Below are 57,671 nucleotides of genomic sequence, written 5' to 3'. Positions count from 1 at the left end.
TCCATCATTGCTTATTGTCGTGATAAGAATAAGCTACGTGCTGAGACAGTTTCTATGAGCAGGTTATTAATTACTTATGATGACTATAAAATTATCTGAGTCGTAAAAGGCGCCAACCTTGAAGAGGAAGTGGGCGCCTTTTTTATAGAATAATATTTTTATCTGCGATATCGAGAATATATCTTCGGAAATGGAGATATATCATCGAAAACTCCTGATTTATCTACGAATTATACGATTTATCGACAAAAATAAGCTAACTTTTTATGAAAAGAAACGAAATTGTCAAAAAAAATATCAGAAAATACTGAAAAGAATAGTAAAATTATGTTAATATATTTAAAAAAAGTATTATTTTCTAATAAAAATGAATAATCTATTTTTAAAGGATCTCCATAAATGGAGTGTAGGGGCTGGCCATTTTATAAGCAGCGATTAGCAAGTGAAATAGCCTTATAGAATAAAATTATCAATTAAATGAAATGGAGTCGATACAATGGTTAATATTACCGGATATGGCAAAGCAACACAAGAAGCAGTGAATAATTTTCAGGAATTTGTGGGTTTTGAAATCCCTGCAGATTATCAACAATTTCTCCTTAAGCATAATGGCGGAACAACAGCGGTCCAAAACTGTAAGTTTTATGTAGATGGATTAGACACACTCGTTTGCTTAAATGTACTTTATGGATTAGAACTTCAAGATAAAGAACTGAATTTACAAAAATGGCATGAAGAAAACAGAGATGACTTACATAAGAATTGCATTATAATAGGTAATGATACATGTGCAGGTAAAATCTTGCTGATAAATAACGAAGAGGAAAAGGGAGTTTACTTCTGGGATCAGGGTTGGTACTCGGATCCATCAAGCCAGGATGAAAATATTTATAAAGTTGCATCGAGTTTTAAATCCTTCATTGAGGGATTGAAAATCCCGGAGGAAATCTAATTTTATTGTAATCCCCTTGATTGGCTCATACCATTCAAGGTTTTTTATTGTCATGTTAATGAGGAGAAAAAGATGTATAAAATATTATTGGTTGAAGACGATTCCAAAATAGCTGGTATCTTGGTCAATTACTTAAAAAGGTATGGGTATGAGGTTTTTGAAGTGAAGCAACTGGACCAAGTCTTTGCGGAGTTCCAAGAGATAAAGCCGGATTTAGTTTTATTGGATATTAATCTGCCCTATTATGATGGTTTCCATTGGTGCCGGCTAATAAGGACGGTTTCAAAGATTCCCATCATTTTCATCTCTGCAAGGACAGATGAAATGAACCAAGTCATGGCCATTGAATATGGGGGAGATGATTATTTAACGAAACCGTTTCATTTGGAAGTGGTACTGGCGAAAATAAAGAGTGTCCTACGTAGGGTTTACGGTGAATATGCGGAAATATCTTCATTCCACCAACAAATAAAGGAAATAGATGGATTAACGCTTTATACGGAAAAAGCGATGATCGAATACCAAGACAATCAGGTAACGTTAACCCAAAATGAGTTGAAATTATTGAGTTGTTTACTACGACAGTATGACACCATTGTCTCGCGTGAAGATTTGCTTGAAGCATTATGGAATGATGATTCATTTGTAGATGACAATACATTGACCGTCAATGTTACAAGGGTTAGGAAAAAACTTGAGGATATCGGCGTCAAGCATGCCATAACAACCAGCAGGGGAAAAGGATATCGACTAAAAGTAATGCAAGGTGAAGAAAAGTGAATCTAAAATCCTTTTTCAAAGACCGTCTTTACTTTATATTTTATACCGTTCTATTGGTAAGCCTGCTTATTATTGCTTATGCACTAGCCGTTCTGGAAGCGGGTAATCACATATCGGTTTCAAATATCATCTATTTAATTATTCTGGCGTTGTTTATGCTGCTTTTATTTTTAGCGGGCGATTATATAAGGCATTACCGTTTTCTTAGTCAATTAACAAGGATGAAGCAAGAACCGAGCTTATCATTTGAGTATGTCGAAGCCTTTAGGGACCCCCTGTCAAATGAACAAAAGTTGTGGATGGATCTTTTTCAACAAATGAACCACGTAACAATTGGACAATTACAAGAACAAATCAAACAGAAGGAGCAATATGAACTGTTGATTCATCAATGGGTTCATCAAATGAAGACTCCTGTTTCAGTCATTTCCTTACTGGTTCAAGAAGGCAACAGGACATTTTCGGATGAGCCGATGAAGGCTTATCTAAAAGAGATAGAAGAAGAAAATGATCGATTTCGCAGAGGGCTGGAAATTATATTGCATGGAGCAAGGCTTCAGCGTTTTTCGGAGGATGTAAAATCGGAGCGGGTTGACTTAATTAATTTAGTCAAGCAAGTGATTAACGAGGAAAAGAAACAGTTCATCAAACGGTTCATTTATCCCAGGCTTGAAACGGAGCTTGAGAATGTATATGTGCATTCGGATCGTAAGTGGCTCCACTTCGCCATTAGTCAGGTGGTCTTTAATGCGCTGAAGTATTCAAGGCAGGAAAAGCATGACAGCATAACGTTCAACATTGTTGAAAAAGAGTCGGAGATATTCCTAAGGATAACAGATCAGGGAATTGGAATTGTCCCGCATGATGTAAAGAGAGTGTTTGATCCATTTTTTACTGGAGAGAACGGGCGAGTCCAACAAGAGTCAACTGGAATGGGACTATATCTAGTAAAGCAAATCGTTAACAGACTTGGGCATGGCGTTATGGTTCAATCGACTGTATCCGAAGGGACTACAGTGGAATTTTTCTTTAAGACAAATACCTTACATGAAAGGTGACAGAATTGTAAGGGTGTTAAACGAATATGTAATAAACTTCGATGGGAGCCTCCCTCTTTATTCATTATACTTACGGTAAGAAAGGGAGGTATTTTCGGATGTCAATTTTAAAAGCGGAACAATTATCCAAAACTTATTTTCAAAAGCAGGGGAATTTATTTCATAAAGCACTACATAATTTCACCATGAATGTACAGAAAGGGGAATTTGTCGGCGTGATGGGTCCATCAGGCAGCGGGAAAACCACTTTGCTTAACTTAATGGCCACGATTGATAAGCCCACAACAGGTAAAGTCATTCTAAATGATCAAAATCCTAATGAATTAAAAAATCAGGAACTTGCATTATTTCGCAGGAGGGAAATTGGATTTGTTTTTCAGGACTTCAACCTTCTTGATACACTTACCGTTCGTGAAAATATCCTCCTTCCTTTAGCGTTAGATCATTATAAACTGCAGGAAATGGAAAATAGGGTAAATCAGTTGGCGAACCTTCTTGGTATTGAAGGAATTTTAGAAAAGCGGACTTTTGAAATTTCCGGAGGTCAGCAGCAACGAACGGCTTGTGCAAGAGCGATGATTCATGAGCCTTCCATTATTTTAGCGGATGAACCTACTGGTAATTTGGATTCCAAATCTGCCAAGCAGGTAATGGATACCCTCACTACTCTTCAGGAGAAAAAGGGGGCAACCATCCTCATGGTCACACATGACCCGACCGCCGCCAGCTTCTGTGACCGGATTCTATTCATAAAGGATGGTAAGTTCTTTTCGGAGGTTCACAGCGGAGGGGAAAGACAGAGCTTCCATCAAAGGATTTTAGATACGTTAAGCGTTTTGGGAGGAGTCTATCATGAACATCCGACTTCTCGCTAAGAGAAATATCCAAGGAAATGCCCAACGTTATCTAGCTTATTTTTTCAGTATTGTCCTTTCGGTCTCAATCTTTTTTATTTACGCATCATTTATCTTTCATCCAGATGTGGTCCATGCGAATATCCCTGGGGGCCAGTTAATTAGTAAAGGACTCATTGCAGCTGAGATAGTGATCATCATATTTTCAGTTTTCTTTATCGCTTATTCGAATGCCGCATTTATACAGCCGCGAAAAAAAGAGTTTGGGCTGCTGACACTGCTTGGAATGTCCAAATCCCAATTAAGAAAACTGATTTACCTCGAGCAAACGATGGTTTCCCTCATATCTATCCTTATAGGAGTGGGGGTGGGGTTTTTGTTCTCAAAGTTATTTTTAATGGCAGTTTCTTGGTTATTGGCTGTAGAGCAACCAATATCCTTTGTCTTTGTCCCTGAGGCCTTTGTTTATACGATTGTCGGTTTCATCTTGCTATTTCAGCTATTATCGCTTCTTTCATTATTCCAGATTGGAAATGCGGAGGTAGTCGATTTATTAAAAGATAAACAAAAACCAAAAAAGGCGCCCCTCGTTTCAAAGTGGTTAATTACAATATCAGCCGTTTGCTTAAGCATTTCTTATTACTTGGCAGCCACGATGTCGTTGAACAATTCTTATATTCGAGTGTTGCCCATTTTATTATTCGTACTGATCGGCACCTATTTTTTATTCAGCCAAAGCATTGTCGCTCTATGCAGCAGGCTTTATCGGAAGAAGAAAAGCTTATATGGTGGAACGAATTTAATTACGCAAACAAACCTGATATTTAATATTAAGGATTATTCCAGGTTATTCTTTTTGACCTCGATCATTACAGCTGTGATTTTGACAGCTGCAGGAACACTTTTCATGTTCAGTGCAGATTTAAAAAAGCAAGGGATCGATAACATTCCGCAATCAATTGGCTGGGTTGAAAATGACGCTTCCATTTATTCCGTTATTGAACCATCCGCAGTGGAGAAAACATTAAAGGAAGATGGATTCAAGATCCTTTACGAAGTTAATATGACAGGTGTGCCCATTTCCCACATGTTACCCCATATGAGAACGGGAGAATCCAATGAAAATTGGTCATTATTAATCTCGGAAAGTGATTATAACAATGCGGCTGCATTGCGAAAAATTGATCCAGCAAAGCTATCTGGAAAAGAAGCGTTATACATTTTTCCTTATGGAGGACTCGACTATCAATTTGTTCAAAAGGGTGAACAAAAGGAGCTTCAATATGGTAAACAAACCATACAGGTAACAATGATTGGTCAGCGCAATCAATCGATAGTCGCTCCAATAAAATCAGCAACGACCCTGATGGTGGTCGATGATCGGCTGTTTCATGAAATCACTGCTGATGTGCCTTTAAAAGATAAGGTAAGAGTACGAGGGTATGAAGTTAAAGACTGGGAAGAATCAATGGAAACAGCTGCTAAAATCGAAAAAATGTCTAATAATCCTGACCATAATCAATTGCAAACAAGAGCTCCGATTTATCAAGAAATGAAACAGGGAAGCATTTTGATACTTTTTATCGGCTTGTTTGTCAGTTTATTATTCTTTATCGTCCAAGGAAGCATGATGTATCTGCGTGTTTTTACGAATTTAGAAGATAAAAAAATCCAAATTCACGCCCTTCATCGGTTGGGCCTGACAAAAAAAGAAATACGGCAAATTTTAAGTGCGGAAATACGCATTCTATTTTTCGCTCCTTTTCTGATAGGAATGCTTCATGCCATAGTCGCTTACGTGGCATTAAGCAATTTATTGGGATCCAATTTGTTTGTCTATTCGGCCATGGTCATTGCAACGTATTTTCTTTTTCAACTGCTCTATTATCAAGTAACCAAAAAGGTGTATGAGCGCGCAGTCATCAATTCGATTAAATAAAAGCTATCATTCGTAAATGGAATCAGGGGGTCAGGTCCTGATTCCATTTTTGTTTTCCTTAATGATAAATTAGTTATTATGTACTATTGAAAGGGGAGTGATTCACTATTACCTCGAATAATTAATGTAAAAAGTGTGAATTATGGTGTAATTTTACACATTTAGCCTTTAGATTCTTGTAATATTTTCATATAAAGGGTAAAATTATTTATTTGAAAGAGAAAGTGCCAAACCAAACATCATCAATCCCCCCCTTTTCCTTACAAAAAATTATATTAATATATTTAATTTTTGGAAATTAAATGATTTATTAGAAAAAATTATTAATTGGTTCAGTACAGATAAAATATGAAAAAGTTATATGATCGAAAGTTAGTGGATAATATGTTAATTACTTGATTTATTATAGTATTATATGCCTGGAATTATAGAGATTATTAGATTTTTCTCTATTTCTTTGTCCCTTTATATAGTAAACTCAGAATAGGTTCGTTAACTTTTAGCTGCTAGAGATGAGGTAAGTTTAATCCTATGAAAAATAAAAAGTTAAGGGCACTTCTTTATTTGACCATTCTTTTATTGATTGTTTTCATTCTTCTAAATATGTTTTCAACATATTTAAGCATTAAAAATTCTGTGCAAAAATCCGTTGCTAATCAAAACTTGGTAGCTGCTAGATCTATTGCCGACTCGATGGATATAGAGGCCTATCAGCGATTTCTCAATAACCAAGTAAAGAACCGGGATTACGTGGATATAAAAGCTTACTTAGAGGATGCACGTGAAAAAATAGGAGCATTATATGTTTATACGATCATGATTGATAATCCGGAAGTCTCTAAGGCTATGATTACTGGGTTTTCTAAAGATCATAAAGGGGATTTTCCTATCGGTGGTGTATGTACTGTTCCGTCGGAGCAGGTTAAACAGGCGTATGAAGGCAAAAGCTTCATTACCGGGATTCTAGAAGATCCGGAATATGGTGAGTATTTGACTGTGGGAGTGCCGATGAAAAATCAAGATGGCACCATTATTGGTTTTTTGGGCATTGATGTGAGCGCAGAAGATATAAATGCCATTAACGGCAAGGTATTGAAAAGCAGTATTGCCATTCTTGTTTATAATGGTGGATTTGTTATCATGCTGCTGGTAACCTTTTTTGTCATTCAAAAATGGTATCAAAAGGAACTGACACGTGAAGTGGGGGATACGGAAGATACGTATCAATCGGAATTTCAATCGCTCATTGCTTCAGTCCGCTCATTAAGGCATGATTTCTCCAATCATATACAGGTGATACATGGACTGCTTAAATTAGAGGAAAACGCAAAAGCACTCGAATACTTAACAGGTCTTTCAAAAGAAGTGCATTCGATTGAATCGATGAAATTGGATGTGAGTCATCCGGGCTTATCTGTCCTGTTAGAGACGAAAAGGCTCTCGGCCCAGAATTATAACATCGATATTGAAATCGATGTTTCACCCGAATCCTTCAATCGGGTCAAAACAACCGATTTGATAAAATTATTATCAAATGTCATCGACAATGCCATTGAGGCAACAATTGAATTGCCAGAGCAAGAACGCCGAATGAATATTGCATGCAAAGCTGATGATGAAAAGTATACGTTTATGGTAACGAACTCCGGACCAATGATTTCGGAATTAGATTTGGAGAAAATATTCGCCAGCGGATTTTCAACCAAAAAGGCACAAAAGGGCAAAGTTCGCGGACAAGGATTATTCATCGTTAAAGACTTAGTGAACAGATATGATGGAGAGATTCATGTACAATCTTCGGAAAAAGAAACGGCCGTTACGATGATCATACCCGTAAATGGAAAATTGGGCTAAATTGAAAATTGATAAAAAGGCATGATTCCTCAAATACAGAAGGAATCATGCCTTTTTTATGATTCTATTATCGGAATTAGAATCCCTTGCTATCAGGAGAAGGGGATTCATTTTCCCCAAGTGCCGCAAATGGAGCTATGCGCTTCAAGTGCATTTTCGGTATTTTACACTCTGACTATCTAAGAGTTATAAAGATGAAAAGTTGAATAAAAGTACCTGAATTGGACATAATGGGTAGATGTTTAGCTGCTTTCTTCGAGATTATGATAAGATAGGGAAAAAATCAATTAAGGCAGTGAGATTGTGAAACAACAAAAAGGAAAACTTCTCGTGATCATTGGACCGACTGCTGTTGGGAAGACAAAGATGAGCATTGAGATGGCAAAGTTATTTAATGGTGAAATTATTAGCGGGGACTCCATGCAGGTTTATAAAGGGATGGATATTGGGACTGCAAAAATCAAGAGGGAAGAAACAGAAGGAATTCCTCATTATTTACTTGATATTAAAGACCCGGATGAACCATTTAGTGCGGCAGAGTTCCAAGAGCGAGCTAATGCTTGTATTGAGGATATCCAAAGCAGAGGTAAACTCCCCATTATCGTCGGTGGAACAGGATTATACATACAATCGGTCATTTATGATTATCAATTTTCGGAGGCGCCATCCGACCCTGTTTATAGGGAGGGACTCGAAAAACAGGTAAGGGAGTCAGGAATTGATTCCGTTTTTGAACAATTACGCAGCGTTGACCCGGAAAGCGCGAATCGGATTCATCCTAATAATGTAAGAAGGGTGATCAGGGCACTTGAGATTTTTCATTGTACCGGTAAAACGATGAGTGAACAGCTGAATGAACAGCCTACAGAATTGAAATATGATACGTGCATCATTGGGTTGACAATGGAACGTGAAAAGTTATATCAACGCATCGATCAACGTGTTGATGTCATGGTGGAAGAAGGGCTGATTCAAGAAGTTGAGTCATTTCATGAAAAAGGTTTGAGGGATTGTCAATCGATCCAGGCTATAGGCTATAAAGAAATCTATGATTATTTTGATGGAATGGCTTCATTGGATGAAGCGGTTGAGACATTGAAGCAAAACTCCCGTCGTTATGCAAAAAGGCAATTGACCTGGTTTCGGAATAAAATGGATGTAAATTGGTTTGATATGACCGATCTCGAGGGTTTTCCAAAAAAAATACATGAAATATCTGGATTTATAGCAGGAAAGCTTTTCAGTGAAGGCGAATACATAAATTTAGAGAGAAAAGAGGAGGACTAGTTCATGAAACAATCAGTAAATATTCAAGATCAGTTTCTTAATCAATTACGGAAAGATGGTACGTATGTGACGGTATTTTTATTAAACGGGTTCCAGATTAGAGGACAAGTGAAAGGGTTCGATAATTTTACCGTTTTATTTGAGTCCGAGGGCAAACAGCAATTAGTTTATAAACATGCGATTTCTACATTTGCTCCACAACGTAATGTTCAGATTGATTACGAAGTGAAGGAATAATCATATATATGTATGTAAAAAACAGGTTTAGCTTATAGCGACCTGTTTTTTTTTGCATGCAATTCGCTGTTCTTTTTCAAAGAATCGATAATTTTACGTACCTGTTTTGAATATATATTAAGGGACGGATTATTTTCCGGGAAACCGCAGGAAATGACATTCCCCCAAATAAATTGGTGGATGGGAATGGAGATTGTCGTAACATATCCTCAAAGGAAAGAATCCTGTCAAAATAAGTCGCTTTTCAGGAAGGGAATACGGCTTAAAAAATCGAATTTTCCGATGGGTTAGTTGTAACCATCATAAATCGAATGAAAATTTGTGGAATTAGAGTAAGGGTCCAAGATGGAGAGGTGAATGCATTGGAACAACCGATCCGTATGAAAAATAACGGGCAAATCAATATTGTGTTTAATGCGGAAAACAGAAAAGCGCTACAAAAGGAACTGCCGATAAAAGAAATTTTGGTGCAGGAAATCCCCCAACAGCATGTGGCATTGAAAGAGATTGAAGATGAGCTGAAATCGCTGGTCGGGATGGAAGAAATGAAAAAGATGATAAAAGAGATATATGCTTGGATTTACATCAATAAACAACGTGAGGCAAAAGGGCTGAAGACTGGCAGGCAAGCACTGCATATGATGTTTAAAGGAAATCCTGGAACTGGGAAAACGACAGTTGCGCGTTTAATCGGTAAGTTGTTTCAAAAAATGAATGTACTATCGAAAGGGCATTTAATTGAAGCGGAGAGGGCAGATTTGGTCGGGGAATACATTGGTCATACTGCCCAAAAAACAAGGGATTTAATTAAAAAGGCCATTGGCGGAATCTTATTTATTGATGAAGCCTATTCCTTGGGGAGAGGCGGCGAAAAGGATTTTGGCAAAGAAGCCATAGATACCCTTGTCAAGCATATGGAGGATCGGCAGCACGAATTCATTTTGATCCTTGCTGGATATTCGAGGGAAATGGATTATTTCCTCAGTCTTAATCCCGGACTTCATTCCAGATTCCCGCTTGTTATTGATTTTCCGGATTATACAATTGAACAATTAATGGAAATAGCCGATCGGATGCTTCAGGAAAAAGAATATCTAATGAATCGGGATGCGGAAAGGAAATTAAAAGAACATTTAATCATATTGCGTTCATTTCGGGGACCTATTTCATTTTCTAACGGACGTTATATCCGCAATGTACTTGAAAAGTCAATTAGGGCCCAGGCAATGCGGCTTTTATTGGAGGATACATTTGAAAAATCCGATTTACTGACGCTAACCAGCCAAGATTTGGTTTTCGAGGATGATGAAAAAGAATGACATGGAAAAGCCCACCAAGATGGCGGGCTTTTCAAATTTATGTTTTAGGCACCCATTTTTTATTAGGAAGATGCCAATTGTTGGTGTAAGAAAGGACGCGCAATATCGTGATGACGGCAAAGAGCGAATAAAGCTGCCATGACTGGGATAATACACCACTGCCTAAAGCCAAGCCTGCAATGATGGCCCATACTGCGTAGATTTCTTTTCTGAAGACCAATGGCTTTCTTCCGGCCAGTACGTCACGGAGTATCCCGCCGCCGCATCCGGTTAATGCAGCTGATACAATGACGGCGCTTATTGGATGATTAAGTTCCACGGCATACATCGCCCCTTGGATTGCAAAGGCTGAAAGGCCAATGGCATCACTGAAGTTTCCCCATCTATCCCAGTGCTTTGAAAGGTTTGTAGGAAAAACGAAAACGATGGTGATGGATACTAAAGCGATGACAAAATAGAAACTTTGATCCCATAATGCTGAAACGGGGACACCGATCAGCAGATTGCGGATTGCCCCTCCGCCAAAGGCAGTTATTATTCCTAAAATATAAACTCCTAAAATATCATACTCTTCTTCCATGGCGATGATGGTCCCGCTAATAGCGAATGCAATCGTACCTATGAAACTTAATACTTCCCATGTCATATGAATGTCCCTCTATGTCTTTTTGATTTTGATGGTAAAGCCAAATTTGATTTTAGCATGTTATCGGAATTTTTAAAACGGCTAAAAGCTACGTTTTAAGGAAATTTTTATATATTCAATTTTTTTGTTATGATTAACTGAAATCTACCTGAAGGTGGTGCATGTGATTTGGAAGAAGCAATAAAGGAAACGGCCGTTTTGGTTGGGTGTCAAACAACTGAGACTATTGAACGTTTTGAATATTCACTTGATGAACTGGCTTCATTGGCGAAGACGGCGAATGGTGAGGTATTAATGACCATCACCCAGAAAAGGGAAAGCGTCGATCCGGCTACATATATAGGAAAAGGAAAAGTGGAGGAACTTCGGAATCTGGAAGAGGAGCTTGAGCCGGATTTATTTATCTTTAATGATGAACTTTCCCCTAGCCAGATTCGGAACCTTTCGAAGCAATTGGAGGCAAGGATCATTGACCGGACACAGCTAATATTGGATATATTCGCTCAGCGGGCGAGATCCAGGGAAGGGAAGCTGCAGGTCGAACTTGCTCAGCTCCAATATTTATTGCCGCGTTTGGTCGGACAGGGGACGGCAATGTCCAGGCTGGGCGGCGGAATCGGCACCAGGGGACCAGGTGAAACGAAGCTGGAAAGCGACCGCCGCCACATTCGTGGGAAAATAGATGAAATCAAGCAACAATTAAGTGGCATAGTGAAGCATCGCGAACGCTATCGTGACAGAAGGAAGCGTAATAAGACCTTTCAAATAGCCCTTGTAGGATACACGAATGCAGGTAAATCAACACTGTTCAACCGTTTGACGGAGGCGGATTCTTACGAAGAGAACCAGTTATTCGCTACACTTGATCCCATGACACGAAAGGCGATACTTCCTAGCGGATTTACCGTGCTGCTGACGGATACGGTTGGCTTCATTCAAGATTTGCCGACGTCTTTAATAGCCGCATTCCGCTCGACCCTGGAAGAAGTGAAAGAAGCGGATCTATTGCTCCATGTGGTGGATTCGTCAAGTACAGATTACTTTAATCATCAGAAAACGGTGCAGGATTTGCTAAATGACTTAGATGTCCCTTCCATTCCACAGCTAACGTTGTATAATAAGAAAGATAAGGTTCACGCTGATTTTGTCAGGTCAGCCAGTCGTGCTTCATTAATGATAAGTGCCTATGAACAATCGGATCTGAATGAAATCATGGAAGAAATTGAAAAGTACGTGATTGAAGAAATGATCCCGTATCATGTTTTCCTGCCATCGAGTGAGGGTAAACTATTATCACAGCTGAAAAATGAAACCATATTGCGCACTCTCTCCTTTAATGAAGAATCGGAAAGATATGAATGCAAAGGTTTTTGTCTAGCTGATCATCCAATAACCGGGCAGCTGGAGAAATATTCATAATAAAGGGGAATTTTTGATGTATCAGCAGTTAACAAATGGAGAAGTGTTGAAAAACATTGCCCAGGAAGTGGAAGCAATGATTTCTCCATTACATAAGCAAGTGGACGAACGAATTGAAGAAAATCAATTTCGTGTATTACAAAGTTATCAAGCACATAAAGTGAGTGATTCCCATTTCATCCCGACTACAGGGTATGGATACGATGATATGGGCCGCGATACGCTAGAATTGATATATGCAGATGTTTTTGGTGCGGAAGCTGGATTGGTGCGCCCCCAAATTATATCAGGCACACACGCAATCTCCACCGCTCTTTTCGGCATATTGCGCCCAGGAGATGAATTGTTATACATAACTGGAAAGCCGTATGATACTTTGGAAGAAATCGTCGGTATCCGGGGAACGGGTATCGGATCTTTACGTGATTTTCAGATCAGCTATAAAGCCGTTCCGTTAGCGGAAACTGGAACCGTTGATTTCGAAGCCGTCAAACAAGCAATTCAACCAAACACGAAGATGGTCGGTATACAACGGTCAAAAGGGTATGCTACACGTCCGTCCTTTACGATCGATGAAATAAAGGAAATGATTTCCTGTATCAAAGACATTAACCCGGAAATCGTCGTGTTCGTGGATAATTGTTATGGAGAGTTTGTTGAGACACAAGAACCATGTCATGTCGGAGCGGATTTAATGGCTGGTTCACTCATTAAAAATCCTGGCGGCGGGATAGTGAAAACCGGTGGATACATTGTTGGTAAAAAGGACCTGGTTGAAGCTTGCTCTTATCGGTTAACATCACCTGGAATAGGGGCTGAAGCAGGTGCGTCGCTTTATAGTCTGCAGGAAATGTACCAAGGATTCTTCCTTGCACCGCATGTCGTGGGACAAGCTGTTAAGGGAGCCATGTTCACAGCTGCCTTTTTAGAAAAGCTCGGTATGAATACATCCCCAAAATGGGATGCGAAGCGAACTGACTTGATTCAATCCGTCCAATTCGATGACCGGGATAAGATGGTTGCCTTCTGTCAGGCCATCCAATATGCATCACCAATCAATTCACATGTGACACCATATCCTGCCTATATGCCGGGATATGAGGACGATGTAATCATGGCTGCAGGCACCTTTATACAGGGGGCCAGCATTGAACTGACGGCAGATGGTCCGACAAGGGCTCCATATGTTGCCTACGTTCAAGGCGGATTGACATACGCCCATGTTAAAATAGCTGTATTGACTGCTGTGAATGCGCTAATGGACAAAAAACTGATTCAATTGTAAATGAATTTAAATTAAGTATGTAATGGGAATCCAGATACAATTGGATTCCAGTAAAAACAATAGTCAAAATATTTGTGTAGTAACAAATCATTTAATTTTTCTGAAAAAATTCACGTTATAAAATGTAACATCATATTGACAAGTTTAATAACATGATATAAGATTACTTTAAGATAAACAAAAGGAGGATGCTAAGAATGAGCGGCAACAACATTCGGCGTTCGATGCCTCTTTTTTCCATCGGAATCGTCATGCAGTTAACTGAGTTGTCTGCACGCCAAATTCGGTATTACGAAGAGCATCAACTTATTACTCCTATGAGAACAGATGGAAATCGTCGGGTTTTTTCATTAAATGATATAGATCGGCTGCTTGAGATTAAAGATTTAATCGAACAAGGAGTCAATCTGGCCGGCATTAAAAAGATTTTCACTGTAAAGGAACAGAATTTACCTAAAACTCAAGAATTAGAACAAGCGGAAAAAATAAGGCATGACCTTAGTGACGAGGAGCTTCGCAAGCTTCTGCGTTCCGAGCTTTTACAAGGAAGCAAGCATCGAACATCTCTTAGACAAGGGGATATGTCCCGTTTTTTCCAATAAAAATATGATTTATGAATTATTAGGGGGAATAGAAATTGGCAAAGTTCACACGTGAAGACATCACTCGTTTAGCGAAAGAAGAAAATGTTAAGTACATCCGTTTACAGTTTACTGACATTTTAGGGACAATTAAAAACGTTGAAATCCCAGTCAGTCAATTAGAAAAAGCGCTTGATAATAAAATGATGTTTGACGGATCTTCCATTGAAGGCTTCGTTCGTATCGAAGAGTCTGATATGTACCTATATCCTGATTTAAACACATGGGTTATCTTCCCTTGGACTTCCGAAAAAGGTAAAGTGGCACGTTTGATCTGTGATATTTACAATACGGATGGAACACCTTTTGATGGAGATCCACGTGCTAACCTAAAACGTGTTCTTGCAGAAGCAAGAGAAATGGGCTTCACAGATTTCAATCTTGGACCTGAACCTGAATTCTTCCTATTCAAACTGGATGCAGCAGGCGAGCCGACGCTGGAATTGAACGATAAAGGCGGATACTTTGACCTTGCACCTACTGACCTAGGAGAAAACTGCCGTCGTGATATCGTTCTTGAGCTTGAAGAAATGGGATTTGAAATCGAAGCATCCCACCATGAAGTAGCTCCAGGACAACATGAAATTGACTTTAAATATGCAGATGCAATCTCAGCTTGTGATAACATCCAAACATTTAAATTGGTTGTTAAGACGATTGCCCGCAAACATGGTTTACACGCGACATTCATGCCAAAACCATTGTTCGGTGTTAACGGATCTGGTATGCACTGTAACGTATCTTTATTCAAAGGCAACGAAAACGCATTTTATGATAAAGAAGGTAAATTGGAATTAAGCAAAACAGCTGAGCAATTTATCGCAGGTATCATTAAGCATGCTCCAAGCTTCACTGCGGTAACAAACCCAACTGTTAACTCATACAAACGTCTAGTTCCTGGTTACGAAGCTCCTTGTTATGTTGCATGGTCCGCTAAAAACCGTAGCCCATTAATCCGTATCCCAGCATCACGCGGAGTGAGTACTCGCGTAGAGGTACGTAGTGTCGATCCAGCAGCAAACCCATATTTGGCACTTGCAGTTCTACTAAAAGCTGGTCTTGACGGTATCAAGAACGACTTGACTCCACCAGCTCCAGTTGACCGCAACATCTATGTTATGAATAAAGAAGAACGTGAAGAAGTAGGTATCGTTGATCTACCAGCTACTTTATATGCTGCATTGGAAACATTAAAATCTGATGAAGTCATTAAAGAAGCATTAGGTGAACATTTACTTGAACACTTCGTTGAAGCAAAAGAAATCGAGTGGGATATGTTCCGTACACAAGTTCACCCATGGGAACGCGAACAATATATGTCAATGTATTAATATCTCAAACCCTTGGCACCTTTGGTGTCAGGGGTTTTTTATTTGGTGGGCAAATCTAAGTTGAATAAATGAAATAGATATTTGCCCACCATTTGCCCACCAAATTCAGCAAAAAAATTTAATCGATTTTTCCTTTGGTGTATTCCTCAAACTTGTCTATGTTTTTCTTTTCGAGTTTTTTGCTTATATGTGCGTAAACATCAGAAGTTATAGCAACGCTGCCATGACCTAATCTTTTCTGAACATATTTCATATCCGCTCCAGCTTCAAGCTGGAGCACTGCATGTGTATGACGGAGGGAATGGATGGGAAGAGAAGGCAACGCAGCCCTTTTTAAGATACGACTGAATGCGTTAAATAAGGTAGACTTTGGCATGAAGCTTCCATCATCCCTGCAAAGAACTAGGTTTAGATCATGGTGATATAAATCATTCAAGGCTAGCTTATGTTGGTTTTGATGCCGTAGGTGATGTTGGAGTACTTGAGCGAGTGTCTGGCTAATGGAAATAACCCGCTTGGAAATACCCCTTCTCTTTAACTAATATCCACCCGAGAACAGGGGATGTAATAGCGGCAACAAGCGCATATGGCACGTATACATGCTCGATGGTATTAGTAAGAACATTTTCCTTCTCTTTTTTCATTATTTTCCCTCCAATAGAAAAAGTAGTGCATCTAAACATTTACTCTTGATTTTTATAGTAATAAATATAGATTATAAAAAAAGCCCTTCTCATTGAGAGTGGCTTGTTTTTTAATCTATTCTTTTACGTTTAATCTAGTTTAATAAAAAATAGTAAACTCATTCATCTTATTAAATTGGAATGAACTAATCTATCACATTTTGTGTTATCCTACACAAAATTGATAATAGTTGTTATGAGTACTAGTACTATAAGAACTGATAGGAAACCTGATATAATTTTCCCTGCTTTTGCACCTTTATTATCATGGTAAATATTACCGATAATAAAGGAGGGGATGAAAAATATAATTGAATAGAACACTGTATAATGAATACCTGAATCACCATTTGACCAAGCGCTTAACCCAATATTATTTAAAATAATATCTCCCATGCAAAATTTAATCGAAAATTAAACAATATTACGATTAAACAAAGGGCGAAAGAAAGTGAACCTACTCCAATATGTTTTTTTTTCTTAACTGTAATTGTTGTCATGTCTTTTTCCCTTACTGTTAGGAATTTTCCTATTTTTAAAAATAATCCTAATTACTTAATTTTATGAGTTTTAAAGATAAAACCCACTAATTTTATGTACAGCCATAGCGGCTTACCTAAATTTGTTTTTTTTTATTTTAACATATTGAATATATATCATAACCGTCTATCCATCGGGTAGGCGTTTTTTATCTTCCTTGTAAACTAGGCATACAGAAATACATGATCTACAACATATAAAGTGATTATTATATCTTGTGCCAAGTTTAGAGTGAATAAATAATTAGGAATCCTTGCCTTATAGTTGAATATAAATAGTATAAAAATTAAGGGGGAGAAAAGGTGGATATATTTGATGAACATGCGAAAGTGCTAAAAAAGTTGTTTGACAATAAAAAAGCCCAAAAAGAAATTATAGAGAAAATGGGAAACGGCATAAATTCAGAGTTGGAGAACCAGTTGCAAACATTAAAAAAGGAATACTGCGTTTTGAGCAAATTAGAAAGAACATATGATGATCGCTATGAATTTAATTAAAATAGAGCACTTATACATTAAGGTGCTTATTATTTGCAGGAAAACGTCTCATTTTTGTCGTATTGGTTAAACGAAGGGGATGACAAAAAATGAATGATGATTATGAGAAAATCGGTATTTTATTGTCCAATATGACGAACGAATTAGTGTCGAATAGAGTAAGGGTTAAAGCTATAGTAGAATTACTGATTGAAAAAGGTCAGATAACCTACGAAGAGTATGAAAAAAGTTTTGAAAAAGTGTTTGAAAGAGATGCAAAGTCATTTAGAGATGATTTAATAAAAGACGTCAAGAGTAGTGAATAAAAGCAGAGGGCATCCATTAATTTGGGTGCTTTTTTTACCTGCCGATTGCGAGTGGTATTTCTCATACGGCTTACCGCCTATTTTTAGATACTCAAAGGAGCATATTCGGGAGGTTTCACTCCATGCCGATTTCGCGTTCCACCGTGCTGTGGGGGCATGTGCTAACCTCGCTGGTATCCAAAGCCTTTTCCGTTGCCGTAATCATTCTCGTTGCCTCAATATGGACTTTCGATTATCGACGGGGGTGCTGTCATGGCTCGCCGTATCCGGTATTCTTGCGCTGTTTACGCTGGCCCTGACTTTGGATCGCGGCGACTGCCGGACTGTCCGCTAAATCAGTGGACGGTGCAAGCGCCCTTTCCTATCCGTTAATCTTCCTGCCGTTTATCAGCTCAGCGTTTGTACCAACCGATTCGATGCCGTCGGTAGTTCGCGCCTTTGCCGAAAATCAACAGGTAACCTCGATAGTGGAATCCATTCGTGCGTTGTTGTCAAGTCAGCCAGTGGGTAATGATATATGGATTGCTCTTGGGGGGTGCTTTGGGATTATGATAGTGGCTTATACCTTTATGAGGGCGTATAAAAAGGGGGTATGAAGAATGTGACGGAAAAAATAAAATTAGCAGAGGTCAAATTAAATCATGATGATACAGTTCTGCCAGGGCAAATTTATTTTGATTCTGGTATTTTTTAAGGAAATGTAAATCATTCGAGGTATATGAACTGCCTTCAAGGGGATAAACCGGGGCATTTGGTTACTGTATGATAGTTGAACTCTTACTCTTCCTAATTTAATTATAGCATATAAGAAATGGTAAATATAGACTATTTATTCTTAATTGCTACTGCTAAAATACAATAGACCTTTATTGAGATTTGTGGGAGGGATATAGAATGGGTTCATTGGTTCTCGGTTTTCAGGAGATGGAAAAAACACAGCTATTGCTCGTTGGCGGAAAAGGATTAAATTTAGGGGAATTATCAAAAATTGAAGGAATACAAGTACCAGAAGGATTTTGTGTTACAACCGTGGGATATCAAAAAGCCATCGAACAAAACGAAACGTACCAAGCTTTGTTGGATCGACTGACAATTCTAAAAGTAGAAGATCGTGAACAAATTGGTGAAATCAGCAGGAAGATTCGACAAATCATTAAGGATGTAGAAATTCCTTCCGATGTTGTGAAAGCAGTTACTCACTTTCTCTCCCAGTTTGGTGATGAACATGCATATGCAGTCCGTTCCAGTGCGACGGCGGAAGATTTACCACATGCCTCTTTTGCTGGTCAACATGACACTTATTTAAATATCATCGGCGTCGATGCCATCTTGCGGCATATCAGGAAATGTTGGGCTTCCCTATTTACGGATCGCGCGGTAATCTACCGTATGCAAAATGGATTTGACCACAGTCAAGTTTATTTATCCGTTATTGTCCAAAGGATGGTTTTCCCACAGGCTTCAGGGATTTTATTTACAGCTGATCCGATTACTTCTAACCGAAAGCTGCTATCAATCGATGCAAGTTTTGGACTTGGAGAAGCACTCGTTTCTGGCTTGGTTTCTGCCGATTGTTATAAAGTACAGGAAGAGGAAATCGTCGATAAGATGATAGCAACCAAGAAATTGGCTATCCATGGACTAAAAGAAGGCGGAACAGTGAAACAACAGATCGATCCGGATCAGCAAAAGACACAAACACTTACTGATCAACAGATTTTACAACTGGCACGCATCGGAAGACAGATCGAAGCTTATTTTGGTCGCCCACAAGATATCGAATGGTGTTTGGTTGATGATACATTTTATATAGTCCAGAGTCGGCCAATCACTACTTTATACCCGATCCCTGAAGTGAATGATCAACTAAATCACGTTTATGTATCTGTCGGTCATCAACAAATGATGACCGACCCCATGAAACCATTGGGATTGTCTTTTTTCCTGTTAACGACTCCTGCACCTATGCGTAAAGCTGGCGGAAGGCTGTTTGTTGATGTCACACATATGCTGGCTTCACTTGACAGCAGAAAAATGTTATTAGATGCAATGGGACAACATGATCCGCTCATGAAAGACGCACTCATTACCATAATAGAGCGAGGAGATTTCATAAAATCTTTACCAAATGATAAGCAAGAACAGAGTTCCGGTAAAAGCAATAAAAGTGTGTCGTCCGCGAATTCTAGGGCGCAAATCGAAAACGACCCGACAATCGTTTCTGATTTGATTAAGAACAGTCAAACATCGATAGAAGAGTTAAAACAAAACATCCAAACGAAATCGGGGTCGGATTTATTTGATTTTATTCTGGAAGATATCCAGATATTAAAGAAGATTTTATTTGACCCACAAAGTTCAGCCGTGTTTATGGCTGCTATGGATGCTTCATCATGGATCAATGAAAATATGAATGAGTGGTTAGGAGAAAAAAACGCAGCAGATACGCTTTCTCAATCTGTACCAAACAATATTACCTCGGAAATGGGTCTGGCGCTACTGGAGGTCGCAGATGTGATTCGTCCTTATCCGGAAGTCATTAATTATTTACAACATGTAAAAAATGATAACTTTTTGGATGAACTGGTTAAGTTCGAAGGTGGACAAAAAACGCAAGAAGCTATCTATGATTATCTCGGCAAATACGGCATGCGAGGTGCCGGGGAAATCGATATTACTAGAACTCGTTGGAGTGAAAAACCAATTACACTTATCCCGTTGATTCTGGGTAACATCAAAAACTTTGAGCCTAATGCTAGTAAACGGAAATTTGAGCAAGGGCGACAGGCAGCTTTGAAAAAAGAACAAGAGTTATTGGATCGATTGAAGCAATTACCGGATGGTGATCAAAAAGCCAAGGAAACAAAACGAATGATCGACCTAATCCGGAATTTCATCGGTTATCGTGAATATCCCAAATACGGCATGGTTAGTCGCTATTTCGTTTATAAGCAGGCTTTACTGAAAGAAGCCGACCAACTCGTACAAATAGGCGTCATTCATGAAAAAGAAGATATATACTATCTCACTTTTGAAGAACTTGGCGAAGTAGTACGCACAAACAAACTGGATTACCAGATCATCGGCAAACGAAAAGACGAGTACAAATTATATGAAAAACTAACTCCCCCACGTGTAATCACGTCTGATGGCGAAATCATTGTAGGTGAGTACAAAAGAGAAAATCTCCCAGCCGAAGCTATTGTAGGTCTGCCTGTTTCTTCCGGTGTTATTGAGGGAAGAGCACGTGTCATCTTAAACATGGAAGAAGCTAATCTAGAGGATGGAGATATATTAGTCACTTCCTTTACTGACCCTAGCTGGACACCATTGTTTGTTTCCATAAAAGGCTTAGTCACCGAAGTTGGTGGACTGATGACCCATGGAGCAGTTATCGCACGTGAATATGGCTTACCAGCAGTTGTTGGGGTGGAACATGCGACTGAACTGATAAAAGATGGGCAACGAATTCGAGTGCATGGGACAGAGGGGTATATCGAAATATTGTAATTGCTGAATACCTTACAGTATAAAGGATTTTATATTGAAATTATTATCGAATAATCATTTTTGTGTTCTCTAAGTCCATTAAAATGCCAAAAATCCCTGCTTTTTGATCAGGGATTTTTTTCTATGTTAAATGATTGTAATCGATTTTAAACACTACAATGGAGTAACACTTCATATGAGATGCTAATGTGTTACTTTTTTGTTGAAAAACAGTTTGAATTTCTATAATGATTCAAACTACAATTATGTCACTTTAACTTGATAAGATTGCATGATACGGTTCCTTTGTCATGCAACTCTACAGTTGCCTATGATTGACAAGCAACCGTAGAGTTGCTTATAATCGATATATGAATTGGGACAAAGACGCTATATTCAAAGCACTAGGCGATTCGACTCGTCGACTTATATTAGACGAACTATCCGAACGCAATGAGTTGACGTTGTATGAACTTACGGTACGTCTCATTATGAAGCATGACCTTTCCATTTCGAGACAGGCGATAGCTAAACATCTTTCTGCATTGGAAGATGCAGGGCTCGTAAAATCTAAACGAAAGGGAAAATATCGTGTACTTATGTTCAACAACGAACCACTTAAGAACTTGTTGAAAGGATGGATAGAGTAATCTTATCGGAACAGGACTTCTGACGAATATGGGTTGTTTTGCTTGCAGCCAGATTGTCAGCAGATCACCATACGTTGCAAATATCTAAGGAGGCAAAACATTATGAAAATCATTGTTACCAGTATATTCGTACAAGACCAAGACAAGGCACTGGAATTTTATTCAGAAAAGCTGGGATTTGAAAAAAAGCATGACGTTCCCATGGGGAAATTCAGGTGGATTACGCTTGTTTCTCCCGAGGATCATGACGGTACCGAGCTTTTACTTGAACCGAATGAGCATCCTGCCGCAAAGGAGTATCAAAATAAGATATTTTCCGAAGGAATCCCAGCAACAATGTTTGGCGTTTCAGATATTCGTAAAGAGTACGAACGATTATTGGAAAACGGTGTGAAGTTTACTATGGAGCCGACAAAAATGGGCGAAGTCACAATAGCTGTCTTCGACGATACATGCGGCAACCTCATTCAAATAATGCAGCAGTAATTCATGACGAAATAGAAGTAATTGTTATATGAGAGTAAAGCTTTTCTTGTATAAAATTAAAGGTGCGATTGTGGAAGAAGTAGAAGGGTGGTACAAATATGTACCACCCTTTCTATCTATCATATTGGTCAAAAGGTAACACAAAAGATACTTGATGGATGTACGGGAATAGCCCAGCTTATTTTGATTTAGTGAAACAATAAGGGCTTGAAGGAATGGTTCAGATGAAGGTTTAATTAAAAGGACGTTGAAGAAGTAATCAAACATACTGAAAAGTTATAGAGAAGGGGAACAAAAACTAATGAAATACGAATGGAGAAAACAAGAGAAGAATTTATATATCCCAAAACAAAAATCTGAACTTGTAACAATTCCTGAACAGAAATTCTTTTCGATAAAGGGAAAAGGAAATCCAAATGAGCACGAATTCGCTGAAAGGATAGGTGTTCTTTATTCATTGGCTTATGCGGTCAGAATGATGCCGAAGCAGGGATACACTCCAGATGGATATTTTGAATATACCGTATATCCATTGGAAGGAATATGGGATTTAACAGAAGAGGGAAGAAAAAAAGATTCTTTAAATAAAGATGAATTATTATATACGATCATGATTAGACAACCAGATTTTGTAACAAAAGAAGTGGTGGAGAGAGCATTTGAACATGTACGAAAAAAGAAACCACATCCATTTCTAAATGATGTAAAGTTCGGTACATTTCATGATGGATTATCTGTCCAAATGCTTCATGTAGGTCCATATGATGATGAACCTCAAAGTTTTAAATTAATGAATGAATTCATAAAAAATAATAATCTTGAAAGAACTTCATTACAACACAGAGAAATATATCTTTCAGATTTTAGAAAAGTCGAACCTGCAAAATTAAAAACTGTTTTGAGATATAAGGTTAAGCCAATAGACTAGGATAAACTCTTCAGTTTGTAGACAAAAGGGTTCTATCAAAAGTTAAAAAAGTTGATTGGAACAGGTGTGTGTGACTCCTGCGGATTTGCCTATGACCATCGTTAAAAAGCGAAATCCAGATAATAGTATTTTCCAATAGATCACGCATATTGATTTTAGTTGTAAAATAATAAGAAATAAATTGTACTCATGGGACACCACAAATCCGGGGTGACCCAATTGGAAACGGGGAATAGCTGAAGATCGGGAGCTGCCTTAAAGGCAGCCTTTTTATTATGCAGCTATCCGGGGCAATTTTGTGGAAGAAGGATTCACACTTGCTCACGAACAACTATTAGAAAAAGCATGTAAAGGTGAAACTTAAGAACTATAATAGTGATCTTACATATAGTTAAGAGTGAAATTTCATAAAGTGGCAAAAGGTAAAAGAAGCACCTCCATTTTTCGTGGCGCATGGTGACCAGGACAGGTTAGTGTCCGTGGAAAATTCCCGACGCTTCACGGAGCATCTGCGTGATTCCTCATCCAATCCGGTTGTTTATGTCGAACTTCCTGGTGCGGGGCACAATTTTGATTTGTATCACTCCATACGGACCGAAGCAGTCGTGAATGGCATTGAAGCCTTTGTGGATTGGGTTCAAGCCAATAACAAACGTATATGATAGCAAATACTTAAACTATAGGATGCATTAGCTTAAAAAAATTATAGAATTTCAACACACCACTTAATGAAGGAAAAGAGTGTTAATCCTTTTTTGATCAACACTCCCGTTAGGTCAGTAGCATTCACTTTGTGTTTTTAGGTTTGATTTCATTAATAATGAAATCTGTTGCTCATTAGTATTTGAGATTTTTTCCAGTTTCTAAACAATTAACTTTTGTCTTTGCGATGGATGATTTTTACTTATCTTTGCTTTCGCTTCAAATGTTCATGTTTAATATTTACGCTAAATGAGTCCCGTAAGCCATCCATTATGTTTAAGAAAAAAGGTTCGCAATACTAAGTTCCCTCATAATGTCGAAGGCAAGTGTTGAGTCTTTATTGATAAATTGTGCAGGAATATACATTTTTTTTGATTATATAGAAATCTCAATTGAACATGCAGTTAGGTTTTCCCCGATACAGCTCCGTTTTTTGATACAGGAGCATTTTTGCCTAATATAACAGAAAAAACAACAATCACTGCTATTACAAGAGTGAAAATTGTGATGGATTCATCTAGAAATACTGTTGCAAATAGAATCATTAAAAATGGTTGTAAGTATTGAATCTGGCTAATTCTTGCTATCCCGCCCATAGCCATTCCGCTATACCAAGCAACATATGCTAAAAATTGACTAACGACTGCGAGATAAATGAAACTGATCCAAGCTTGTAAAGGGGCATGAAGCATTTCATTCGTGAGGTTTAGCCCAACTGGAATAACGAAAAATGGAGCACCGATCATAATTGCCCAAGCAATCACTTGCCAGCTGCCTATTTCTTTCGCTAATTCCCCCCCTTCTGCGTAACTAAGTCCCAGTATGATTACTGCTGCCAGTAAAGCTAAATCGGCAAATTGCAATTGGCCGAATCCAAGATGAAGTGCATACATAACTACCGCTAAAGAGCTGATTATACTTGAAATCCAGAATTTGAGAGATGGGTTTTCACCTGCCCTAAATATAGCAAATCCGGCTGTTGCTAACGGCAACAGAGCTAATTCCACAGCTCCATGAGAAACAGGCAAGGTTTCCATTGCCCAAGAAGTGAGGAGAGGAAATCCTAAAACTGCACCAAAAGCAACTATAAGTAGACGTTTGAATTGGCGAAGAGATGGTAGCTTTTCTTTTCGAACAATTAGTACCACGGCTACTAAAATAGCGGCAACAACCGTTCTTCCTAAACCAACGATCGTAGTCCCAAAATATTCTACTGCAATACTTGTAGAAGGGAGCGTTAAACTAAAACAAATGACCCCCACTAATCCCAAAAATAATCCGAACTTTTCTCTTTTTTCTCCCCGCATCTGTTCCAACCCCAATCTTTATACTTTGTACCACATCTGTACCATTTTTTATTTAACTTAAAAACAGTTTTGATATAATTAACATACTATGAGTATGCTCAATAAAAATAAACCATTTTTTTACCTATCTGTCCTGGTACAGATGAAGGGGGATCAATATATGAACTCAAAATATATAAAGATAATGGAAGACATTAAGCTTCGCCTTGAAGATGGTTCGCTAATTGCAGGCAGTAAGCTTCCTTCGATTCGTCAGTTATCTGAGTATTTTTCATGTAGCAAAAATACGGTCATTAAAGCATACGTAGAACTTGAAAAAGAGCATTTAATTTATTCTGTTCCTAAAAGCGGCTACTATGTTGTGAATGAATATCAAAAAGAGACGGTAGAAAATGAGGTGATTGATTTTTTGTCTGCCGGTCCAGATAAAAATGTTATGCCTTATGTGGAATTTCAACATTGTATGAATCAAGCAATCGACCATTATAAAGAAGAGCTTTTTACATACTCTGATCAACAAGGGCTTTACTCACTGCGAGTACAGTTGGTGAAATATTTGCAAAACTTACAGGTGTTCACTCAACCGGAGAGATTAGTGGTTGTTTCTGGCTCGCAGCAAGCCCTTAATTTATTAGTTTCTATGCCATTCCCGAATGGAAAAAACAATATTCTAATTGAACAGCCGACTTATTTCGGATTCATTGAGTCGATCAATCTGCATCAAGCTACTACTTTTGGTATTGAATTATCAATGGAAGGGATTGATCTTGATCGGCTGGAATACATTTTTCGAAATAATGAAATAAAATTTTTTTATATTATCCCGAGATTTCACAATCCACTTGGACATAGTTACACGAATAGCGAAAAGAAAAAAATCGTTGAGTTAGCTGAAAAATACGATGTATATATAGTGGAGGATGATATTTTAGGAGACCTTGATCCAAATCCAAAATCTGATCCTTTATTTTCTTTTGATCCTTCTGGGAGAGTGATCTATATTAAAAGCCTATCGAAAATCTTTCTCCCAGGATTAAGGATTGGTACTGTCGTTCTTCCTGCATTAATGATTAACAATTTTTTGCGATATAAATTCAGTTCTGATTTTAATAGTTCAGCACTTTCTCAAGGTGCTCTAGAAATCTATTTGAAAAGCGGTATGTTTTATAGTCATCTCAAAAAAGTAAAAGAGGTATACCGTACTAAAATGCAAATCCTTCAAGAAGCATGTGAATTATTGCTGCCGGCTAATACATCTTTTTCTAAACCGAATTCCGGATTCTATCTTTCCATCAGTTTGCCCGAGAATGTGAAAGCAAAACAGGTGGTTCATATGCTAAACGAGCAGCATATATATGTTGATGATGCCTCCAGAATGTTTTTAGCAGAATATAAAAAGGAAAATCTCGTTCGATTATGCATCTCTCAAGTGAACGAGAATCAAATTAAACTAGGGGTAGAACGATTGGCTCACTGTATTGCTTTAATTGATAGTAGAAAAAACCATATTACTCCAAATAACTTTTTACTCATTTAGAAAGTGTCGGGTTTTTCCCGTCACAACCTATATATAACCACAATAGTTATTTAAAATAATGTAAATTTCCTTAAATGTTTTTACTTGTCCCTCCCTTAATTCCTTAATATAAAGCTGTAAAATAAGAGCTTGTTTATAAGGGTAGGTTCTGATATGATTGTTTGATGAATTTTTTAAAGGGTTTAGAGAGGGTGAGTCAATTGACTAAAAACCTTAGACAATTGAAAAACGTTTCGGTGTTCCAAACGCTTCTAACTTAGAAAAATAATTTAGAAGCGAGGAATAATTATATGAAAAATCAAAGAATCTTTAATAAATCATTTCTTTTTTTATTTATAAGCAACTTTTTAGTTTTTATTGGGTTTGAAATGTTGCTTCCTATTTTGCCCGCCTATTTATTAAGCATGGATGCATCTTCCATTCAGGTTGGTCTAGTAACATCATTATTTACGATAGGTGCTGTTTTCATCAGGCCTTTTGTAGGTTACTATTTAATTGATAACCAGAGGAAAAGTCTAGCCATTTGTGCAAGTGCAGCTTTAATGATCATTACGATACTATATCCGTTTCTTAATATTATATGGCTTATTCTATTGTTACGACTTTTCCATGGTGCAGCGTGGGGGGTATCAACTACAGCTAATAGTACAATAGTAGTGGATTTGATTCCTAAGACACGCTTAGGAGAAGGAATAGGGTATTTTTCTATATCCACGACAGTCGGGGCTATCGTTGCACCAAGTATAGGTATCCTAATCTATGACTCTTTTTCCTTCAATATTTTGATATGGTCATCAGTAATACTGAGCTTATTGGCAGTAATTGCGCTTCAATTTGTATATTCACCTACTATTGTAAAGCGTGAGAAGAAGCCATTTCGTTTTTTGGATATGATTTTTGAAAAAGACGTTTGGTTCCCAGCATTACTTACAGTTATTACAACACTTGGTTTTGGGGCTATTATTACATTTTTGGTTCTTTTTGGTGAACAAAGGGAAGTAGATCATATTTTTCTATTCTTCCTTATCAATGCAACTGTCTCAACTTTACTACGTCCGTTTACCGGAAAATGGTATGACAAAAAAGGACCTTGGTCTATTATCATTATGTCAGCTGTGTTAGGATTTTTTTCACTTGTTATCCTATCGTATACGACAAATGATTCTCAACTTATCATTGCGGCGATTTTATTTGGGGCAGGTTATGGAACTGTTATGCCATGTTTACAAACATGGACTGTTCAAAAGGTAAGTGAAGAAAAAAGAGGAGCGGCCAACGCAACCTTTTTTTCCAGTTTTGACGTTGGTGTTGGAGTTAGCGCATTTGTATTAGGTATTTTAGCTAAATGGATCAGTTTAGAGATGATCTTCAGGTTTGTTAGTCTAAGTTTTATTGTTGTTGCTGTTTTAGTCTATAAGGATTATATAAATGAAAAGATAAGGCATAAGAAATCGATCTAAAACAAGTCCACCTCTATTTTAATAGAGGTGGACTTGTTTATTTGGCTGATTCTACAGTAATTTTCTTGCCAGTAGAAGTGCTTTGATTTACGAATCTCACGCTCCAAAGCTCATATCAAATTTCCCAGGTTCGAAGTTTGAGTTATAATAGTAAAAACACCCGTCTATACTAGGATGGATGTTAGTAAGCTTCTTGATTAATACATAAAAAGGATTGGTGAATAAAAATGGCAATTGTTGATGTAACGGTTATTCCTGTCGGTACACAAACTCCAAGTGTTAGCAGCTATGTGGCAGATATTCAAAGAGTATTAAAGCAATATGAAGAGAAGGGAGAAATCCGTTTTCAACTGACACCCATGAATACAATCATTGAAGGCGATCTGCCTAAATTATTTGAAGTGATCCAAGCGATGCACGAAGTACCTTTTGAAAAAGGTCTTGCTAGAGTCTGTACGAATATCCGAATCGATGACCGTCGTGATAAAGAACGCAGGATGGAAGACAAAGTAAAGCGAATTAAGGGCATGCTTGAGGAATAACATGTTTTATAAGCAATAGAGACAGATATACCTCGATTTTCGTCTTTCGTAGATATATTATAGTTTTCGTAGATATATCCTGATTTTCGTAGATATATTATAGTTTTCGGAGATATATCCTGATTTTCGTAGATATATTGCTGTTTTCGGAAATATATACCGATTTTCGTCGATGATTTCCAATTAATGTCAATGTATTAATAGCTTTAAAGCCTTGGTATTACTGATTTCTCAGTTACCAAGGCTTTTTTTATTTATTATTTAATGAAATTGAGCCAACTGGCTGATCCATTGGATAGATTTCCATATTCTATCTTGCATAATCCATGTATTTGAATAACCATTTCACTTTTTTCTTGTCATTAGCATGCTACCGTATCCTCTTTACAGGCGTCCATCTGCAAAACTGCATGAGTTGAGGTAGTGAGTGTAGATAATTTATAAACGTTCGCCATAAAGTTCTTTTTCTTCATTTGGATGAAAAAGAGTGAATCCTTTTGAGCAAATCACAAATCTTCTATCTATCTCGAATCCAGCCTTATTCAAAATTTCAACAGTTCCATGTGAACCAGTGCCTGCATACCCGCAACTACAACCAGATAGGTGTAGCTCATTTCCTTTTTTGTCTATAAGGATGAGGTCGCTATCGACCAAAAAATTTTCGTTATTAATTTCTTTAACAATTTTTGCAATTTTAAAACGGTCAAATTGGTCTTTAACTGCTTCGAATAACGCAATACTTTTATTGGTAACACCACGGTCTTTACCGTAATCTTTTATGACCAATACTTCCCGCTCATATGATTTCTTATATAGATGGTACTTTTGGTAAGTGACGTCATTTATTTTACAAATAATTGGAGTAGTACTATTCAGTTTTTTATTCGTAGATTTATTAAACATTTGACCCCTCCTAAATAGTTTTTTTATTAAGTTTATTAGGAGAAAAAGAGATTAGTACTAAGAAGCTGGTAATAGGCAAAATTTTTTCATTTCTGATTCTCTTTTAATTGATAGGGATGAATCGTGATATCGAACAGTTAGGGGGAAGTGGAAAAATTAAAAAAGCACCTAAAGTGTGCTTTTTAATAATATATCTTTATAAAATAAAGGATAAACATAATGTTCATGACAAACTCGATTATAGCAGTAATACTGACATCGAATAATATTAGTTTTCCTCGAATGATAAGGGGCAAACAAGACGGTATAAATAGAACCAATGATAGTTAAAATTAAGCAAAAAAAAAGACTAAATCTTTTCCTCTTCAAGCGTTAATTACAACTGAAAGGGGGAGATGAATGGCGGTTGGCATAAATAAAGTAATCTTTTGACAATTAACATGTCAATTCGTAGGCTATATCGTAAACGTCTATCCATGGGTAGGCAGTTTTTTATGTTATTAGGCAAATGCATTTAATAAGTGTGTGCCTAAACACCTTCTGTATGTTTTATAAATCATCGAAAGGCACTCATTGTCTGGGTGCTTTTTCACTGTATATAAAATATGTAATTTAATTATTGGGGACAAGCACAAGCGTAATTTAATAATTTCTATAATATAAAGATAAAAATAATAGTAAGAAAGACAATAAGTCTAAAGAAGAAAAATGCTGTTTTAAATTGGAATATAGTTTTAAGCTAGAGAAATGCAGTAATAAAGAGGATAAAGAATGATGTTGTGATTGCAGTAAAACCAAGAAACAATTGCTAAAACCATTAAGGGTTAAACCGATTTCCTTGGAGCATCCATTCATTGGGTGCTCTTTGCTTTGGGAAATAATGTGACTCGAATGTATCATACAAGGGTATGAGAGTTCCTTATATGTATTCAGCTAAAAACATAATTTCGGAAAAATTTAAGTGAATCTATATGTTTTAGAAGAAGAGGGTTACCTCTTGAAACAGATTTTGTTCCAGTTGGCGGAAATCAGTTTTATTAAATAGGAAAGACATGATGCCGAAGAATATGACAACCCCTCTTTGTCATACCCTTTAAAAAAAGATAAGGGTGTGACAATGCTGAGTATGAAGAAAAACGACCAAATCGTTATTTATATAATAAAAGGCTCAACAATTAAAAGGTTTTTAATCCTAGATCTAATTATTGGATCAGGAATTTTTTATGTGGTCAAATTCATTTCTTCAAGCATATTAATAGCGAGTGCGAGCAGTTTTGTTGGAACGGAAGGAATAAAAAAGGCACCGAAAGTTCTGAAAAATGCAATTGGATTAATATCCTAAAGGATTATGCATTCCACAAAATGGAGCGTTGTTTAACAAGAAGAGAATACATATTATAAACGTCTGATATGTATTCTCCATTTTATAAAGATACAACGTTGGCGTTCTCTACGTATTTTTCCATACAGTTGCATACTTCTTTTGATATTTTGCATCCTCTTCTTTTTCAACTAAATTAAGTGCGATTTGCTTTATTTCTTCATCTTTTATTTCATTAAACAAGTTCCTAAGTCCTTGAATAATATCAAAACGAATTAACGTGTAGTTTTTTTCATGAACGCAATTTAAATACCGATCAACAAGACTTCTTATTACCATTTCTTTTTGCTCAGTGCCAGCTAGACCTATTTTCCATATAGATTGTAGGCTATGTCTTGCGGTGACGAATTTTTTATCTTTTGTCACTTCCCAAACCAATGGGAAATCCTTTAGCATTCTTTTCTCAGGATCACTTTTCGCCAAACTGCTAAGAAATTGTGCCGCCCTTGATCTTCGGTGGTTATCAGAATGAGTCAAATCATCCTTCAATTGGTCCCATACATCATAAGCCCAGTCCACCTCTTCTTTGGTAGAAGCAAGGATATGATTGTAGGCTTCGTATTGTAAGTCCTTATCTTGAGAAAGTAAATTTTCAAAAGAAGTTTGTATAGTAATATCCATTAGAAACACTCCTTCTTAAATTATGATGGGCAGCCTCTCATCACTGTTGTTCTGTCCCGAATAGCCAGTTAGTCCAATTATAATTAATTCAAATAAAAAAAATACTCAATAACTTTCTCGAGAAGCGGCTATTTTTAGCCGGCATAAAGCTCGCCTGAATTTGAAGTTAAAATTCAATAACCTAATTAGGCTATACCGAACGTATACATCTATAATGATTCATTATAATTAGGGGGGAATTATGACAAATCCACATAAAGTGAAACCCTATTTATTGACACGTAGTTTGCAGCCGGAAAATCAGGAGACACCGATTCATTTCATCAATAATGATAGCATGGAAAACCAATTATTTTATAGAAGGAACCACTTTGCTTATCCGACTCTTTCCTATTCAAACTATTGGCTCCCTATAAATGGGTTAGTATCCGCTCCTTTACTACTGTCCATGCAAGACATTCTTCAATACCCATCAAAAACAGTGGAAGTTGTCCTTGAATGCTCGGGTGACAAGCGTAATCTCTTCGAACCTAAAATATTTGGAGAACAATGGGGAAAGGGAGCTATTAGCCAAGGTAGGTGGAAAGGTGTACCATTACGAAGATTACTTGAATTATCTGGAATAGGGGAAGGGGCAAAAGAAGTTGTCGTGGAGGGTTATGATTATGGAAATAGGAAAGATCTAGATGAGATTTATACCTATACCAGGAGTTTGCCTATCGAGAAAGCACTGCATCCAGATACCATTATTGCATATGAATATAATAACCAGCCAATTCCTTTTAAACATGGTTATCCATTTAGGTTAATAGTTCCGCAGTGGTATGCAATGGCATCCGTTAAGTGGATAAAGCAGATAAGTGTTATTGATTCTACATTCAATGGGCCGTTTCAAACAATTGATTATGTGTATTATCCAAATAAAGACAATGATCAAGGCGCATTTCCAGTTACTACAATAAATATCAATTCGACTATCCAAAAACCGCTGGATATGGAAATTATAAATACTGGTAAGCATTTAATAAAAGGAATTGCATGGACAGGAAAAGGAGTAATTACAAAGATGGAAATTAGTCTTGATGGTGGCTATACATGGAGAAACGCCGATATATTACGTCGTCAGAATATTGATTATGGATGGGTTAGTTGGTCATTTGAATGGACTATACTTGAAAAAGGTGAGTATACGATTAAATCCAGAGCAACAGATTCATTTGGTCAAATTCAACCGAATTTTCCTTTTTGGAATAAAAAAGGTTATGGGTATAATGCCATTGATCAAATTAAAGTTAAGGTAGAATGACTATTAATTTATTTTAAGGAAAGAAACGGGAGAAAAAATTATTTAAGAAAAATATAAGTGATCCAATCGATTATAGGAAAAAAATCAGCCGTGATTATCTTTGAAATTGGTTAAATCAATTTAGTTAATCGTTGAAAATTACCAGGAACATCGGACAAAGAGTCGCTCGCTTCCGTAGCAAGAAACTCCTTCAGTGGTAAAAGGCGTTAATGATAATGAGAAAAGCCGTTCCTGGATTTGGCCAAATAACGGTTTTGTTTTACAGGGAAACACCCTACCAAAAGAGTTTTGGAGGGTTATTTGGCATGGTCAATTAAGTACTGAATAAGGGAATTGACAGCCTATTTAGCTGGTTAGTTGAGAAGTTGAGATGTGCGTGAAAAGCAGTATAGAATTCTCATGTCTCCAAATATTAAATTATAGGAGGGCTGCGATATCGACATTTCGTAATTCATTTTAAATGTGAAATTATTTTGGGACCAAAAAGCATTGTTGAAAATACAGCAATAGTTAGTTATTTTAATAGGAGTGACCCAATGAAGTTAACAAGAATATTTTTTATAGCAGTTTTTCTTTTTACTTATTTACACCTTCAAACTTACTCCTATGCAACAGAAATTAATATTTCTGAAAAAAGTAGAGTTTTGTTTAGAGTTAAAGATACTAAAGGGATTAGTTATAATGTTTATTTTTTTGCTCCTAAAGAAACTAAGACAGACTATTACCTTTGCAGCACAGGCGATGAAGTATTTGTGGGTAATTATAGTTTTCTAATTCAAAAACAAGGTGAAAAAGATATAAAAACGACGTCCGTTATATTAAAGGATTATCCTTATAACCAAACCCAAAGAACGGTTTTTCCTATAATATCCAAATCTTATCCTGATATCGTGATTGTTTCAGATCAATTGGACTGTAACACAAAGGTAGGCTATCTGTATTATGTAGATAATGAAAAAATAGTATCGGTAAAGAGTGCTTTGTCTTATACTTTACCACCAAGGTTTAATGAGAAAAATGAGTTAGAAACAATGAATTATTACAATATGGAAGATTAACTTGGGTATTAAATACTTATGAATTGGATTTAAAGAGTAATTCATTGAAAATGATAGATAAATGTCTTTTGAGGAAGGTCAGAAGTTGAAAAATAAATGGCAATGAATTAATTCTTTGAACTACTGCCTGAAACGCCCAAAAAGGCGTTTTTTTAATGTGAGGGCTTATATGGATAAAAGTGAATGAATTAAAAAATCATACTCTTGTATATAACCGTTGATTTTTGGTCCAGTTTAGGAAATTTAGAGTTCTCATCATAGTATAAAAAGTCGCAGACTTGCTGAAGAACCATTATGACAACAAAAGCGCCGGAGCTAGATTCATGCTCCGGCTTTATTTCATGAATGATATTGTGATGAACTGATCTGCCTAGGGGAGTAGATCGTTCATGGTTTGTTATCAAAGGTACAAAAATGGTAAAGAAACCTTAGCTATTATTTTGGCAGCCAGCTGCTCATATACGCATCATCTTCTATAGCGTGTGCTTCTTTTACGATATACAGCGGACGGAATGTATCGACCATGACTGCCAATTCACGCGTTTCTTTTTTACCGATACTCGCTTCAATTTTGCCAGGATGTGGCCCATGTGGTAAACCGCTTGGATGAAGGGTAATCGATCCTGTTTCAATGCCGCGGCGGCTCATAAAGTCACCATCCACATAATATAGGACTTCATCACTTTCCACATTGCTGTGGACATATGGAGCAGGGATGGCTTCTGGATGATAGTCATACATACGTGGTACAAATGAACATACGACATAATTATGTGCTTCAAACGTCTGATGTACTGGCGGTGGCTGATGAACGCGTCCGGTTATTGGTTCAAAATCATGAATGCTGAACGCATAAGGGAAGAGATAACCATCCCATCCAACCGCATCAAGCGGATGAAAATCATACGTATAGGATGTGATCATGCCTTGTGCCCGCACTCTGATTTCATATTCTCCTTTTTCATCTTTAGGCTCCAGTTTTTCTGGTGTCCGGAAATCACGTTCGCAATAAGGTGAGTGCTCAAGAAGTTGTCCAAACTCATTGCGATAGCGCTTTGGCGGTACGATTGATGAATTAGATTCAAGGATGAAAAAGCGAGCTTCTTCTGTTTCCAAGACGACGCGGTACGTTGTGCCAATCGGAATGATGAGGTAGTCACCTGGCCCAAAGCTTAATTCACCGAAAATACTTTCGATTTTGCCTTTTCCTTCATGGACAAACAACATTTCATCACCTTCACCGTTTCGATAAAAGTAATTCATTTGCTGGTTAGGGCGTGCAACGCCAAGTGCTACATCATCGTTTGCCATGAAAATTTTGCGAGATTCAAGAAAATCGCCGCCAACTTCCGTATTCCATGTCCGGAAATGACGATGTTTTAATGCATCTTTTTCTTCATATTCATAACGGACATCGCGGATTTTTTGAGCTTTTTTTACTTGTGTTGGCTGATTGATATGATAAATGAGTGACTGAATACTAGAGAAACCTTTCGTACCCATCAATTGTTCATAATACAGGCTTCCGTCCTCCTGACGAAACTGAGTATGACGTTTATGAGGAATGCGACCCATTTTAACATAATGTGTCATTGCCAAAACTCCTTCCATGTAACTATCTTTTATATTTAGTAGATTAGTTGCTACATCTTCACTTTATGGGTACCTAAAATCTTTGCCTCCGAAAGGGCTGGCAAAACTTGACCGCTTACTTCACCAAATCCAATTCGATACCCATCTCCTTGACACCAGCCACTGATGGTCAACTTGTCCCCATCCTCAATCCAGCATCGTTCGCCCCCGCCTTTAAGTTGAAGCGGTTCTGTGCCGCGCCATGAAAGTTCAAGGAGGCTGCCTCGTTCTTCACGGCTTGGACCGCTGATAGTTCCAGATCCATGCATGTCACCGGGACGCATATTACAGCCTGTAATGGTGTGGTGAGCCACTTGCTGAGCGATTGACCAATACATATAGCTAAAGTTTGTATTCGTAATCCTAGTTGCTTGTTCTGTATTTTCTGGTGTCAAATGAACTTCGAGGTTAATATTAAATGCCCCATCTTTTTTTTGCTGCAAGTAGGGAAACGGCTCTGGATCCTGTTGCGGTCCTGCAGTACGAAAAGGTTCCAGTGCTTCTAGCGGCACAACCCAAGGCGAAATGGATGTAGCAAAGTTTTTAGAAAGAAATGGACCAAGAGGCTGGTACTCCCATGCTTGTATATCACGTGCACTCCAGTCATTTACTAGAACGAGCCCGAAAACATGATCTTCAGCCTGATTAACTGGAATTGGTTCCCCAAGAGTATTGCCGGGTCCAATAAACCAGCCCATCTCTAGTTCGAAATCAAGCTGTATCGAAGGTCCAAATACTGGATAATCTGCATCCTTTGGTTTGCGCTGTCCCGAAGGACGCCGCACCTGGGTACCACTTGGAACGATCGAACTTGCCCTTCCATGATATCCAATCGGCAAATGTGTCCAGTTTGACATGAGGGCATTGTCTTTTCCTCTAAAAATTGTCCCCACATTGGTTGCATGCTCTCTGGAGGCATAGAAATCTGTATAGTCTCCAATATCTGCTGGCAGAAGCATCTCTATATCTGCCAATGGGTGAAACGCTTTAAAACGAAGCTCTTCATTATCTCGTAGTACAGACGTTTTCGAATCCAAAAGGTATTGAAGTTTGTTACGTACAGCAGTCCAAACCGGACGGCCAAGTGACATAAATTGATTAAGTGAGGAAGAGGAAAAGACATTTTTTCCTTCTGCACCTGTCCCACTTAGCAAGCCAACCTCATCGATTACAGATAAATCAAGAACATAATCACCGATGGCTGTACCGGCACGGGGGCTTTGCCCGTTTTTTTGGAAAATGCCGTATGGCAAGTTTTGAATTGGAAAATGTGATTCTGGTGTTGTCTCAATAAAGGAATGTTTCATCTTACTGCCTCCCCATGAAAAATAGTAAGCTCCCCTAGTTCCTCCCGAGGCTCATTAAAGCTGCAGCTTCCATAGGAAGCTGCAAAGAAACTGCGTGCTTTGATGATTTCGGCCGAACTGACTGTCAAATCGCGCCAGGAAAGCGAGTCTGTTGTAAATGAAAAATTAGTTGGGTCTTCATCATGCAAAATGGCTTGAATGGTTGCTGAATTAACCGAACGGCTATATGCCATAATAGAAGCGGTAAATACGTTAACAAAACCATGCATGCGTGTTTTAACTTCCGTTCGGTACTGGCGTATCGGATGGTGCAGACCAGCTGTGAATTTAAGTGGCAGTTCTCGTTTCTGGCATTCGTGAATAACGAATGCTGCTTGATTGACTGTAGGAAACAAATTAGCCGTGATTCCACCCATGCGCATTTTGATACCTATACGTTTTAGGGATTTTTGGTTAATCGAATGGATAGTATCCAATGTGTTTAGAAATTGATCATTCGTTCCTTTCATTTCGCAATAAATGGGATAACTCCCAGTTTGTTTTTCAAGATTCTCCAAGAATGAATAATTAACCTGTGTTGGAAGCGGAAATTCTATTGCTTGTATGGTTCCAGCTGTTTTATATGTTTCTAAAAAATGACGAATAGCTTCCATTTCGGTTTCGATTTCTTCGAATTTCGTAAAAATAACAGATAACCGAAGTGGATATTTGTCATTAAATAGAGCTTTATATGGTTTAAGTTCACTCAATCTTGAAGCAGGAATAACAAACGGGCCGAGCATCCAGCTGTCCGAATCATGGATGTATGCATGAAAATTTGAAATAGCTTCTGGAAGCGGAAGTGCAGCCGGTGGAAATAGACCTGCATAATCAATGAGTTCTGTCATAAAATGACTGACCGCTTCTTCTCTCCACTTTACATTTACTTTTGTTAACAACAACCTCAACACCTCCTATTAAAGGAGGCCATACCGCGAGAGACAACGGTATGACCGTTCCAAATCAAATATTTCCGCGAAGTTCTTGTTCGCGTTCAATCGATTCAAACAATGCTTTAAAGTTTCCGTCGCCGAATCCAAGTGCACCTTTACGCTGTATGATTTCGATAAACAGTGTTGGACGATCAACAAGTGGTTTAGTAAAGATTTGAAGCAAGTATCCTTCATCATCACGATCGACCAGAATATTAAGTTCTTGAAGTCGTTTCACATCTTCATCAATATCTCCTACACGATTGGCAAGTTCTTTATAATAAGTCTCAGGGGTGTTTAAAAATTCCACACCATTTTCTTTGAGGGCAGCCACCGTGCCGATGATATCGTTTGTCAAAAGGGCTAGATGCTGAACGCCCGGTCCATTATAGTAATCTAGGTATTCTTGAATTTGAGACTTTCGCTTTCCTTCCGCAGGCTCATTAATTGGGAACTTAATGCGTCCTGTTCCATTCATCATGACTTTTGACATTAGAGCAGAGTATTCTGTCGAAATGTCTTCATCATCAAAATGCTTCAGAACAGTAAAACCGAATGCACTTTCATAATAGTTTGTCCATTCTTCCATAACTTCCACATTACCAACGAGGTGGTCAACACCAATTAATCCGGTTGGTTGAGATTCAAGGGTGTTCTCGCGAGCTTCAAACCCTGGCATAAATACGCCTTTATAATCGACTGATTCTACAAGCGTATGAATTGTATCCCCATATGTACCTAATATCGCTTTTTTTACCTTGCCGTTTTCATCTTCTTCCACCCATGGTTCCCGTAGAGCGATGCCACCTCGTTCGATCGCACCAGCATATGTTTTTTCTAGATCCTTTACTAGGAGGGCGATATCTTTTACACCCTCGCCATGAAGTTTTATAAACTCGGCAACGTCTGTATTGTCTGATAGGGTACCTGTTAAAATCAATCGGATAGCGCCCTGTTCCATTACGTAAGATACACGGTCACGGGAACCTGTTTCTAATCCTTTATATGCTACAAGTTTGAAACCGAAAGATTTCGCATAGTAATAAGCAGCCTGCTTTGCGTTTCCTGTATAGATTTCTACGTAATGAACACTCTTTACCGGGAACAATTCTTCTTTTTTAGTTTTAGGTGACGCTACCATTTTTTCAGCCATTTTAACCTCTCCTTTATCATTTTTAACTTTAAGAAACAGAATTTTCAAAATTTAGATTCTGTAATGTTTCACATCTTAATCTATAAAAATTCATCGCGCAAATATGTGTTTTAACGCGTTTAGTATTTATGGCATAAGTCTTTTAAACCGTTAAAGCGAATATGCGTTTGAGTGTACTCTTGCAAACTTTTGATTAATCCAATTAAAATGTTGGCAACAAAAACCGAAGGGGAGTTAGCCATGAAAATTAACGTAAAGTTCTGTCCATGTAATTTCGAAGACGAGTTGGAAACTATGAAGGGAAAATTAATTGAACGAACCGATTTGGAGGTTATTGAAGAAAGGTGCTTGTTATACTGCGGCCAATGTTTGATGGAGCCATTCGCACTTATAAATGGTGAAAACATTGTCGCAGACGATCCGGATGAACTTTATAAAAAAATAGATCAATATGTGGCTAACATTAAACTAGGGGAAATCGTGTAAAACCGAAAGAAAATATATTTGATAGATGTTTTGATCGAGAATTATATATTTAGAGTTGTTACTGTCCGGAAACTTGAGACCTTCAGAAGGAATCTATATATGATAAAATATAAGTAAGCCCTACTCCAAAATGCATGATAGTAGGGCCTTATTTTTATTCTGAAGGGAATTTCATTATGACTGCATTAATTGGTAAAAAGTTTGAAAATGGTGTATTTATTATGGCTGATAAAAGAATAACCTATAGAGGAACCGAAAACTTCAGTGATGATGAAAAAAAAGTAATAGCATTAAATCAAAATGTGATTTTTGCATTTGCGGGTGTTAAAAATATCATCGATATATGCATAGAGGAACTAAAAATGTTTTCTCTTGGAACAAATTCAATTGAAGAAATCGAGGCACACTCTCAAAAATTATTTAGAAATTCATTGGAGATGTTCCAAAAATTATATCCTGAACAGGATTATGCAACTGTTTATTTATTGGCGGGGTTCACAGCTGATGGTATACCTCGTGTCACTTACTTCTCATCAGATGATGCTTTTCAAAAAAGCCATCCTCTCGATTTTTTTTATAAAACATTTCCGAATACAGAAATGATGTATCTTCGGAATTATTTAATAAATGAAGTGGATGCCACCAGAACAGATCTATATTATTTTATCATTCAATTTTCTTCTGCCATCCGACAGATAAACAATGAAAAGGTTAGTAAGACTGCGTATTCTATATTCTTAACCAAAAATGGCTTATTTGAGATAGACATTGATGAAGATGGAATCATTAAGATTGTACAAATGAATCTTGATAGTTAAAACAAAGGTGATAATGCTGACAGCAGATTCATTTATTTTTGATTAAAGAAAGCTATTTAACTTTAACGCGGTGAAAGCTAGCCGTTTTACAGAATGTATGCTTTAATGTATAGGCTTGCAGTGGTGGGAAACTTATAATAACATTTAGAAAAATTGTGGAAATTAGTGACTAAATGATTTTAATTCACTAATTGCACAGTGAAGGGAAGGTGCAACTTAAAAAAATCGAGTCTTCAGTTATGAAGCTGCAGAAAAAAATATCCACTATAGTCAAAAACAACAAATTGATTTATGATGAGGTAGACATATATTTTTTTGTATACATTATCTGAAAATTATGACTATGGGTGTGATAAAAATGAAGTTAAAAACAATACAGTCGCAAACTCTTCAAAATCAAGTATATGAATATTTACATGAACAAATTGTAAGCGGCAACATACCACCTGGACAACGAATCGTGGAAGGAAAGGTTTCTCAGGAAACAGGTGTCAGTAGAAGTCCAATCCGAGAAGCGATCCGCAGGTTAAACAGTGAAGGATTAGTATCCGTCAGTCCAAGAGGCGGAGTAAGAGTATACCGCGCAACCTTTTCAGATTTTAAATATCTTTATGAATGCAGGTTAAGCCTGGAACCTACAGCTGCCTTTTATGCTGCTTCACGTATGAATGAAAAACAGCGTAAACAATTGTCAGATTCAGTTGATAAAATGAATCTCATGGTTGATAAGAATGAGCTTGAAAAATTAAAGGTCCTAAGCAGCCAATTTCACTACCTGATTGTGGAGGCTAGTGGTAATCCTTATTTGATGAAAATGATGAATCAGTTAAATTCCTTAATTTCTTTTTATCGAAATGCCGTATTGAATATCCCAAAGAGAATAGAAGAGGGTGCCGATGAACATAAAGCGATATGGAATGCTATTAAAAATGAGGATGGGAAAGCTGCAGAGGAGTTAATGAAGGCACATATTCAACGTGATTATCAATTTTATGTTTCCATGTACTCGGGTGTTAAGGATGACGAATATTAATAAAAGGAGAGTGAAAAAAATGATTTTTCCAGAAAAACTTAAAATTCGTGATGTTACATTGAGAGATGGCCTGCAAAATGAACCTGTTTTTGTCGAAACCGATCAAAAGATAAATAAAATTAAAAATTTAATTGAAGCAGGATTTGACCGTTTGGAAGTCACTTCCTTTGTTCATCCAAAGTGGGTTCCTGCTATGAAAGATGCGGATGAATTAGGACAGAATCTGCCAATGGCTCGTGGAGTAGAATATGAAGCTTTGGTCCCAAATAAAAGAGGATTAGACAGGTTCCTAAATTCAAAGATTCACAATGCGCTTTTTTTCCTCTCTGCGAGCACACAGCATAACCAGGCAAATTTAAATAAGAGTTCTAATGAATCTTTAATTGAAATAAAAGATTTAATTGAAGAAACGACTAAGGAGGGTAGAAAAACAATTGGTGCAATTTCAACGGCATTTGTTTGTCCGTTTGCCGGGATCGTACCATACTCAGAGGTGGAAAGGATTGCAGAGTACCTCGTTAATAATGGGGTTTGCGAATTAGGCCTGGGTGATACAATCGGCAAAGCAACGCCGAGACAGGTATATGAATACTGTAGCCGTTTGGTAGAGAAGTTTCCGGATATTCCTATTGGGCTTCATCTGCATGATACCTATGGATACGGATTGGCAAATGTTATGGCTGGGATACAGGCTGGTGTTCAATTAATTGATGTAGCCCAAGCTGGACTAGGAGGATGTCCATATGCTCCTGGATCTCCTGGGAACATTCAGGCAAGTCGTGTAGTAAAATTTTTAGAAAAACAGAATATCAAAACAGGTTTGGATTTGGAACATTTAACGACATTAGATACCGAATTTCCCCAACTGTTAGGAGACAGTAAAGGATTAACAAAAACAGTATAAAGTAAAATTCAAAATTAGGAAAAACCACATAGTTGATTGTATACGTTATTGGAATATTCAGAAAATTAAAAAGGTAATTCGGAAACAGGTAGGATATGTTAATAATTGAAGGGCGGGAATACAATGAGAAAACCTTTAGAGGGTATTAAAGTTTTAGAATTAGGTAACTTTGTAGCAGCTCCGTTTGCCGGGAAGATTTTTGGTGAATTTGGTGCTGAAGTGATCAAGGTTGAGGATCCCAATAAAGGGGATTCTTTACGAAATTGGCGTGTGATGCATAACGGAACGTCCCTGTGGTGGTACGTGCATGCAAGAAATAAAAAATCCATAACTCTTAACCTTCGTGAAGAAGAGGGACAGGAGATGGTTCGGGAGTTAGCAAAAGATGCGGATGTAATTATTGAAAATTTCCGGCCAGGAACGTTGGAGAAATGGGGAATTGGCTATGAAGATATTAAGAAAATTAATCCAAGTATCATTATGACAAGGATTTCTGGTTATGGCCAAACAGGCCCTTACCGAAACAAAGTAGGATTTGGCAGCGTTGCGGAATCGATGGGTGGCCTTCGGTACCTGACAGGATTTCCTGATCGTCCCCCAGTTCGAGTTGGTTTAGCAGTTGGTGATTCTATAGCAGGTTTATATGCAGTAAATGGTACGTTAATGGCATTAAGAGCGAGAGATAACGATCCATTAAAAAGAGGACAATATGTGGATGTCGCTCTAACTGAAGCGGTATTTTCTTTGCTGGAAGGCGTGCTGCCAGAATACGATTTAAAAGGAATAATAAAAGAAAGAACAGGTGCTACCTTGGAAGGAATTGCTCCTTCAAATACCTATATATGTGCAGATGGTAAATATATCGTCATTGCGGCAAATAGCGATAGTATTTTCAAAAGATTTGCACATGCGATAGGACGGCCAGAATTTGCGGAAAATCCGACTTATTTAACCAATAATGGCAGAGCTGAAAATGCAGAATATCTAGATCAAGTCATTGAAGAGTGGACTAGGAAACACTCACAAAAAGAAGTGCAAAAAATATTAGATGAGGCTGGTGTGCCGGTTGGGCCTATTTATAATATTGAAGATATTGTAAGGGATGAACATTATCAAGCACGTGATATGCTTCAGACGGTCACTTTGCCGGATGGGGAGCAGGTACTAGTTCCAGGAATTGTACCAAAACTATCTGAAACTCCAGGCAGCATTGAATGGATTGGTCCTGAACTAGGACAACATAACGAAGAAGTCCTTGGGGGAAAAAAATTGAATCAACAAAAATAGTTTACTTTATTCTTGCTAGCTAAACCTTATAACATGTCATGCCTGTCTGTCGGCTTACACAGGTAAACAGGGAATGAAAATCTTTAAGATAAAAGGGGGTTATAATGCTTCTTTTCTGACCTGAGAAAAAAAGAGAGGGTTACAGTAAATTTCCAGGCATATTTGAAAGCGGTACCAATAACGAACCTTGGGGAGGAACTAAGTTTATGTTATCTATTTTAGGATTTGCTATGATTTGTACCTTCTTATTTTTGATTATGTCAAAACGTATATCTCCGTTTATTGGCCTAACGATTGTACCTATCATATTTGGTTTAATCGGAGGATTTGGACCAGAATTAGGGACATTGATAATGGAAGGTATTCAAAATGTAGCGCCTACCGCAATTCTTTTGTTATTTGCCATTTTGTATTTTGGTGTCATGGTAGATACAGGGTTATTCGATCCATTAACCTCAAAGATTATAAAGTTAGCTAACGGAGATCCACTAAAGATTATCGTAGGATCTGCTGTGTTAGCGGGAATAATAGGATTTGATGGTGATGGATCCACGACGATGATGATTGTTGTAACGGCTTTTCTTCCTCTATATAAAAAAATGGGGATCAGTCCTATCATATTGGCCTCCATTACAATCATGCAAATTGGTATCACAACACTTGTTCCGTGGGGGGGACCTGCTGGCCGCGTAGCGAGTGTGTTAAACCTTAATCCAACGGAATTATATCTTCAAATGTTGCCTGGAATGCTTGTAAGTTTGCTATATGTTATTACCGTTGCTTATTTTATCGGTTTGAAAGAAAGAGCTAGATATAAAAAGGAAAATACCGAATCTTATTCTATACCTGAAGCTAGAATAATAGATGCTGCAATTGAAAGCGCTACAATAGAAAATATCCCACCAAAAAACACAAACATTAAGCGTCCCAAATTAATTTGGATCAATTTCCTTGTATCAATAGTTATCATGGTTGCCATTGTACTTGAATGGTTACCTGCTGCCGTACTCTTTATCATTGGTACAGCACTAGGACTACTCATTAATTATCCAGTCTTAAATGATCAACGAGATCGGGTCGCCGCTCATGCACCTAATGCAATAGCAGTGGTTGCGATGGTTTTTGCTGCTGGGATTTTCTCAGGGATTTTCAAAGGTACTCCAATTTCTGAATCTATGGCACATTCGATTGTTTCAATTATCCCTACAGACCTTGGTCCATATCTGGCTTTAATAACAGCGGTTGTCAGTGCACCTGCCATCTTTTTAATTGGTCCTGATGGATTCTACTTTGGGATTTTGCCAGTCCTGGCTGAAACTGCTTCTACTTACGGCATTGATACTTTATCAATGGGAACAGCTGCATTGTACGGCACTCCTTTTGGTATCATGGGTCCGCTCGTAGCATCTGTTTATTTATTGATTCACATAACGGGTATCAGCCTAGGTGATCTTCATAAATATGCAGCAAAGTGGTCTTTAGGGATATTGCTTATTTATATCATCGTAGGAGTGATTTCAGGGACGATTTCTTTCTAAAAAATGAATTCTAAACAAAATCATTGGAGAGAAGGAGGACAATCCAAAGGTAGCTGTAAATGTGGAGACATATAAGGGAAGGAACCGTGGCAGTTGTATGCAGGGGCCAGATTTAAGATTCTTAAACTATATTGATGGTGTTAAAGAAAGGCTCCGAATAGAGGTACCTCTGGTTTTATTATGGAATAATGAACATAACGCAAAAGGAGGAATGAAGAATGATTCATAAATTTAAAGGACACTTCCCCAATGTACATTCAAGCTCATATATAGCCCCAGGAGCACAGTTGATTGGAAACATAGAACTTAAGGAAGATACGTCCGTTTGGTTCAATGCCGTTTTAAGAGGGGATAATGAGAAAATAACGATAGGAAAAGGATCAAATATTCAAGACGGTGCAATAGTTCACGTGGATCCAGGTTTTCCAATTAAAGTCGGTGAAAATGTTACTGTCGGACATAACGTGGTTCTACATGGCTGTACTGTAGAAGATGGCGCGTTAATTGGTATGGGCGCAACAATTCTAAATGGAGCAGTAATCGGAGAAGGCTCTCTAATCGCTGCTGGGGCTCTAGTTCCAGAAGGAAAGATAATTGAACCGGGTGTTTTAGTAGCCGGTGTTCCCGCTAAGGTCATCAGAAAACTTACACCAGAAAACATAGAACAGGCAAAAGAGGGAGCATCACAGTATATCAAAAATGGCGCTCTATATAAGAAAGAGAACATAAGCGTAATAGAGAAAGCATTCAAATAATTAGAATGCACTTGTACGTTAAAAGTGAGAAGGCAGGCTGTCCGCAAGATTGGACGAGTCTGCTAAATTATTAATAAAACGGTAGAAGCAAAAGAACCTTTTTTTATGTAAGGCCATTTGCATGGGAGTTGCAAGGTATATATTGCATTTCATACCTCCTTCCGAGTGTGATTAAAGTGTCAGTCTGTTGAAATTGGTTCCCGTTTTAGCATGGGTAGGCAATAGGAGCGCATCCTCAATGTGAAGATAAATATTATTTTGAAAACTTTATTGGAGGTCAATTATGTACAAAAGTAAATTGTCTGAAAAAAACATACAACAATTATTTAAGGCTATCCTTTCTTTACGGACACAAGAAGAGTGTATGGCTTTTTTTGATGATTTGTGCACAATGAATGAAATAAAAGCTTTTACCCAAAGACTAGAAGTTGCCAGAATGCTTCGGGATGGCTTTACATATGAAGGAATCGAGGCAGAAACCGGTGCCGCTTCAGCTACAATTTCAAGAGTTAATAAACTTTTGAATTATGGGAGTAATGGTGGGTATCAGATGTCGTTAGATCGCATGGATACTACTAAAAAATTTTAAGAGTTTCGGCAGATGGGTTTGACTTTTGGGTCTAGGTTCATCTTTGGATTTTTGGTAAAAAATATCAATATATATAGAAGAAACACGTCAATAAATAGCTTTTCATTTTCTTTTAAACATACATCACTTGAGATTGTCATTTACAGTCTCTTTTTTTGTTTGAAAAAGTGTAATCGAAGATAACTTTTATAAGTTAGAAGGATACACTTACAGGAAATGGGGAGTTGCATCATGTTGTAGAAGAGGGAGCATGAAGATGGATTATCTCTTTTTTTCGCTATGTCTAAGTGCATATTTATAGGATATGAATTCCGATACTTTTAGACTGATTACTTTACTTGATCTGGCAAAATTGATGGCTGAATAGATGGATAGTCCGGAGGTCAATTTGTTGTTAATTTTTCGCTTTAGTTAAATTTAGTAGGAATACAATATTTATAATTTTTTATCCGGAGACACAAGGGGAGGGGTTGTTGTAATCGATATATTAATAGGAAGAAATACGTCTTTATATGAAATAAATGCTGCAAAAGCTAGTTTACAAAGTAAGTAAAATAGCTATTTTCCGTTAGTGGAAAAAATAACTTCATTGTTAAATTATTGTTATTACCTTATAATTTTCTAGAAACATATGAAATGTTATGAATAGGAGAAAAGTATGAAAAAACTGTGGACGATTTTAGTTTCATTTACGTTGTTAATTAGCTTATTCCCGCAATTAGCATCGGCAGCACCAAGCAAAAATTTTGAGCAGGACCTTACAAAGTATTTAAAAGAGGTAAGCCTTGTCAGGGGTTTTCAAGTGACAAAGGATGATATTGAAACATCTCTTTCTTTTTACGACGAAAGTATTAAAAACTTTGAATCTATTGGTGATCTTAAAGAAGCCTTGGGCGAAGTCATTAAGGCAGATTTAAGTAATCTAGATGCCATCTATGATGATTATAATCTAACCAATGAGAGCCTGATTAATCTATTACACGAAAATGGTGAAGAACTAGACGATTATATCTTTATCTGGGACCTCGATGAAGCTGTTTATTTCTATACCGAAGAGGGCGATTTTGAACGCGATCCGAACTTTGACAAAGAATTAGTCAATTATTTAGCCAAGGTTAGCAAGGAAAGAGGCTTCCAAGTAACAAAGGAAGATATCGAAGCGTCATTGGAACTCTATGATTTTAGCCTGGAAGAATTTGAATCTGTCGAAGAGCTTAGCGAATTCCTAGGTAACGTCATAAAGGCAGATCTAAGCAACTTAGACTATTTTAATGAGAATTATGGATTGGATAAACAAGCCTTGCTTCAAATGTTAGAAGAAAATGGTGAAAATATTAACGATTATATATACATAGATAATCTTGAAGAAACTGTTTGGAACCTTACTGGTGGCGGGATTGATGGCGAAGTTGCTGAAGATCTTCTTCCTATTTTCGAGCAGGAACTCGGTCTAACGGAAGAGGAATTACAGCGGCTTGAAGATCACTTGATGTCTTTGGAAGACCATCTTTCCAACCCGGAAACAGTCAAGCAACTTGAAGAATTGGGCAACCGCATGATGGCTTTCGAGGAATTTGATGTAGCAACCGAGCTTACAGCTGAACAGATAGCTGAAATGGCCTCAATCTATGAAGAGTTACTTTCCATCTTTAAGCTTAATGTTTCCTATTCCCTTGTGAAAAGTGGCTCGGAATCGCCTGTATCCCTTTTAGATTTAATGAAATTGGAAGAATTGAAGGGTGCTAACCTGAAAATAATGATATATAATACTGACGGGAAGTTCTTGGCTGATCTTTTAATAACAGGTGAAATGGTCGATTCTGATACTCTTACCAATGCAGGCGGGCAAATAAAGGAATCTGCAAAAGAGGTGCAAAAAACCATTGAAAAGGCACCAATTGCTAAACCAGTAAAACAAAAGATCAGTACCAATACTACTTCAGAACAACAAACCGTAAAAGGGGCTAAACTGCCAAATACCGCTTCCGATTATTTACCTAGCGCCCTTTTAGGACTATTTCTTGTCTTGTTCGGAAGCTTGATGTATCGAAAAATTAGGAAAGCTTAATATGAAACAATTAAAGAAAAAGCGGTTCCTGCTGCTTTCTTGTACAATTGCCATCATTTTATTTGGGATTTGGTTTTCCACATCCAATATGTATAAGTTTGCAAAAGGCTACTTTCTTTACAAGACTCATGCTCCAAGTAGTCAAGTAAATGAAACAGTACAGAAAACACCAAGTGATAAACCAGCAAGTAATAAAACAAAGAAAGAGCTATATCCTGTCCGCCCTGAAACGGGTGAAGAAATCGGGGAATTATATATACCCAAACTAAAAACAAAACTCCCTATTTTCCATGGCACAAACGAGGATGAATTGGAAAAAGGCGTTGGTCACTTTGCAGGAAGTGTGCTACCTGGTGAAAATGACAATTCCGTTCTTTCCGGTCATAGAGATACGGTATTCCGTAAACTCGGGCAAGTTGGCGAAGGAGATTTGTTGATAGTAACAACATCGGCAGGAGAGTTCACATACAAAATCAAAAAAGTTCGAATTGTGGATGAGGATGATCGAACCGTAATCGTACCAAAGCCACGGGCAACGCTAACCGTCAGTACCTGTTACCCCTTTGATTATATCGGGTCAGCACCTGAACGCTATATACTTGTCGCTTATTTGACTTCAAAAACAGTAAGTTAATCATCTAATTTCTAAAAACAAGAGTCCCAATAAGGAAACCTATTGGGACTCTTTTAATTTCTATTTTGAAAAGAAAACGAAGGTGAAAGTCACTATAACCAAATGAAAAAACACCGATATCGATGTTTTTTCATTGCTAATTTATTTATATTGTTAGGTTATCCTTATTACTCACTGAAGCGGATTTTAATATTTTATGATGATAAATATAAGAGCCGGCTATCAAAATATATCCGATAATGAAAAGCAGCCATCCACTGGCAGGGTCGCCCACTGATATGCTTGAATACATAGCACCCGTCAAATCAAATACAAAACCTGCATAAGCCCATTCCTTGATTCTCGGAAAGCCAGGAATAAGTATTGCCACGACACCTAATAATTTGGCAATTCCAATAAAGGGTAGGAGGTAGGTAGGATAACCTAAATGATTAAATAAGTCGACTGCATCGGGAACAGACATTATATCCGGAATAGAACCCAAAACCATTAGTGCCACTAAAAGCCCTGTGAAAATCCAATATATAATTTTTGTTTTTTTCATCTATTCTCATTCCCTCCCTTAGATTGACATTCTAATCATATTCCACATTCCTTTTATTAATGCTTTCTGTAACAAATTATTAACATCAACGGTAATATCACGAATGAACATGCTGAAATTACGAGTAAAACAGCAAAATTCACGAGTAAACGGCGCGAAATCACGAGTAAATATGCTGAAATTACGAGTAAATAGCCAAAACTCACGAGTAAACGTACGAAATTATGGATGCAGCACGAAATCACGAGTGAATATGCTGAATTCACGAGTAAACCAGCAAAACTCACGAATAAATAGCCAAAACTCACGAGTAAAACAGCAAAACTCACGAGTAAACGGCGGGAAATCATGGATGCAGCACGAAACCACGAGTGAACATGCTGAAATTACGAGTAAACCAGCAAAACTCACGAATAAATAGCCAAAACTCACGAGTAAACGGCGGGAAATCATGGATGCAGCACGAAACCACGAGTGAACATGCTGAAATTACGAGTAAAACAGCAAAATTCACGAGTAAACGGCGCGAAATCACAAGTGTAGCACGAAATCCGAGTAAACGTGCGATTGTCTGCCAAGCCGCATCAAAGCAAGCGTCCTACGTACTCGGCTAGCCAGTTTTACGGCAGGATTGCCGCAAATTTCTTGAAATTAGAGAGGATTTCCTCCGTTTGATCTTTTACATCCTTAAGAAAGAGTTGATCACAAAATCATGATTATCGTTTGCCCAATTGTTCTATTCCAAAAGTCTACTGCTTGAAGGTGATTTTGGAGTTTTCTTTAATGTAAAAGGCAGTGGCTGCTTTAACCACTGCCTTTTGATAAAAAATTTCAAGAATATTCCATGATTAGCTTTGCTGCTTTTATTCCTGAGGTTTTGGTCGATATGTTTAGTGAACATTGCCAACACTGTATTTGACACATGCAGGTATGGCTTTATCTTGTAAAAAAGTTTATTGATTTAAAAGAATTGATTAAAATGACGCAAAACCCAACACAGGAAATCGTGATGAGGGAATACATTAACTTTAAGTCTTTCAATATAATAATTCCGGCAATTACTATGAGAGAATCAATGATAAAAATAATAATTCCAGGATTAGTTGCTGTAGCTTTAGAGATTAATAGTGCTAGTAAATCCACTCCACCGGGGCTAATATGTTGTCTCAGCATAAAACCAACACCAATCCCAATCGTCATTCCACCGATAATGGCACTTGTTATGATCGGTAGATGAATCAAACCGTTTAGTGGTGTTAACCAATCGATAATGGTTGATGTAAAAGCTAACCCAAGGATGGCATTAAAGAAATAAGATTTATCGTATAGAAGAGATAGAAGGTATATGGGAATATTGAACATAATCATGGTATGTCCAACCTGGATTCCCCACACATATTTGATTAACAAACTTATTCCAAATATCCCGCCATTTATTAGATGAATGGGAACGATAAACAGGTTAATACCAATTCCAATGCAAAAACTTGAAAAAAGCAGAGTAACTAACTTTTTCATTAATACATTCCCCTTGTCCAAATCATTATCTTAAAATATATGAGAGGAATGTAAATATATACTCAGCATATTTAAAGTACCGGTGCAATTTGTGAATTGTTGGCTTTGTTCTTCAGAAGATATTCTGAAGAGACATAATAAAGGCCGTCTCCTGGAGGCCAGGAAGTAATTTGGGCAAAAAAAGAGACACTCATAAAACGTGTCTCTTTTTTTTGCATTTATATGTCTTCATGGGGCAAGTCAGTATATTAATATAAGAATTTTTTTACCTTGGAAAATAGGTTGATTTAGCCTTGATTATTAAAAGCTTTTTTTTGATAGGCGATTTGTAATGGTATCTTCTTGTGGTGATGTTTGCCGAATATAAAAGGCAAGTATGAATGCAACTATGGTCAAACCTGTTGCGATCATGAATGCATCATCCACTCCCATTACGCTGCCTTGTTTAATGGCCATCGCCATTTGTGATGTATTATCTGGTGATATATTCCTTTGAGATAAGATTTCCTGTACATGTTTCGTTCCCTGGTTTGTCATGATGGACACAAAGAATGCCATGCCAACAGCGCCTGCTACCATTCTCAATGTATTGACCATTGCTGTTCCATATTTGTTTAGGCTAAGTGCCAATTCATTTAATCCAGCTGTGAAGATAGGCATCATCAGTATCGACATTCCGAACATTCTAATCGTATATACCCATACCACATAAGAATAGGACGTATCTGTTTCAAGCCGAGTTAAAAGGTACGTTGTAATGATAGTGATGGCAAGTCCGCTCACCGCAAGCCATCTTGCACCAAATCGGTCAAACAGCTTTCCGGTGATAGGAGACATGATCCCCATTAAAATTCCGCCAGGCAATAGCATGAGACCGGATTCCATCGGAGTAAACCCACGGATATTCTGCATATAGATTGGCATGATGATCATTCCGGAGAACATACCCATAGTTGCGATGATGTTGATGATTGTCGTTAAAGTGAACATCCGATACCGGAAAATTCTAAACTCCAAAATGGGATGAGATACAGTGAATTGCCTCCAGACAAATAAAGCTAAACTGATTCCTCCAACAAGGAACATCATCAGTACTTCAGGGCTGCCCCAGCCCTTGGTGCCGCCTGTAGCAAATCCATATAGAACTCCGCCGAATCCGATAGTGGATAGAATTACACCCAGTTTATCGAGTTTAGGCCGGCTGGTTTTCCCTACTTTTTTAATGATGAAAATGGCAAAGATGAAGTCAAGCAGGGCGAATGGGAAAATGATAAAAAACAGAACCCGCCATGAATAGTTTTGGATAATCCATCCTGATAATGTCGGTCCTACAGCTGGGGCAAAATTCATCGCGATACCAAATATGCCCATTGCAAAACCGCGTCTGTTAGGTGGAAATAAAGTGAAAATTACATTTGTAATCAACGGGAACAAAATCCCCGCACCTGCAGCTTGAACCACACGTCCGATCAATAAGACGGAGAAGCTGGGGGCAATCCCACATAAAAATGTTCCTAATGCAAAGAGTCCCATCGAAGCAAGATATAATTGTCTTGTATTGAATCGTTCCATTAAGAAAGCGGTAATCGGGATGACAATCCCATTGACCAATAAGAAGATTGTAGTAAGCCAATTAGCTGTTGCAGCTGATATGTCAAAATGAGTCATTAATTGAGGCAATGCGATATTGATTAAGGTCTGATTTAAGAAAGCGACTAGAGCACCAGCCAGCATCACCGCAAACATGGGGCCTGTACGAATTTTAGTGATGGCTGTTTTTTCGTGATTCATTATTATGGCACGTCCTTTCCGCTAGGATAGTATAAATTGTACTGTCTGCTATTTTTAAAGAAACTAATTCGTCTCACGAAGTATTAGTGTAAACTAACCTTTATTTTCCAATAAAATACACCATTTAAGGAGATTCATCTCAATTTACGCTTTTTTTGAGGTGTTTATTCTTTATTAACCACTAACTTGACAATATTTCAGGATACATTCTCATGGAAATCCCCCAGGCTAACATCCATTCTACAGGTATATCATATTTCAAACAATAATCACCAACATAATACTTACAATGTACCAGAGAAATTTTTGCACTAGGTATAAATACTTTAACATTCTATCATTCGTAGTCACTAAAAAATAGTTAATTTATAAAAAGGTGTGATGAACAATAAAATCACGACTTTTCCGCATTTTCCGAATGATTATTTTTTAAATATTCAAAATAATTATTGCAAACAATGTATTGGTTAATTATAATACAAAACATAACAAATAAAAAATTGTTTTGAGGGGGTGAAAGAATTGAATATTGCAGGGATGAATATCACTTTTAGGCATTTCCCTTTTCATTATTTTTTGGAATGCATGGACAAACTTGAGATTAAAAGCATTGAATTATGGGGTGGGGAGCCGCATTTGTATGTTTATCGCAACATACTAGGAAATATAAGGAGTTTGAGAAGGGAACTTAAATCTAGAAATATGAAAATCATCTGCTATACTCCAGAACAATGTATTTATCCTTATAACATTGCATCCTCGGATGCTCATTGGCGAAAAAAAAGCATTGAATATTTTATGGAGAATCTTTACGCCGCGCTGGAGTTAGACACAAACATGATGCTTATCACTTCTGGAATAGGGGACTTTTCTGTTTCACAAGAGGAATCATGGAAGTATGCAAGTGACTCAATCTTTCAATTAACCAAAGTAGCTGAGAAGGAAGGTTTGATTCTTGCTTTAGAGCCATTGACAAAATATGAATCCAATCTGGTAATTGACTCTAAGGGGTTAAAGAAAATGTTAGAGGAAATCCAATCTACTTCATTGATAGGAATGATAGATACGGTTTCCATGCATCTGGCAGGTGAAACACCTGATGAGTACTATTCCTTCCTTCCCGAATTAGGCCATTTTCACCTAATGGACGGAGATGGTCAATCAGATGCACATTTGGCACTGGATGATGGGGTTTTAAATTGGAGGGAATATTTAACAAGTCTTCAAAGCCATCGTTACAAAGGAAGTTGTACTTTAGAGATTATGGGATCAAATTATTATCAAAATCCAAGAGATGCAATCAAGAAATCAATTGAAAAAGTTAGGGAATTGGGAATTTAATCATCTAATTTGGAGGAACTCTTTATGAGTAATGGCACACTTACACGAAAACTGGGTTTTTGGTCTGCTCTGGCTATTGCTGTTGGAACTACAATAGGGTCGGGTATTTTTGTCTCATCCGGTGATGTTGCAAAGGCTGCGGGTACTCCTTCCATTTCCATTCTAGCCTGGATAATAGGCGGGGTGATTGCCATTCCGCAAGTAATGGTGCTGGCGGAGTTATCGACAGCATACCCCCAAAATGGAAGCGGTTACGTTTATTTAAATAAAGCTGGGTGGAGGCCTCTGGCATTTTTATATGGATGGGCCACTTTCTGGGCGTTGGATCCTCCATCCATATCGATTATGGCTTTAGCGATTGTTTCTTATTTAGCAACCTTTTTCCCATTTTTCTCTGGGGTCGCCGGGAAATTATTGGGTATTGCGATCATCCTGCTCATCACATCGATTCATTATCGAAGTGTGAAGGAAGGAGGTCTTTTCCAAGTCATTATCACGGCTATCAAGATCATTCCTTTCCTGATTGTCATTGTCTTGGGAATTATGTACATGAACCCTGATAACTTTGCTTATACACCAGGACCTGGTGCCCAAAAGTCAAGTTTAATAGGTGGTGTATCCGCAACCACATGGGCATATACGGGAATGGCTGCGATTTGTTTCATGGCTGGGGAGTTCAAAAATCCAGGGAAAATACTTCCACGAGCTCTTATTAGTTCGGTATTCATCGTGTTGGCTTTATATACACTGTTAGCCGTTTGTGTCATCGGCTTGATGCCATTTGAAGAATTAATCAACTCCAATGCGGCTGTTTCCGAAGCTGTAAAATATATTCCGGGATTATCGGATATTGCATCATCATTCGTGGCCATTACGGCGATTATTGTTATCTTGGGTTCGCTAAGCTCTTGCATAATGTTTCAGCCCCGCCTTGAGTATGCAATGGCAAAGGACGGACTATTCTTTCAACGTTTTGCGAAGGTCCATCCTAAATATGAAACTCCAAGTTTCTCTATCATCGTTCAGGTTACGTATGCATGTATACTTGTGTGCTTCAGTAATTTAACTGTGTTACTTGGCTATTTCACACTGATTCAATTGGTAATTAACATCATGGACTTTGCCGCTGTTTATAAATGCCGTAAAAGGGATGATTATAATCCAATCTATCGTATGCCAATGTGGAGGTTAACGACGGTTTTAGCTATTCTTGGGGCATCATGGCTGGCTTGGGGAACATTTACTTGGGCGCCTATTCAAGGAGTGATTGCAGCGCTGATCGTTATCGTAACAGGTCTGCCGGTATACTATTATTGGGAAAGGAAATATGGATCAAAGAAGAAAAATAACGACAGCGATATCGTGGCTTAGCAGAATGATAAGGGAAGTTAGGCCTTCTTTTGATAAACCAAAAAAATTTTAAAATAAAACAATTGTACAAATTATTACGTTTAGGTATAACACAAGACATAACAAATAAACGGGGATAAGGGAGGAAGCTGTTAATGCTAAAGTTTGATGAGGAGTTATTTCTAAATCTTGTAGAAAAAGAGGGCCTTGCTTTTAGAGGCCAGATTGAAGAAATCGTAGATGGAATCACAAAAAGGGGCTACAGCAATATTTTCCTTATCGGTGCTGGTGGCACCATAGCCATGATGTATCCATATGAATACATTTTAAAATCAAATTCTACCATCGATGTCCATGCAGAAATTGCTGCTGAGTTCATGGTGATGAATCATAAGCATTTCAGCAAAGATTCAGTCTGCATTTTTACATCTGTATCCGGGACTACTCAAGAAACAGTTGCAGCGGCTGAATATTGTAAAGAAAAAGGCGCCACTACAATCGCTTTAGTTGCAGAGCCCAATACTCCGTTAACACAAATTGCGGATTACTGTATAACGACTGGTTCTGAAACGCACTCTTTTGATACTTTCTTTATGCTTTTGTACATGGTCGTCTTCCGTTTCATGCATAACAACAATGAATTCCCGCAATATGAACAATTCACGAAGGAGGTTTCTCTACTTCCGCGTGCAATTCTAGATGCCGTTAAATCTTTTGACAAAAAAGCAGAGGAATTTGCCATTACACATAAAGACACGGATTACCACATGATGGTCGGTTCTGGTAACCTATGGGGAAACACTTATTCATATGCCATGTGCATTTTAGAAGAAATGCAATGGATCCAAGCGAAATCCATCCACGCTGCAGAGTTTTTCCATGGTACGCTTGAACTTGTTGTTGAAGATACAAGTGTTATTTTACTAAAAGGGGAAGATGAAACTAGACCGTTGATGGACCGTGTAGAGAGATTTGTAGAAAAAATCTCAAAAAATATTACGGTTATTGATACCAAAAGCTTTGAAATGGAAGGCATCAGCGAAGAATTCAGAAAGCATTTTTCTGTTAGCATCAACTGGTCAGTATTAAGTCGAATCAGCGTATACCTTGAGCGTGAAAGAAATCATCCATTAACACTTAGAAGATACTATCGCCAAATGGAATATTAAGATAAGTGGAGCACTACTTAGTAGTGCTCTTAAGTTTAAAGAAAGCGGGGGAAAATGATGAGAACGGTTACAGTCGGAGATAACTGTATGGATGTTTATCAAAAGAGCGGGGAGGTCTATCCTGGCGGTAATCCTTTAAATGTGGCTGTCTATTTAAGAGGGTTAGGTGCTGACTCTGCTTATATCGGCTGGGTGGGCTCCGATCAATACAGTGAAAAAATGGTTAAAGCGATACAGGAAAAAGGTGTTGATATTTCTCATCTTTCGCGGAAAGAAGGAAAAACAGCTGTTACTTTTGTTGAAATGGTAGGAAATGACCGCAGGTTTGGAGAATACGATGAAGGTGTCATGAAACATTTCCGCTTAACGACGGAAGAGCTCCATTACATTCAAACATACCAGCTCATACATTCAGGGATTTGGGGACATGCGGATAAGTATTATTCCTTATTTAAAGAAAATGGAATGCTCACGTCTTTTGATTTCTCAGATCAGCTAGATCACGATTTAGTGAAGACTTTACCGAAGTTTGTTGATTATCCTTTTTTCTCTTATACGAAGGATGATGTTTTTATCCGCCAATTTTTAAAAGATGTAAAAAATCAAGGATCTAAAATTGCGGTCGCTACTTTAGGTGAAAATGGTTCACTTGCCTATGACGGCATTCAATTTTATCAATGCGGTGCCGTTGAAGCGAATGTGGTGGATACAATGGGTGCGGGGGATTCCTTCATTTCCGGTTTTATTTATGGATTATTGAAAGGCCAATCTATCGAAAATTGCTTA

At 37.7% G+C, this 57,671-nt stretch carries 52 protein-coding genes and 2 pseudogenes (1 of these 54 cut by a window edge); 41 read left to right on the top strand and 13 right to left on the bottom strand.

The features are described 5' to 3' along the window. The first annotated feature begins 496 nt into the window (after positions 1–496). From ACQKMF_RS11255 to spoVK, 9 genes are all read left to right on the top strand, one after another. The gene (locus tag ACQKMF_RS11255; protein ID WP_101226038.1) at positions 497–952 is read left to right on the top strand and encodes an SMI1/KNR4 family protein; all 456 of its coding nucleotides are present in this window, start codon (positions 497–499) and stop codon (positions 950–952) included. 72 nt (positions 953–1,024) lie between these two features. Next, positions 1,025–1,732, top strand: a complete 708-nt coding sequence (locus ACQKMF_RS11250) for a response regulator transcription factor (protein ID WP_427573163.1) — start codon at positions 1,025–1,027, stop codon at positions 1,730–1,732. Beyond that, a complete protein-coding gene (locus tag ACQKMF_RS11245; protein WP_427573161.1) occupies positions 1,729–2,790 on the top strand; it encodes a sensor histidine kinase in 1,062 nt (353 codons plus the stop codon). The genes ACQKMF_RS11250 and ACQKMF_RS11245 overlap by 4 nt, the downstream gene beginning before the upstream one ends. A 98-nt stretch (positions 2,791–2,888) precedes the next feature. Beyond that, positions 2,889–3,665 carry an ABC transporter ATP-binding protein gene (locus tag ACQKMF_RS11240; protein WP_402941905.1) on the top strand — a complete coding sequence of 259 codons (777 nt, stop codon included), beginning with the start codon at positions 2,889–2,891 and terminating at the stop codon, positions 3,663–3,665. Further along, positions 3,643–5,583, top strand: a complete 1,941-nt coding sequence (locus ACQKMF_RS11235) for an FtsX-like permease family protein (RefSeq protein ID WP_427573159.1) — start codon at positions 3,643–3,645, stop codon at positions 5,581–5,583. Before ACQKMF_RS11240 ends, ACQKMF_RS11235 begins: the two co-directional genes overlap by 23 nt. A gap of 531 nt (positions 5,584–6,114) precedes the next feature. Beyond that, positions 6,115–7,437, top strand: a complete 1,323-nt coding sequence (locus tag ACQKMF_RS11230) for a sensor histidine kinase (RefSeq protein ID WP_427573157.1) — start codon at positions 6,115–6,117, stop codon at positions 7,435–7,437. A gap of 366 nt (positions 7,438–7,803) precedes the next feature. Continuing rightward, positions 7,804–8,724, top strand: coding sequence for a tRNA (adenosine(37)-N6)-dimethylallyltransferase MiaA (miaA, locus tag ACQKMF_RS11225; RefSeq protein ID WP_427573195.1), 921 nt, complete (start codon positions 7,804–7,806; stop codon positions 8,722–8,724). Between the two features lie 3 nt (positions 8,725–8,727). Beyond that, complete coding sequence (gene hfq, locus ACQKMF_RS11220) at positions 8,728–8,961, top strand: RNA chaperone Hfq (RefSeq protein WP_034313436.1); 234 nt, start codon at positions 8,728–8,730, stop codon at positions 8,959–8,961. A 362-nt stretch (positions 8,962–9,323) separates the two neighbouring features. Beyond that, positions 9,324–10,280, top strand: coding sequence for a stage V sporulation protein K (gene spoVK, locus ACQKMF_RS11215; protein WP_101226045.1), 957 nt, complete (start codon positions 9,324–9,326; stop codon positions 10,278–10,280). 37 nt (positions 10,281–10,317) lie between these two features. Here the strand turns inward: spoVK and ACQKMF_RS11210 are convergent, their stop codons facing one another. Beyond that, a complete protein-coding gene (locus ACQKMF_RS11210; protein ID WP_101226046.1) occupies positions 10,318–10,926 on the bottom strand; it encodes a trimeric intracellular cation channel family protein in 609 nt (202 codons plus the stop codon). A gap of 168 nt (positions 10,927–11,094) precedes the next feature. On the opposite strand from ACQKMF_RS11210, the gene hflX reads away from it, so the two are divergent. The 4 genes from hflX (at position 11,095) to glnA (ending at position 15,602) form a co-directional block, all read left to right on the top strand. Continuing rightward, a complete protein-coding gene (gene hflX / locus ACQKMF_RS11205) occupies positions 11,095–12,345 on the top strand; it encodes a GTPase HflX (protein WP_101226047.1) in 1,251 nt (416 codons plus the stop codon). Between the two features lie 16 nt (positions 12,346–12,361). Then, positions 12,362–13,630: an aminotransferase class I/II-fold pyridoxal phosphate-dependent enzyme gene (locus ACQKMF_RS11200; protein WP_427573154.1), complete on the top strand. Its 1,269-nt coding sequence runs from the start codon at positions 12,362–12,364 to the stop codon at positions 13,628–13,630. Between the two features lie 197 nt (positions 13,631–13,827). Further along, a complete protein-coding gene (locus ACQKMF_RS11195; RefSeq protein ID WP_101226049.1) occupies positions 13,828–14,232 on the top strand; it encodes a MerR family transcriptional regulator in 405 nt (134 codons plus the stop codon). A 35-nt stretch (positions 14,233–14,267) separates the two neighbouring features. Continuing rightward, on the top strand, positions 14,268–15,602 hold the full coding sequence (gene glnA / locus ACQKMF_RS11190; protein ID WP_034313424.1) for a type I glutamate--ammonia ligase: 1,335 nt from the start codon (positions 14,268–14,270) through the stop codon (positions 15,600–15,602). Positions 15,603–15,720: 118 nt separating this feature from the next. Here glnA and ACQKMF_RS11185 read toward each other — a convergent pair. After that, positions 15,721–16,122, bottom strand: a pseudogene (locus ACQKMF_RS11185) (tyrosine-type recombinase/integrase); the annotation flags it as partial. Continuing rightward, positions 16,100–16,246 (bottom strand): hypothetical protein, encoded by a 147-nt coding sequence (locus ACQKMF_RS11180; RefSeq protein ID WP_427573151.1) that lies wholly within the window; start codon positions 16,244–16,246, stop codon positions 16,100–16,102. The pseudogene ACQKMF_RS11185 and the gene ACQKMF_RS11180, both read right to left, overlap by 23 nt. A gap of 881 nt (positions 16,247–17,127) precedes the next feature. Between ACQKMF_RS11180 and ACQKMF_RS11175 the strand changes: the two genes are divergently transcribed. The 8 genes and pseudogenes from ACQKMF_RS11175 (at position 17,128) to ACQKMF_RS11140 (ending at position 23,842) form a co-directional block, all read left to right on the top strand. Then, a complete protein-coding gene (locus ACQKMF_RS11175; protein WP_101221495.1) occupies positions 17,128–17,322 on the top strand; it encodes a hypothetical protein in 195 nt (64 codons plus the stop codon). An 89-nt stretch (positions 17,323–17,411) separates the two neighbouring features. Beyond that, the gene (locus tag ACQKMF_RS11170) at positions 17,412–17,627 is read left to right on the top strand and encodes a hypothetical protein (protein WP_137019808.1); all 216 of its coding nucleotides are present in this window, start codon (positions 17,412–17,414) and stop codon (positions 17,625–17,627) included. Between the two features lie 38 nt (positions 17,628–17,665). Beyond that, a pseudogene (locus ACQKMF_RS11165) lies at positions 17,666–18,223 on the top strand (ABC transporter permease); the annotation flags it as partial. A gap of 298 nt (positions 18,224–18,521) precedes the next feature. Next, positions 18,522–21,137 (top strand): phosphoenolpyruvate synthase, encoded by a 2,616-nt coding sequence (ppsA, locus tag ACQKMF_RS11160; RefSeq protein ID WP_427573148.1) that lies wholly within the window; start codon positions 18,522–18,524, stop codon positions 21,135–21,137. A gap of 350 nt (positions 21,138–21,487) precedes the next feature. Then, on the top strand, positions 21,488–21,766 hold the full coding sequence (locus tag ACQKMF_RS11155) for an ArsR/SmtB family transcription factor (protein WP_101221498.1): 279 nt from the start codon (positions 21,488–21,490) through the stop codon (positions 21,764–21,766). A 102-nt stretch (positions 21,767–21,868) separates the two neighbouring features. After that, entirely contained in the window at positions 21,869–22,252 is a 384-nt protein-coding gene (locus ACQKMF_RS11150; RefSeq protein ID WP_427573146.1) for a VOC family protein, read from the top strand. A 301-nt stretch (positions 22,253–22,553) separates the two neighbouring features. After that, a complete protein-coding gene (locus ACQKMF_RS11145) occupies positions 22,554–23,180 on the top strand; it encodes a GyrI-like domain-containing protein (RefSeq protein ID WP_402941920.1) in 627 nt (208 codons plus the stop codon). A 407-nt stretch (positions 23,181–23,587) separates the two neighbouring features. Continuing rightward, the gene (locus ACQKMF_RS11140; protein ID WP_427573192.1) at positions 23,588–23,842 is read left to right on the top strand and encodes an alpha/beta hydrolase; all 255 of its coding nucleotides are present in this window, start codon (positions 23,588–23,590) and stop codon (positions 23,840–23,842) included. 444 nt (positions 23,843–24,286) lie between these two features. Here ACQKMF_RS11140 and ACQKMF_RS11135 read toward each other — a convergent pair whose 3' ends face one another. Next, positions 24,287–25,189 (bottom strand): DMT family transporter, encoded by a 903-nt coding sequence (locus ACQKMF_RS11135; protein ID WP_427573144.1) that lies wholly within the window; start codon positions 25,187–25,189, stop codon positions 24,287–24,289. Between the two features lie 160 nt (positions 25,190–25,349). On the opposite strand from ACQKMF_RS11135, the gene ACQKMF_RS11130 reads away from it, so the two are divergent. From ACQKMF_RS11130 to ACQKMF_RS11120, 3 genes are all read left to right on the top strand, one after another. Then, positions 25,350–26,726 carry a PLP-dependent aminotransferase family protein gene (locus ACQKMF_RS11130; RefSeq protein ID WP_427573142.1) on the top strand — a complete coding sequence of 459 codons (1,377 nt, stop codon included), beginning with the start codon at positions 25,350–25,352 and terminating at the stop codon, positions 26,724–26,726. Positions 26,727–27,016: 290 nt separating this feature from the next. After that, a complete protein-coding gene (locus ACQKMF_RS11125) occupies positions 27,017–28,186 on the top strand; it encodes an MFS transporter (protein ID WP_427573140.1) in 1,170 nt (389 codons plus the stop codon). Positions 28,187–28,413: 227 nt separating this feature from the next. Further along, positions 28,414–28,728: an MTH1187 family thiamine-binding protein gene (locus ACQKMF_RS11120; protein WP_230178269.1), complete on the top strand. Its 315-nt coding sequence runs from the start codon at positions 28,414–28,416 to the stop codon at positions 28,726–28,728. Between the two features lie 438 nt (positions 28,729–29,166). On the opposite strand, the gene ACQKMF_RS11115 is transcribed toward ACQKMF_RS11120, so the two are convergent. After that, positions 29,167–29,631, bottom strand: a complete 465-nt coding sequence (locus ACQKMF_RS11115; protein WP_230178272.1) for a hypothetical protein — start codon at positions 29,629–29,631, stop codon at positions 29,167–29,169. Positions 29,632–31,081: 1,450 nt separating this feature from the next. Further along, positions 31,082–31,633 carry a hypothetical protein gene (locus ACQKMF_RS11110; protein WP_427573137.1) on the bottom strand — a complete coding sequence of 184 codons (552 nt, stop codon included), beginning with the start codon at positions 31,631–31,633 and terminating at the stop codon, positions 31,082–31,084. 241 nt (positions 31,634–31,874) lie between these two features. On the opposite strand from ACQKMF_RS11110, the gene ACQKMF_RS11105 reads away from it, so the two are divergent. Next, entirely contained in the window at positions 31,875–32,939 is a 1,065-nt protein-coding gene (locus ACQKMF_RS11105; RefSeq protein WP_427573135.1) for a sulfite oxidase, read from the top strand. Between the two features lie 536 nt (positions 32,940–33,475). After that, positions 33,476–33,997, top strand: a complete 522-nt coding sequence (locus tag ACQKMF_RS11100; RefSeq protein WP_427573133.1) for a hypothetical protein — start codon at positions 33,476–33,478, stop codon at positions 33,995–33,997. A gap of 435 nt (positions 33,998–34,432) precedes the next feature. On the opposite strand, the gene ACQKMF_RS11095 is transcribed toward ACQKMF_RS11100, so the two are convergent. The 4 genes from ACQKMF_RS11095 to hppD form a co-directional block, all read right to left on the bottom strand. Next, positions 34,433–35,590, bottom strand: a complete 1,158-nt coding sequence (locus ACQKMF_RS11095) for a homogentisate 1,2-dioxygenase (protein ID WP_230178300.1) — start codon at positions 35,588–35,590, stop codon at positions 34,433–34,435. A 50-nt stretch (positions 35,591–35,640) separates the two neighbouring features. Next, positions 35,641–36,936 (bottom strand): fumarylacetoacetase, encoded by a 1,296-nt coding sequence (gene fahA, locus ACQKMF_RS11090; protein WP_427573131.1) that lies wholly within the window; start codon positions 36,934–36,936, stop codon positions 35,641–35,643. Beyond that, complete coding sequence (locus ACQKMF_RS11085) at positions 36,933–37,877, bottom strand: hypothetical protein (protein ID WP_427573129.1); 945 nt, start codon at positions 37,875–37,877, stop codon at positions 36,933–36,935. Before ACQKMF_RS11085 ends, fahA begins: the two co-directional genes overlap by 4 nt. Before the next feature lie 61 nt (positions 37,878–37,938). Next, positions 37,939–39,060 (bottom strand): 4-hydroxyphenylpyruvate dioxygenase, encoded by a 1,122-nt coding sequence (gene hppD / locus ACQKMF_RS11080; protein WP_427573127.1) that lies wholly within the window; start codon positions 39,058–39,060, stop codon positions 37,939–37,941. Positions 39,061–39,300: 240 nt separating this feature from the next. Between hppD and ACQKMF_RS11075 the strand changes: the two genes are divergently transcribed. The 10 genes from ACQKMF_RS11075 (at position 39,301) to ACQKMF_RS11030 (ending at position 49,172) form a co-directional block, all read left to right on the top strand. Further along, complete coding sequence (locus tag ACQKMF_RS11075) at positions 39,301–39,546, top strand: DUF1450 domain-containing protein (protein WP_157830942.1); 246 nt, start codon at positions 39,301–39,303, stop codon at positions 39,544–39,546. Positions 39,547–39,722: 176 nt separating this feature from the next. After that, entirely contained in the window at positions 39,723–40,364 is a 642-nt protein-coding gene (locus ACQKMF_RS11070; protein WP_427573125.1) for a hypothetical protein, read from the top strand. A 358-nt stretch (positions 40,365–40,722) separates the two neighbouring features. Then, a complete protein-coding gene (locus ACQKMF_RS11065) occupies positions 40,723–41,397 on the top strand; it encodes a GntR family transcriptional regulator (RefSeq protein ID WP_101221517.1) in 675 nt (224 codons plus the stop codon). Further along, positions 41,384–42,301 (top strand): hydroxymethylglutaryl-CoA lyase, encoded by a 918-nt coding sequence (locus ACQKMF_RS11060; protein WP_427573122.1) that lies wholly within the window; start codon positions 41,384–41,386, stop codon positions 42,299–42,301. Before ACQKMF_RS11065 ends, ACQKMF_RS11060 begins: the two co-directional genes overlap by 14 nt. Before the next feature lie 123 nt (positions 42,302–42,424). Then, positions 42,425–43,588 carry a CaiB/BaiF CoA transferase family protein gene (locus ACQKMF_RS11055; protein ID WP_402941950.1) on the top strand — a complete coding sequence of 388 codons (1,164 nt, stop codon included), beginning with the start codon at positions 42,425–42,427 and terminating at the stop codon, positions 43,586–43,588. A gap of 206 nt (positions 43,589–43,794) precedes the next feature. Continuing rightward, positions 43,795–45,126: a CitMHS family transporter gene (locus ACQKMF_RS11050; RefSeq protein WP_427573120.1), complete on the top strand. Its 1,332-nt coding sequence runs from the start codon at positions 43,795–43,797 to the stop codon at positions 45,124–45,126. Positions 45,127–45,344: 218 nt separating this feature from the next. Further along, entirely contained in the window at positions 45,345–45,881 is a 537-nt protein-coding gene (locus tag ACQKMF_RS11045) for a gamma carbonic anhydrase family protein (RefSeq protein ID WP_101221520.1), read from the top strand. A gap of 283 nt (positions 45,882–46,164) precedes the next feature. After that, the gene (locus ACQKMF_RS11040) at positions 46,165–46,470 is read left to right on the top strand and encodes a YerC/YecD family TrpR-related protein (protein WP_101221521.1); all 306 of its coding nucleotides are present in this window, start codon (positions 46,165–46,167) and stop codon (positions 46,468–46,470) included. A gap of 658 nt (positions 46,471–47,128) precedes the next feature. Continuing rightward, positions 47,129–48,538, top strand: a complete 1,410-nt coding sequence (locus tag ACQKMF_RS11035; protein WP_427573117.1) for a processed acidic surface protein — start codon at positions 47,129–47,131, stop codon at positions 48,536–48,538. A gap of 1 nt (position 48,539) precedes the next feature. Beyond that, a complete protein-coding gene (locus ACQKMF_RS11030; protein ID WP_427573115.1) occupies positions 48,540–49,172 on the top strand; it encodes a class D sortase in 633 nt (210 codons plus the stop codon). 145 nt (positions 49,173–49,317) lie between these two features. Here ACQKMF_RS11030 and ACQKMF_RS11025 read toward each other — a convergent pair whose 3' ends face one another. Next, complete coding sequence (locus ACQKMF_RS11025) at positions 49,318–49,716, bottom strand: DoxX family protein (RefSeq protein WP_101221524.1); 399 nt, start codon at positions 49,714–49,716, stop codon at positions 49,318–49,320. A 377-nt stretch (positions 49,717–50,093) separates the two neighbouring features. On the opposite strand from ACQKMF_RS11025, the gene ACQKMF_RS11020 reads away from it, so the two are divergent. Continuing rightward, complete coding sequence (locus ACQKMF_RS11020) at positions 50,094–50,330, top strand: hypothetical protein (RefSeq protein ID WP_427573113.1); 237 nt, start codon at positions 50,094–50,096, stop codon at positions 50,328–50,330. A gap of 322 nt (positions 50,331–50,652) precedes the next feature. Here ACQKMF_RS11020 and ACQKMF_RS11015 read toward each other — a convergent pair whose 3' ends face one another. Both ACQKMF_RS11015 and ACQKMF_RS11010 read right to left on the bottom strand, forming a co-directional pair. Beyond that, the gene (locus ACQKMF_RS11015; protein ID WP_402941960.1) at positions 50,653–51,234 is read right to left on the bottom strand and encodes a YitT family protein; all 582 of its coding nucleotides are present in this window, start codon (positions 51,232–51,234) and stop codon (positions 50,653–50,655) included. Between the two features lie 300 nt (positions 51,235–51,534). After that, positions 51,535–53,025, bottom strand: coding sequence for a DHA2 family efflux MFS transporter permease subunit (locus ACQKMF_RS11010; protein ID WP_230178311.1), 1,491 nt, complete (start codon positions 53,023–53,025; stop codon positions 51,535–51,537). A gap of 522 nt (positions 53,026–53,547) precedes the next feature. Here ACQKMF_RS11010 and ACQKMF_RS11005 point away from each other — a divergent pair. From ACQKMF_RS11005 to frlD, 4 genes are all read left to right on the top strand, one after another. After that, positions 53,548–54,366 carry a TIM barrel protein gene (locus ACQKMF_RS11005; RefSeq protein WP_427573190.1) on the top strand — a complete coding sequence of 273 codons (819 nt, stop codon included), beginning with the start codon at positions 53,548–53,550 and terminating at the stop codon, positions 54,364–54,366. Positions 54,367–54,390: 24 nt separating this feature from the next. Beyond that, the gene (locus ACQKMF_RS11000; protein ID WP_427573110.1) at positions 54,391–55,737 is read left to right on the top strand and encodes an amino acid permease; all 1,347 of its coding nucleotides are present in this window, start codon (positions 54,391–54,393) and stop codon (positions 55,735–55,737) included. A 134-nt stretch (positions 55,738–55,871) separates the two neighbouring features. Beyond that, positions 55,872–56,885, top strand: a complete 1,014-nt coding sequence (locus tag ACQKMF_RS10995) for an SIS domain-containing protein (RefSeq protein ID WP_057276224.1) — start codon at positions 55,872–55,874, stop codon at positions 56,883–56,885. A 57-nt stretch (positions 56,886–56,942) separates the two neighbouring features. Further along, positions 56,943–57,671 carry the 5' portion of a fructoselysine 6-kinase gene (frlD, locus tag ACQKMF_RS10990; RefSeq protein ID WP_421162018.1) on the top strand. 54 nt of this gene lie beyond the right edge of the window, so the window shows 729 of its 783 coding nt (coding positions 1–729); it begins with the start codon at positions 56,943–56,945; its stop codon lies beyond the right edge, outside the window.

Source organism: Peribacillus sp. NPDC101480, assembly GCF_050277335.1.
GTDB lineage: Bacteria > Bacillota > Bacilli > Bacillales > DSM-1321 > Peribacillus.
The sequence above is the reverse complement of the archived record's forward strand: the minus strand, read 5'-3'. Positions and strand labels throughout refer to the sequence as shown.

What these genes read in the sequence shown, in the direction of transcription:
- ACQKMF_RS11255 (WP_101226038.1), top strand. Translation starts at nt 497, where the DNA reads ATGGTTAATATTACCGGATATGGCAAAGCAACACAAGAAGCAGTGAAT.
- ACQKMF_RS11250 (WP_427573163.1), top strand. Translation starts at nt 1,025, where the DNA reads ATGTATAAAATATTATTGGTTGAAGACGATTCCAAAATAGCTGGTATC.
- ACQKMF_RS11240 (WP_402941905.1), top strand. Translation starts at nt 2,889, where the DNA reads ATGTCAATTTTAAAAGCGGAACAATTATCCAAAACTTATTTTCAAAAG.
- ACQKMF_RS11235 (WP_427573159.1), top strand. Translation starts at nt 3,643, where the DNA reads ATGAACATCCGACTTCTCGCTAAGAGAAATATCCAAGGAAATGCCCAA.
- ACQKMF_RS11230 (WP_427573157.1), top strand. Translation starts at nt 6,115, where the DNA reads ATGAAAAATAAAAAGTTAAGGGCACTTCTTTATTTGACCATTCTTTTA.
- miaA (WP_427573195.1), top strand. Translation starts at nt 7,804, where the DNA reads ATGAGCATTGAGATGGCAAAGTTATTTAATGGTGAAATTATTAGCGGG.
- hfq (WP_034313436.1), top strand. Translation starts at nt 8,728, where the DNA reads ATGAAACAATCAGTAAATATTCAAGATCAGTTTCTTAATCAATTACGG.
- ACQKMF_RS11210 (WP_101226046.1), bottom strand. Translation starts at nt 10,926, where the DNA reads ATGACATGGGAAGTATTAAGTTTCATAGGTACGATTGCATTCGCTATT.
- ACQKMF_RS11200 (WP_427573154.1), top strand. Translation starts at nt 12,362, where the DNA reads ATGTATCAGCAGTTAACAAATGGAGAAGTGTTGAAAAACATTGCCCAG.
- ACQKMF_RS11195 (WP_101226049.1), top strand. Translation starts at nt 13,828, where the DNA reads ATGAGCGGCAACAACATTCGGCGTTCGATGCCTCTTTTTTCCATCGGA.
- ACQKMF_RS11180 (WP_427573151.1), bottom strand. Translation starts at nt 16,246, where the DNA reads ATGAAAAAAGAGAAGGAAAATGTTCTTACTAATACCATCGAGCATGTA.
- ACQKMF_RS11170 (WP_137019808.1), top strand. Translation starts at nt 17,412, where the DNA reads ATGAATGATGATTATGAGAAAATCGGTATTTTATTGTCCAATATGACG.
- ppsA (WP_427573148.1), top strand. Translation starts at nt 18,522, where the DNA reads ATGGGTTCATTGGTTCTCGGTTTTCAGGAGATGGAAAAAACACAGCTA.
- ACQKMF_RS11155 (WP_101221498.1), top strand. Translation starts at nt 21,488, where the DNA reads ATGAATTGGGACAAAGACGCTATATTCAAAGCACTAGGCGATTCGACT.
- ACQKMF_RS11150 (WP_427573146.1), top strand. Translation starts at nt 21,869, where the DNA reads ATGAAAATCATTGTTACCAGTATATTCGTACAAGACCAAGACAAGGCA.
- ACQKMF_RS11145 (WP_402941920.1), top strand. Translation starts at nt 22,554, where the DNA reads ATGAAATACGAATGGAGAAAACAAGAGAAGAATTTATATATCCCAAAA.
- ACQKMF_RS11135 (WP_427573144.1), bottom strand. Translation starts at nt 25,189, where the DNA reads ATGCGGGGAGAAAAAAGAGAAAAGTTCGGATTATTTTTGGGATTAGTG.
- ACQKMF_RS11130 (WP_427573142.1), top strand. Translation starts at nt 25,350, where the DNA reads ATGAACTCAAAATATATAAAGATAATGGAAGACATTAAGCTTCGCCTT.
- ACQKMF_RS11125 (WP_427573140.1), top strand. Translation starts at nt 27,017, where the DNA reads ATGAAAAATCAAAGAATCTTTAATAAATCATTTCTTTTTTTATTTATA.
- ACQKMF_RS11120 (WP_230178269.1), top strand. Translation starts at nt 28,414, where the DNA reads ATGGCAATTGTTGATGTAACGGTTATTCCTGTCGGTACACAAACTCCA.
- ACQKMF_RS11115 (WP_230178272.1), bottom strand. Translation starts at nt 29,631, where the DNA reads ATGTTTAATAAATCTACGAATAAAAAACTGAATAGTACTACTCCAATT.
- ACQKMF_RS11110 (WP_427573137.1), bottom strand. Translation starts at nt 31,633, where the DNA reads ATGGATATTACTATACAAACTTCTTTTGAAAATTTACTTTCTCAAGAT.
- ACQKMF_RS11105 (WP_427573135.1), top strand. Translation starts at nt 31,875, where the DNA reads ATGACAAATCCACATAAAGTGAAACCCTATTTATTGACACGTAGTTTG.
- ACQKMF_RS11100 (WP_427573133.1), top strand. Translation starts at nt 33,476, where the DNA reads ATGAAGTTAACAAGAATATTTTTTATAGCAGTTTTTCTTTTTACTTAT.
- ACQKMF_RS11095 (WP_230178300.1), bottom strand. Translation starts at nt 35,590, where the DNA reads ATGACACATTATGTTAAAATGGGTCGCATTCCTCATAAACGTCATACT.
- fahA (WP_427573131.1), bottom strand. Translation starts at nt 36,936, where the DNA reads ATGAAACATTCCTTTATTGAGACAACACCAGAATCACATTTTCCAATT.
- hppD (WP_427573127.1), bottom strand. Translation starts at nt 39,060, where the DNA reads ATGGCTGAAAAAATGGTAGCGTCACCTAAAACTAAAAAAGAAGAATTG.
- ACQKMF_RS11075 (WP_157830942.1), top strand. Translation starts at nt 39,301, where the DNA reads ATGAAAATTAACGTAAAGTTCTGTCCATGTAATTTCGAAGACGAGTTG.
- ACQKMF_RS11070 (WP_427573125.1), top strand. Translation starts at nt 39,723, where the DNA reads ATGACTGCATTAATTGGTAAAAAGTTTGAAAATGGTGTATTTATTATG.
- ACQKMF_RS11065 (WP_101221517.1), top strand. Translation starts at nt 40,723, where the DNA reads ATGAAGTTAAAAACAATACAGTCGCAAACTCTTCAAAATCAAGTATAT.
- ACQKMF_RS11060 (WP_427573122.1), top strand. Translation starts at nt 41,384, where the DNA reads ATGACGAATATTAATAAAAGGAGAGTGAAAAAAATGATTTTTCCAGAA.
- ACQKMF_RS11055 (WP_402941950.1), top strand. Translation starts at nt 42,425, where the DNA reads ATGAGAAAACCTTTAGAGGGTATTAAAGTTTTAGAATTAGGTAACTTT.
- ACQKMF_RS11050 (WP_427573120.1), top strand. Translation starts at nt 43,795, where the DNA reads ATGTTATCTATTTTAGGATTTGCTATGATTTGTACCTTCTTATTTTTG.
- ACQKMF_RS11045 (WP_101221520.1), top strand. Translation starts at nt 45,345, where the DNA reads ATGATTCATAAATTTAAAGGACACTTCCCCAATGTACATTCAAGCTCA.
- ACQKMF_RS11040 (WP_101221521.1), top strand. Translation starts at nt 46,165, where the DNA reads ATGTACAAAAGTAAATTGTCTGAAAAAAACATACAACAATTATTTAAG.
- ACQKMF_RS11035 (WP_427573117.1), top strand. Translation starts at nt 47,129, where the DNA reads ATGAAAAAACTGTGGACGATTTTAGTTTCATTTACGTTGTTAATTAGC.
- ACQKMF_RS11030 (WP_427573115.1), top strand. Translation starts at nt 48,540, where the DNA reads ATGAAACAATTAAAGAAAAAGCGGTTCCTGCTGCTTTCTTGTACAATT.
- ACQKMF_RS11025 (WP_101221524.1), bottom strand. Translation starts at nt 49,716, where the DNA reads ATGAAAAAAACAAAAATTATATATTGGATTTTCACAGGGCTTTTAGTG.
- ACQKMF_RS11020 (WP_427573113.1), top strand. Translation starts at nt 50,094, where the DNA reads ATGCTGAAATTACGAGTAAACCAGCAAAACTCACGAATAAATAGCCAA.
- ACQKMF_RS11015 (WP_402941960.1), bottom strand. Translation starts at nt 51,234, where the DNA reads ATGAAAAAGTTAGTTACTCTGCTTTTTTCAAGTTTTTGCATTGGAATT.
- ACQKMF_RS11010 (WP_230178311.1), bottom strand. Translation starts at nt 53,025, where the DNA reads ATGAATCACGAAAAAACAGCCATCACTAAAATTCGTACAGGCCCCATG.
- ACQKMF_RS11000 (WP_427573110.1), top strand. Translation starts at nt 54,391, where the DNA reads ATGAGTAATGGCACACTTACACGAAAACTGGGTTTTTGGTCTGCTCTG.
- ACQKMF_RS10995 (WP_057276224.1), top strand. Translation starts at nt 55,872, where the DNA reads ATGCTAAAGTTTGATGAGGAGTTATTTCTAAATCTTGTAGAAAAAGAG.